The sequence below is a fragment of the Nocardia sp. 852002-20019_SCH5090214 genome (assembly GCF_001665865.1).
Lineage (GTDB): Bacteria > Actinomycetota > Actinomycetes > Mycobacteriales > Mycobacteriaceae > Nocardia > Nocardia nova.
In genome coordinates this window covers 1-57,671 of sequence record NZ_LZMK01000345.1, presented here as the reverse complement: position 1 = coordinate 57,671, position 57,671 = coordinate 1, and the positions used below count along the sequence as shown (strand labels likewise).

The 57,671-nt window shown below is 68.0% G+C and carries 53 protein-coding genes, 2 tRNA genes and 1 riboswitch (1 of these 56 running past the window's edge); of the genes, 23 read left to right on the top strand and 32 right to left on the bottom strand.

Annotated features, from left to right (window positions below):
• Positions 1-461 carry the 5' end (the start) of a HAMP domain-containing sensor histidine kinase gene (locus A5780_RS27315; RefSeq protein WP_063018034.1) on the bottom strand. The gene continues 577 nt to the left of window position 1, outside the view, so the window shows 461 of its 1,038 coding nt (coding positions 1-461); it begins with the start codon at positions 459-461; its stop codon lies off the left edge, out of view.
• Positions 448-1,158, bottom strand: a complete 711-nt coding sequence (locus A5780_RS27310; protein WP_030513041.1) for a response regulator transcription factor — start codon at positions 1,156-1,158, stop codon at positions 448-450. Before A5780_RS27310 ends, A5780_RS27315 begins: the two co-directional genes overlap by 14 nt.
• 356 nt (positions 1,159-1,514) lie before the next feature.
• On the opposite strand from A5780_RS27310, the gene A5780_RS27305 reads away from it, so the two are divergent.
• Positions 1,515-2,747, top strand: a complete 1,233-nt coding sequence (locus A5780_RS27305) for an Ig-like domain-containing protein (RefSeq protein ID WP_030513040.1) — start codon at positions 1,515-1,517, stop codon at positions 2,745-2,747.
• A gap of 51 nt (positions 2,748-2,798) precedes the next feature.
• Here A5780_RS27305 and A5780_RS27300 read toward each other — a convergent pair whose 3' ends face one another.
• The 4 genes from A5780_RS27300 to kdpF are packed head-to-tail and all read right to left on the bottom strand — an operon-like array spanning position 2,799 to position 7,636.
• The gene (locus A5780_RS27300) at positions 2,799-3,707 is read right to left on the bottom strand and encodes a potassium-transporting ATPase subunit C (RefSeq protein WP_064910128.1); all 909 of its coding nucleotides are present in this window, start codon (positions 3,705-3,707) and stop codon (positions 2,799-2,801) included.
• Between the two features lie 16 nt (positions 3,708-3,723).
• The gene (gene kdpB, locus A5780_RS27295; RefSeq protein ID WP_064910112.1) at positions 3,724-5,877 is read right to left on the bottom strand and encodes a potassium-transporting ATPase subunit KdpB; all 2,154 of its coding nucleotides are present in this window, start codon (positions 5,875-5,877) and stop codon (positions 3,724-3,726) included.
• Position 5,878: 1 nt separating this feature from the next.
• Positions 5,879-7,549, bottom strand: coding sequence for a potassium-transporting ATPase subunit KdpA (kdpA, locus tag A5780_RS27290; protein ID WP_064910110.1), 1,671 nt, complete (start codon positions 7,547-7,549; stop codon positions 5,879-5,881).
• A complete protein-coding gene (gene kdpF / locus A5780_RS40355; RefSeq protein WP_104363013.1) occupies positions 7,550-7,636 on the bottom strand; it encodes a K(+)-transporting ATPase subunit F in 87 nt (28 codons plus the stop codon).
• A gap of 374 nt (positions 7,637-8,010) precedes the next feature.
• On the opposite strand from kdpF, the gene A5780_RS40350 reads away from it, so the two are divergent.
• The 8 genes from A5780_RS40350 (at position 8,011) to A5780_RS27250 (ending at position 15,106) form a co-directional block, all read left to right on the top strand.
• Entirely contained in the window at positions 8,011-8,157 is a 147-nt protein-coding gene (locus A5780_RS40350; RefSeq protein WP_156055458.1) for a hypothetical protein, read from the top strand.
• Positions 8,154-10,676: a sensor histidine kinase KdpD gene (locus A5780_RS27280; RefSeq protein ID WP_063018040.1), complete on the top strand. Its 2,523-nt coding sequence runs from the start codon at positions 8,154-8,156 to the stop codon at positions 10,674-10,676. The genes A5780_RS40350 and A5780_RS27280 overlap by 4 nt, the downstream gene beginning before the upstream one ends.
• Before the next feature lie 138 nt (positions 10,677-10,814).
• Positions 10,815-11,522, top strand: coding sequence for a response regulator (locus A5780_RS27275; protein ID WP_063018042.1), 708 nt, complete (start codon positions 10,815-10,817; stop codon positions 11,520-11,522).
• A gap of 117 nt (positions 11,523-11,639) precedes the next feature.
• Positions 11,640-12,155, top strand: a complete 516-nt coding sequence (locus tag A5780_RS27270) for an OsmC family protein (RefSeq protein WP_082976761.1) — start codon at positions 11,640-11,642, stop codon at positions 12,153-12,155.
• Positions 12,152-12,433, top strand: coding sequence for an acylphosphatase (locus A5780_RS27265; protein ID WP_030513032.1), 282 nt, complete (start codon positions 12,152-12,154; stop codon positions 12,431-12,433). Before A5780_RS27270 ends, A5780_RS27265 begins: the two co-directional genes overlap by 4 nt.
• Positions 12,434-12,457: 24 nt before the next feature.
• Complete coding sequence (locus A5780_RS42220) at positions 12,458-13,450, top strand: hypothetical protein (protein WP_231983107.1); 993 nt, start codon at positions 12,458-12,460, stop codon at positions 13,448-13,450.
• Positions 13,451-14,617 (top strand): glutathionylspermidine synthase family protein, encoded by a 1,167-nt coding sequence (locus A5780_RS27255; protein ID WP_063018044.1) that lies wholly within the window; start codon positions 13,451-13,453, stop codon positions 14,615-14,617.
• A gap of 36 nt (positions 14,618-14,653) precedes the next feature.
• Positions 14,654-15,106, top strand: coding sequence for a DUF350 domain-containing protein (locus A5780_RS27250; protein ID WP_063018046.1), 453 nt, complete (start codon positions 14,654-14,656; stop codon positions 15,104-15,106).
• Between the two features lie 24 nt (positions 15,107-15,130).
• On the opposite strand, the gene A5780_RS27245 is transcribed toward A5780_RS27250, so the two are convergent.
• From A5780_RS27245 to A5780_RS27215, 7 genes are all read right to left on the bottom strand, one after another.
• Positions 15,131-16,156 carry a PHP domain-containing protein gene (locus A5780_RS27245; protein ID WP_082976755.1) on the bottom strand — a complete coding sequence of 342 codons (1,026 nt, stop codon included), beginning with the start codon at positions 16,154-16,156 and terminating at the stop codon, positions 15,131-15,133.
• Positions 16,156-16,737 (bottom strand): dihydrofolate reductase family protein, encoded by a 582-nt coding sequence (locus A5780_RS27240; protein ID WP_030513027.1) that lies wholly within the window; start codon positions 16,735-16,737, stop codon positions 16,156-16,158. The genes A5780_RS27245 and A5780_RS27240 overlap by 1 nt, the downstream gene beginning before the upstream one ends.
• Positions 16,738-16,800: 63 nt before the next feature.
• Positions 16,801-17,658 carry a bifunctional DNA-formamidopyrimidine glycosylase/DNA-(apurinic or apyrimidinic site) lyase gene (gene mutM / locus A5780_RS27235; protein ID WP_030513026.1) on the bottom strand — a complete coding sequence of 286 codons (858 nt, stop codon included), beginning with the start codon at positions 17,656-17,658 and terminating at the stop codon, positions 16,801-16,803.
• A complete protein-coding gene (gene rnc, locus A5780_RS27230; RefSeq protein WP_063018050.1) occupies positions 17,658-18,413 on the bottom strand; it encodes a ribonuclease III in 756 nt (251 codons plus the stop codon). The genes mutM and rnc overlap by 1 nt, the downstream gene beginning before the upstream one ends.
• Before the next feature lie 23 nt (positions 18,414-18,436).
• Positions 18,437-18,619, bottom strand: coding sequence for a 50S ribosomal protein L32 (rpmF, locus tag A5780_RS27225; protein WP_030513024.1), 183 nt, complete (start codon positions 18,617-18,619; stop codon positions 18,437-18,439).
• A 2-nt stretch (positions 18,620-18,621) separates the two neighbouring features.
• Complete coding sequence (locus A5780_RS27220; protein WP_064910108.1) at positions 18,622-19,281, bottom strand: DUF177 domain-containing protein; 660 nt, start codon at positions 19,279-19,281, stop codon at positions 18,622-18,624.
• Between the two features lie 96 nt (positions 19,282-19,377).
• A complete protein-coding gene (locus A5780_RS27215; RefSeq protein WP_064910106.1) occupies positions 19,378-20,124 on the bottom strand; it encodes a DivIVA domain-containing protein in 747 nt (248 codons plus the stop codon).
• 251 nt (positions 20,125-20,375) lie between these two features.
• Between A5780_RS27215 and A5780_RS27210 the strand changes: the two genes are divergently transcribed.
• From A5780_RS27210 to coaD, 3 genes are all read left to right on the top strand, one after another.
• Entirely contained in the window at positions 20,376-20,891 is a 516-nt protein-coding gene (locus tag A5780_RS27210) for a GtrA family protein (RefSeq protein ID WP_082857387.1), read from the top strand.
• Positions 20,892-21,188: 297 nt separating this feature from the next.
• Entirely contained in the window at positions 21,189-22,208 is a 1,020-nt protein-coding gene (locus A5780_RS27205) for a hypothetical protein (protein WP_082976754.1), read from the top strand.
• Between the two features lie 45 nt (positions 22,209-22,253).
• The gene (coaD, locus tag A5780_RS27200) at positions 22,254-22,739 is read left to right on the top strand and encodes a pantetheine-phosphate adenylyltransferase (protein ID WP_030513019.1); all 486 of its coding nucleotides are present in this window, start codon (positions 22,254-22,256) and stop codon (positions 22,737-22,739) included.
• An 81-nt stretch (positions 22,740-22,820) separates the two neighbouring features.
• On the opposite strand, the gene rsmD is transcribed toward coaD, so the two are convergent.
• Positions 22,821-23,378: a 16S rRNA (guanine(966)-N(2))-methyltransferase RsmD gene (rsmD, locus tag A5780_RS27195; protein WP_064903906.1), complete on the bottom strand. Its 558-nt coding sequence runs from the start codon at positions 23,376-23,378 to the stop codon at positions 22,821-22,823.
• Positions 23,379-23,480: 102 nt separating this feature from the next.
• The gene (locus tag A5780_RS27190) at positions 23,481-26,885 is read right to left on the bottom strand and encodes a pyruvate carboxylase (RefSeq protein ID WP_064910104.1); all 3,405 of its coding nucleotides are present in this window, start codon (positions 26,883-26,885) and stop codon (positions 23,481-23,483) included.
• A gap of 213 nt (positions 26,886-27,098) precedes the next feature.
• A riboswitch (cobalamin riboswitch) is annotated at positions 27,099-27,317 on the top strand.
• A gap of 133 nt (positions 27,318-27,450) precedes the next feature.
• On the opposite strand from A5780_RS27190, the gene metE reads away from it, so the two are divergent.
• Together metE and A5780_RS27180 are read left to right on the top strand one after the other, a co-directional pair.
• Entirely contained in the window at positions 27,451-29,721 is a 2,271-nt protein-coding gene (gene metE, locus A5780_RS27185; RefSeq protein ID WP_064910122.1) for a 5-methyltetrahydropteroyltriglutamate--homocysteine S-methyltransferase, read from the top strand.
• Between the two features lie 320 nt (positions 29,722-30,041).
• Positions 30,042-31,454, top strand: a complete 1,413-nt coding sequence (locus tag A5780_RS27180; RefSeq protein ID WP_051755208.1) for a short-chain fatty acyl-CoA regulator family protein — start codon at positions 30,042-30,044, stop codon at positions 31,452-31,454.
• Here the strand turns inward: A5780_RS27180 and recG are convergent, their stop codons facing one another.
• Both recG and A5780_RS27170 read right to left on the bottom strand, forming a co-directional pair.
• Entirely contained in the window at positions 31,455-33,746 is a 2,292-nt protein-coding gene (gene recG, locus A5780_RS27175; RefSeq protein ID WP_064910103.1) for an ATP-dependent DNA helicase RecG, read from the bottom strand.
• A complete protein-coding gene (locus A5780_RS27170; protein ID WP_231983105.1) occupies positions 33,747-35,702 on the bottom strand; it encodes a DAK2 domain-containing protein in 1,956 nt (651 codons plus the stop codon).
• 262 nt (positions 35,703-35,964) lie between these two features.
• Here A5780_RS27170 and rpmB point away from each other — a divergent pair, with 262 nt between their 5' ends.
• Together rpmB and A5780_RS27165 are read left to right on the top strand one after the other, a co-directional pair.
• Positions 35,965-36,156 (top strand): 50S ribosomal protein L28, encoded by a 192-nt coding sequence (rpmB, locus tag A5780_RS39455; protein ID WP_011210730.1) that lies wholly within the window; start codon positions 35,965-35,967, stop codon positions 36,154-36,156.
• A 58-nt stretch (positions 36,157-36,214) separates the two neighbouring features.
• The gene (locus tag A5780_RS27165; protein WP_156769683.1) at positions 36,215-36,811 is read left to right on the top strand and encodes a GNAT family N-acetyltransferase; all 597 of its coding nucleotides are present in this window, start codon (positions 36,215-36,217) and stop codon (positions 36,809-36,811) included.
• Here A5780_RS27165 and A5780_RS27160 read toward each other — a convergent pair.
• The 3 genes from A5780_RS27160 to A5780_RS27150 are packed head-to-tail and all read right to left on the bottom strand — an operon-like array spanning position 36,795 to position 38,852.
• Positions 36,795-37,073: a hypothetical protein gene (locus A5780_RS27160; RefSeq protein WP_030513011.1), complete on the bottom strand. Its 279-nt coding sequence runs from the start codon at positions 37,071-37,073 to the stop codon at positions 36,795-36,797. The genes A5780_RS27165 and A5780_RS27160 overlap by 17 nt on opposite strands.
• Positions 37,074-37,111: 38 nt before the next feature.
• Positions 37,112-37,789: a uracil-DNA glycosylase gene (locus A5780_RS27155; RefSeq protein WP_063015206.1), complete on the bottom strand. Its 678-nt coding sequence runs from the start codon at positions 37,787-37,789 to the stop codon at positions 37,112-37,114.
• Positions 37,790-37,847: 58 nt separating this feature from the next.
• Entirely contained in the window at positions 37,848-38,852 is a 1,005-nt protein-coding gene (locus A5780_RS27150) for a thiamine-phosphate kinase (protein ID WP_255407298.1), read from the bottom strand.
• Between the two features lie 206 nt (positions 38,853-39,058).
• On the opposite strand from A5780_RS27150, the gene A5780_RS27145 reads away from it, so the two are divergent.
• The gene (locus A5780_RS27145; RefSeq protein ID WP_082976753.1) at positions 39,059-39,871 is read left to right on the top strand and encodes a DUF3515 domain-containing protein; all 813 of its coding nucleotides are present in this window, start codon (positions 39,059-39,061) and stop codon (positions 39,869-39,871) included.
• A gap of 44 nt (positions 39,872-39,915) precedes the next feature.
• Here A5780_RS27145 and A5780_RS27140 read toward each other — a convergent pair whose 3' ends face one another.
• The 3 genes from A5780_RS27140 to A5780_RS27130 are packed head-to-tail and all read right to left on the bottom strand — an operon-like array spanning position 39,916 to position 42,395.
• Positions 39,916-40,212: a DUF6191 domain-containing protein gene (locus A5780_RS27140; protein ID WP_227462704.1), complete on the bottom strand. Its 297-nt coding sequence runs from the start codon at positions 40,210-40,212 to the stop codon at positions 39,916-39,918.
• A 34-nt stretch (positions 40,213-40,246) separates the two neighbouring features.
• The gene (locus A5780_RS27135) at positions 40,247-41,365 is read right to left on the bottom strand and encodes a D-alanine--D-alanine ligase family protein (protein WP_064910099.1); all 1,119 of its coding nucleotides are present in this window, start codon (positions 41,363-41,365) and stop codon (positions 40,247-40,249) included.
• 34 nt (positions 41,366-41,399) lie between these two features.
• The gene (locus A5780_RS27130) at positions 41,400-42,395 is read right to left on the bottom strand and encodes an NAD(P)H-dependent glycerol-3-phosphate dehydrogenase (protein ID WP_063015204.1); all 996 of its coding nucleotides are present in this window, start codon (positions 42,393-42,395) and stop codon (positions 41,400-41,402) included.
• A gap of 112 nt (positions 42,396-42,507) precedes the next feature.
• Here A5780_RS27130 and cofC point away from each other — a divergent pair, with 112 nt between their 5' ends.
• The 3 genes from cofC to A5780_RS27115 all read left to right on the top strand — a co-directional run bounded on the left by cofC (position 42,508) and on the right by A5780_RS27115 (position 46,639).
• A complete protein-coding gene (cofC, locus tag A5780_RS27125) occupies positions 42,508-43,305 on the top strand; it encodes a 2-phospho-L-lactate guanylyltransferase (protein WP_063015194.1) in 798 nt (265 codons plus the stop codon).
• 71 nt (positions 43,306-43,376) lie between these two features.
• Positions 43,377-45,593 (top strand): RNA degradosome polyphosphate kinase, encoded by a 2,217-nt coding sequence (locus tag A5780_RS27120; protein ID WP_063015193.1) that lies wholly within the window; start codon positions 43,377-43,379, stop codon positions 45,591-45,593.
• A 146-nt stretch (positions 45,594-45,739) separates the two neighbouring features.
• On the top strand, positions 45,740-46,639 hold the full coding sequence (locus A5780_RS27115; protein WP_082857071.1) for an NUDIX hydrolase: 900 nt from the start codon (positions 45,740-45,742) through the stop codon (positions 46,637-46,639).
• 96 nt (positions 46,640-46,735) lie between these two features.
• Here the strand turns inward: A5780_RS27115 and A5780_RS27110 are convergent, their stop codons facing one another.
• From A5780_RS27110 to leuC, 3 genes are all read right to left on the bottom strand, one after another.
• Positions 46,736-47,386, bottom strand: a complete 651-nt coding sequence (locus A5780_RS27110) for an HU family DNA-binding protein (protein ID WP_063015192.1) — start codon at positions 47,384-47,386, stop codon at positions 46,736-46,738.
• Between the two features lie 156 nt (positions 47,387-47,542).
• A complete protein-coding gene (leuD, locus tag A5780_RS27105) occupies positions 47,543-48,151 on the bottom strand; it encodes a 3-isopropylmalate dehydratase small subunit (RefSeq protein ID WP_063015191.1) in 609 nt (202 codons plus the stop codon).
• Between the two features lie 36 nt (positions 48,152-48,187).
• Positions 48,188-49,612 (bottom strand): 3-isopropylmalate dehydratase large subunit, encoded by a 1,425-nt coding sequence (leuC, locus tag A5780_RS27100; RefSeq protein WP_064910098.1) that lies wholly within the window; start codon positions 49,610-49,612, stop codon positions 48,188-48,190.
• A gap of 146 nt (positions 49,613-49,758) precedes the next feature.
• Between leuC and A5780_RS27095 the strand changes: the two genes are divergently transcribed.
• Together A5780_RS27095 and A5780_RS27090 are read left to right on the top strand one after the other, a co-directional pair.
• The gene (locus A5780_RS27095) at positions 49,759-50,460 is read left to right on the top strand and encodes an IclR family transcriptional regulator (protein WP_064910096.1); all 702 of its coding nucleotides are present in this window, start codon (positions 49,759-49,761) and stop codon (positions 50,458-50,460) included.
• A 52-nt stretch (positions 50,461-50,512) separates the two neighbouring features.
• Positions 50,513-51,013 carry a pyridoxamine 5'-phosphate oxidase family protein gene (locus tag A5780_RS27090; RefSeq protein WP_063015189.1) on the top strand — a complete coding sequence of 167 codons (501 nt, stop codon included), beginning with the start codon at positions 50,513-50,515 and terminating at the stop codon, positions 51,011-51,013.
• A 55-nt stretch (positions 51,014-51,068) separates the two neighbouring features.
• Here A5780_RS27090 and A5780_RS27085 read toward each other — a convergent pair.
• The 4 genes from A5780_RS27085 to A5780_RS27070 all read right to left on the bottom strand — a co-directional run bounded on the left by A5780_RS27085 (position 51,069) and on the right by A5780_RS27070 (position 53,764).
• A tRNA-Glu gene (locus tag A5780_RS27085) sits at positions 51,069-51,141 on the bottom strand.
• A 138-nt stretch (positions 51,142-51,279) separates the two neighbouring features.
• Positions 51,280-51,351 (bottom strand) — tRNA-Gln (locus A5780_RS27080).
• 167 nt (positions 51,352-51,518) lie between these two features.
• Positions 51,519-52,976, bottom strand: coding sequence for a glutamate--tRNA ligase (gene gltX / locus A5780_RS27075; protein WP_064910094.1), 1,458 nt, complete (start codon positions 52,974-52,976; stop codon positions 51,519-51,521).
• 14 nt (positions 52,977-52,990) lie between these two features.
• Entirely contained in the window at positions 52,991-53,764 is a 774-nt protein-coding gene (locus A5780_RS27070; RefSeq protein WP_030512995.1) for a fumarylacetoacetate hydrolase family protein, read from the bottom strand.
• 165 nt (positions 53,765-53,929) lie between these two features.
• Here A5780_RS27070 and A5780_RS27065 point away from each other — a divergent pair, with 165 nt between their 5' ends.
• On the top strand, positions 53,930-55,105 hold the full coding sequence (locus A5780_RS27065) for an MFS transporter (protein WP_064910092.1): 1,176 nt from the start codon (positions 53,930-53,932) through the stop codon (positions 55,103-55,105).
• 192 nt (positions 55,106-55,297) lie between these two features.
• Here the strand turns inward: A5780_RS27065 and A5780_RS27060 are convergent, their stop codons facing one another.
• Complete coding sequence (locus tag A5780_RS27060) at positions 55,298-55,900, bottom strand: Uma2 family endonuclease (RefSeq protein ID WP_063910798.1); 603 nt, start codon at positions 55,898-55,900, stop codon at positions 55,298-55,300.
• Between the two features lie 266 nt (positions 55,901-56,166).
• Positions 56,167-57,174 (bottom strand): 3-isopropylmalate dehydrogenase, encoded by a 1,008-nt coding sequence (locus A5780_RS27055; RefSeq protein WP_063015186.1) that lies wholly within the window; start codon positions 57,172-57,174, stop codon positions 56,167-56,169.
• Positions 57,175-57,671 lie beyond the last annotated feature (497 nt).

Sequence of the window (57,671 nt, the reverse complement as noted above, 5' to 3'; positions counted from 1 at the left end):
AGTTGATCCTCGTAGCGCGACATCACTCCGACGCTGGTGGTGAGCGTGGTCAGCGGGGTGCGGAGCTCGTGGCTCACGTCACCGACCAGCCGGCGCTCGCGATCGATGCGGTTCTGCAGCGAGTCGACCATGGTGTTGAACGCGTCCACGGTCGGGGCGAGATCGGGATCGTCGGTATCGGGCAACCGGGTGCCGAGCTCACCGGAGGCGATCTTGGCCGCGGTGCCGGTGACCTGGCGTAACGGTTCCAGCAAACGGTGCGACAGCCAGATTCCGAAGATCGCGCCGATCACGGTGCCGCCGAGCGCGCAGGCCAGTGCGGTGCCCCATCCGCCGCCGTCGATCCTCGCGATCAACACCGCCAGCAAGGCCGAGACCAGGCCCGTGACGGTGAAAGCGACGATCACGCGACCGCGCAGAATCTGGCGGCGGGGCAGGCGCGGAAATCTAGCGCTGCACATCGAGGCGGTAGCCGAGCCCGCGCACGGTTACCACGATCGCCGGCTCCGACGGGTCGCGCTCGATCTTGGTCCGCAGCCGCCGGACGTGCACGTCCACGATCCGCTCGTCACCGAAGAACCCACGGTCCCAGACCCTTTCGAGCAGGACGCTGCGCGACAGCACCCGCCCGGGAGTCTCGGCCAGTTCGCACAGCAGCCGGAATTCGGTGAGGGTGAGGTGCAACTCCTCGTCGCCGCGGTGCACGGTGCCGCCGTCGGCCGAAAGCACCAGCGGCGCTTCGGGATAGGCGTCGAGCACGACCTCCTGCGGGGCCGGCGGCTCCACGGTTTGCTGGGCGCGGCGGCGCAGCGCCCGCATCCGCGCGGTGATCTCCTTGATCTCGAACGGCTTGGTGACGAAGTCGTCGGCGCCGGCCTCCAAGGCGGCCACCACGTCGTGAGTGTCGTCACGCGCGCTGACCACGATGATCGGCACGTCGTGATCGCGACGAATCTCACGAATACAGGTGAATCCGTCCATCTCCCCCAGCATCAGATCCACGATCATCACATCCGGTGCGCCGTTGTCACGCAGATGTTCGAGCGCATCCTCGGCCTCCTCGGCCTCGGCGACGTCGTAGCCCTCGTCCTCCATGGCCAGCCGCAGCGCACTGCGGACCCGGTCGTCGTCCTCTACGATCATCAAATTTGCACTCATCGTCACACCTCGTCCAGCTGCGCGTCATCGGAGCGTGGTTCCCCGACCCGTCCGTTCCTCAGCAGTGCGAGCGGCCGCGCAGCCTGTGGTCTCGCACCGTTCTCTCATAACCACACATCCCTAACAGACATCGGTGGCGGACCACACGACGCCGGGCACGCCGGTCGATCGGTCACTGAGCGCCCACTGGGCACACAACAGTAACTGGAGTACCCGGCGCGACGATGCGTAAACACGGGGCAACACCACCGAGGTGCAAGCACCTGAAAAAGCCCCGTAAACTACGTACCGAGACAGTAAGGCGATTGGTGCGCTGCGGGGGCTTGCCCAGGCGCACGGCTAACGCAGGAGACACCATGTCCACTCGCCGCTGCCGATTCAGTGTTGCGCTCGGGGTTATCGCCCTGGTGACAACGCTGATGGCCGCGTGCTCGTCATCCCCGGATCCCGCGTCGAATCCGACGCGGGGCACCCCGGGGCCCGCCGCGCCGGCCATTGCGATGGTCCCGGCCACGGGGAGTGCCGACGTCGATCCGCTCGGCACCATCGAGGTGAGCGCAACCGACGGCATCCTCACGGATGTGACGTTGACCAACGAAGAAGGCAAACAGGTCGACGGCACGCTCAATCCGGAGCGGACCGCGTGGAAACCGAAGGTTCCGCTCGGTTACGGGCACAACTACACCATGACCGCCAAGGGCATCACCGTCACCGGACCCAGCGGTCCGATGACGTCGTCGTTCACCACGCTCACTCCCAGCAACCAGGTCAAGGCGTATCTGACCACCACCGGCGGACAGCCGCTGGCCGAGGGCGGAACCTACGGTGTGGGCACGGTCATCGTCGCCCACTTCGACGAGGCGGTCGGTGACCGCGCGGCGGCCGAGAAGCGGCTCTCGGTCACGACCGAACCGCAGGTCCAGGGTTCGTGGTACTGGCTCGACGACAAGAACGCGCACTGGCGCCCGCAGCAGTACTGGCAGCCCGGCACCAAGGTCACCGTCGCGGCGAACATCTTCGGCGCGCAGCTGGGTCCCGGCCTGTTCGGCCAGGAGGACTCCAAGACCAGCTTCACCATCGGCGACTCGCACGTCTCCATCGCCGACGACAACACCCACGAAGTGCAGGTGTTCGAGAACGGCAAACTGATCCGCACCATGCCCACCTCGATGGGACGCGGCGGCAGCGAGCAGGTCGGCGGCAAGACGATCTACTTCAACACCCCCGCGGGCATCTACACCGTGATGGGCAAGGGCAATCCGGTGATCATGGATTCCTCCAGCTACGGCCTGCCGGTGAACTCGCGCCTGGGTTACAAGGAGGCGATCGGCTGGGCCACCCAGATCAGTGGCGACGGGATCTACCTGCACCAGCTCGACTCCACGGTGTGGGCGCAGGGCAATACCGACACCTCGCACGGCTGTCTGAACCTGAACCTGGACAACGCTCGCTGGTTCTACAACTTCGCGGTTCCGGGTGATGTGGTCGAGGTTCGCAACACCAGCGGCCCGCCGCTGCCGTCGTGGAACAACGGCGACTGGATCGTGCCGTGGGATCAGTGGGTGGCCGGCAGCGCGCTGCACTCCTGATCGCCACCGGCACCGATCGCCACGGCACGTCGTGTTCGCGGGCGCCGAGCCTCAGCGCCGCACCGGGTAGCGCTGGTCCAGCTCGAGATTCAGGCCGAGGACGTCGACCCTGGGCTCTCCCAGGAAGCCCAGGTCCCGACCGTCGGTATGTGCCGCCACCACAGCGGCGACCTGTTCGGCCGTGACACCCCGGGCGGCCGCCACCCGCGCGCTCTGGATCTGCGCGTAGCGCGGTGAGATGTGCGGATCCAGTCCGGACCCCGACGCGGTGACCGCGTCGGAGGGCACCGGGGTATCGGCCGGCGCGTCACCGCGGACGGGGACGATCAGCCCGGCCGAATAGTCCGTTCCGGGCTGGGCACAGTCCACCCGGACCCCGCGGTAGGCGTCCTGGAACGGCGTCGCCGGGCACGCCTCGTTCACGCTGACGACCTTCGTGGGGGCGGTGACCTGCCCGTGGATGTCGCGGGGGCCGAAGACCGCCAGCACCGCACCGACCCCGCCGGATGTGCAGAACGGTCGCGCCCCGGAGACGCCCTCGCGCTCGCCGAGCTGTTTGCTGCGCGTGCAGACCGTGGTCAGCAAACCGGTCTTCGTCTGCGACGGGTCGGCGGCCAGAGTGTCGACGACGTCCTCCGGACCTTTGTTGCCGAAGCCGGTGTTGGTGGGGTCGTAGCCGTCGGGGCGGCTGCCGTCGGCCGGGGCGGAATTCGAGGGGCGGGTCTGGAAGTACTGCGGCAGCGCCGCGCCGTTGCCGTCGGTGAACGCCTGACCGATGAGGCTGCTGCCCACCAGCTTCCCGTCGCGGTGGACGAGCGAACCTTCGGCCCTGTTGTGCAGGCCCGGCAACTGCGCGACCGCGAATACGGCCAGCGGATAGGCGATTCCGGTGATCACCGTCAGCACGAGCAGTGCCCGCACGGCGGCCAGATGCTGACGGAACCAGGTGGTGTATCGCATCGAGAACGAAGGCATATCAGGACATCCCAGGCAGGAATCGGACGACAACGTCGATGAGTTTGATGCCGATGAACGGGGCGACGATGCCGCCCGCCCCGTAGATGGCGAGATTGCGGCTGAGCAGTTTCGACGCACTCGAGGGGCGATAGTCGACGCCGCGCAGAGCCAGCGGGATCAGCGCCACGATGACGATCGCGTTGAAGATCACCGCGGACAGGATCGCCGACTGCGGACTGTGCAACCGCATCACGTTGAGCACGTCCAGACCGGGGAACAACGCCACGAACAGCGCGGGAATGATCGCGAAGTACTTCGCGATGTCGTTGGCGATGGAGAAGGTCGTCAGCGCGCCCCGGGTGATCAGCAACTGTTTGCCGATCTCGACGATCTCGATCAACTTGGTCGGATCCGAATCCAGATCGACCATGTTGCCGGCTTCCTTGGCCGCCGACGTTCCGGTGTTCATCGCGACGCCGACATCGGCCTGCGCCAGCGCCGGAGCGTCGTTGGTGCCGTCGCCGGTCATGGCGACCAGGCGCCCGCCGGCCTGTTCGTTCTTGATCAGCGCCAGCTTGTCCTCGGGAGTGGCCTCGGCCAGGAAGTCGTCGACTCCGGCCTCGTCCGCGATCGCCTTGGCGGTCAGCGGGTTGTCGCCGGTGATCATCACGGTGCGAATCCCCATGCGGCGCATCTCGTCGAAGCGCTCCCGCATGCCCTGTTTCACCACATCCTTCAGATGGACCACACCCAGCAGCCGGGCTTTCCCGTCGAGCAGTTCGCCGACCACCAGCGGTGTGCCGCCGGAGGCGGAGATGCCGTCCACGGTCCGCCCGACGTCCTCCGGCACCGAACCACCATGGACCCGAACCCATTCCGTGACCGCACTCGCGGCGCCCTTGCGCAACCGATGCCCGTCCCGCAGATCCACGCCCGACATCCGGGTCTGGGCGGTGAACTCCACCCAGTTCGCGCCCGCGAGCTCACCAGGGGTGCGTTCGCGTTTGCCGTATGCGGATTTCGCGAACACCACGATCGAGCGGCCCTCAGGTGTTTCGTCGGCAAGGCTGGAAAGCTGTGCGGCGTCGGCCATCTCGTCCTCGGTGACGCCCGGCATGGCGACGAAGCTCGACGCCTGCCGGTTACCGAGGGTGATGGTGCCGGTCTTGTCGAGCAGCAGCGTGTTCACATCGCCGGCGGCCTCGACCGCGCGACCCGACATCGCCAGCACATTGCGCTGGACGAGGCGGTCCATGCCCGCGATGCCGATCGCCGACAGCAATGCGCCGATCGTGGTGGGAATCAGGCAGACCAGCAGCGACACCATGACGATGCCGGTGATGCCGTGCGCGTTCAGCGCCGCGCTGTCGCCGACCCCCGGATTGTTCACCTTGGAGAAGATCGCCGGCGGCTGCAACGTCACGACCGCAAACACGAAGATGATCGTCAGCGCGGCCAGCAGGATGTTCAGCGCGATCTCGTTGGGTGTCTTCTGCCGCCTGGCGCCCTCGACCAGCGCGATCATCTTGTCGATGAAACTGCCGCCCGGCTCCTGGGTGATCTCGACGACGATACGGTCCGAGAGCACGGTGGTGCCGCCGGTGACCGCGGACCGGTCGCCGCCGGATTCGCGGATCACCGGCGCGGATTCCCCGGTGATCGCCGATTCGTCGACCGAGGCGATGCCCTCGACGACGTCGCCGTCACCCGGCACCACCTGCCCGGCCTCGACCACGACACAGTCGCCGCGCCGCAGTTCGGGTGCGGGAACCCGCTCCTCGACCGGCGCCTCGGCGCCCGGATGCCAGTTCACCAGCCGCCGGGCGACGGTGTCGGTCTTGGCTTTTCGCAGCGTATCGGCCTGGGCCTTACCGCGGCCCTCGGCGACGGCCTCGGCCAGGTTGGCGAAGATCACCGTCAGCCACAGCCAGATCACGATCGCCCACGCGAAGACCGTGGGATGGGCGACGGCGAGGATCGTGGACCACAGGGCGCCGATCTCCACGATCAGCATCACCGGATTGCGCCACAGCGTGCGCGGATCCAGTTTGCGCAGGGCCTCGGGCAGCGACCGCGCCAGCAGCGCCGGATCGAACATGCCCCGGGACTTCCGGCGCGAGGAAGGCTCGGCACCGCGCGGGGTGGCCACGGAATCGGTTGTCGGAGCGGTCATGTCAGTGGATTCCTTCGGCGAGCGGCCCGAGCGCCAGCATGGGCAGGAAGGTCAGGGCGACCAGGATCAGCGTCACGCCGGCGACCATGCCGACGAACTGCGGCCGGTGCGTCGGCAACGTGCCGATCGATTCGGGCGTATGGCCCTGGGCGGCCAGCGATCCGGCCAGCGCGAGCACCAGGGTGATGGGAACGAACCGGCCGAACACCATCGCCAGGCCGAGGGCGGTATTCCACCAGACGGTGTTGCCGCTGAGCCCAGCGAAGGCCGAGCCGTTGTTGTTGGCGGCCGAGGTGAAGGCGTAGAGCACCTCCGACAGGCCGTGTGGACCGGAGTTCGCCATGGCCGCGCGCTCGCCCGGCAACGCCATCGCGATCGCGGTACCCACCAGCGCGATCAGCGGAGTGATCAGGAAATACGATGCGGCGAACTTGATTTCGCGCGGGGTGATCTTCTTGCCGAGATATTCCGGTGTGCGCCCGACCATCAGCCCGGCGACGAATACGGTGATCACCGCCAGGATCAGCATCCCGTACAGACCCGATCCGACACCGCCGGGCGCGACCTCGCCCAGCTGCATGTTCACCATGGCCATCATGCCGCCGAGGCTGGTGTAGGAATCGTGGGCGGAGTCGACGGCACCGGTGGAGGTCAGCGTCGTGGACGCGGCGAAGGTCGCGGAATCGGCTACGCCGAACCGTGTTTCGACGCCCTCGAGCGCCGAGCCGACCGCCGTCGGCACGGTGCCGTGATGGCGCAACTGCAGGAAGTTGGTCAGCGTCACGCTGATCAGCGCGAGCACGCCCATCACCGACGCGATCGCAAAACCCTGCTTGGTGCTGCCCACCATGCGGCCGAAGGTCCGCGGCAGCGAGAAGGCGATCAGCAGGATCAGGAAGATCTCGACCCAGTTGGTCCAGGCCGTCGGGTTTTCGAACGGGTGCGCGGAGTTGACGTTGAAGAAGCCGCCACCGTTGGTGCCCAGCTCCTTGATGCTTTCCTGCGAGGCGACCGGCCCACCCGGAATCGTCTGCGTCGCACCGGTGATCGTCTGCGCGACCTGATCGTGCAGGTGGAAGTTCTGGATCGCGCCACCGGCGACGAGCACGATCGCGAATACGAACGCGATGGGCAGCAGGATCCGGAGGGTGCCGCGCACGAGGTCGACCCAGAAGTTGCCGAGGTCGCCGGTGTGGCGGCGAGCGAACCCGCGCACCAGCGCGACCGCGACCGCCATCCCGACCGCGGCCGAGACGAAGTTCTGCACGGCCAGGCCCGCCATCTGGACCAGATGTCCCTGCGTCGACTCACCGGCGTAGTTCTGCCAGTTGGTGTTGGTGACGAAGCTGATCGCGGTATTCCACGCCAGCGCCGCGGTCATCTCGGTCCCGGGCTCGTGCAGATGCAACGGCAGGTGGCCCTGAATCAGCTGCAGGAAGAACAGCGCCAGAACGCTCACCGCGGAGAAGGCCAGCACGCTGCGGGCGTAGACGCCCCAGGTCTGCTCCACTCCGGGCTGGACCCCGATGGCGCGATAGAGGAGGCGTTCGGCACGCGACTGTTTCGTGCCCGAATACACCCGGTACATGTAGTCGCCGAGCGGGATGTGGACCGCCGCGAGCGCGATGATCAGGGTCGCCACGAAGACGACCCCGGCAGTGGTTGTGCTCACCTAGAACCTTTCCGGGAACAGCAGCGCCGCGATCATGTAGACGGCGACGCCGAGCGCCAGGATCAGACCGACGATGTTCTCGATCACAGCCGTTCCACCCCCCGTTGGAGCAGGCCGAGCAGGGCGAAGATCGCCACGGTCACGACGGTGAACACCGCGACAGACATAAGTGCAAACCTCTCTGTTGACGGCATCCGGAGCGGATGCGCCGCCAGAGAGTCAAGCGTCTCGAACGGTCCGTTCTCGACGGCCTTGACGGCTTCTTAGCGGCGCGGACGACGGCTTTGACGAGGTGCTTACGTCCCTCCAGCGTCCGCGAACGCGCCGTCAAAGTCAGCACCGGCCTCGTCAAGAAAGCGTCAAGATCGGCGAACGATCGCCCGCGCAGGTGCACAGTGTGTTGTCCGGTTCGCCCAGTCGACCGGCACATCGGCAATCATCGGGGTCGTGAGGAGAAGACAGTGCCGGATTTCGCGGTCGCGGCGATGGTGATCATCGTCTTCGTCAGCTGCGCGCTGGGTCTGCGCGTTGCCGGCGGGCGAACCACCCGGGTCGTCCGGGTTTCGCGCCGTCCACGTCGTCCGAATCGCGCGATGATGGACCTGTGAAGCGCGGACAACTACGCATCTACCTCGGGGCCGCGCCCGGCGTGGGAAAGACCTACGCGATGCTCGGCGAGGCGCATCGGCGGATAAGCCGTGGCCGCGACGTGGTCGCCGCGGTGGTGGAGACCCACGGCCGCAGCAAGACCGCGGAACTGCTCGAGGGCATCGAACGGATACCGCCGGCGATGCGCACCTACCGCGGCACGACCCTGCCCGAGCTGGATCTCGACGCGGTGCTGCGGCGGGCGCCGGCCGTGGCCCTGGTGGACGAACTCGCGCATACGAACGTGCCGGGATCGAAGAACGAGAAGCGCTGGCAGGACGTCCACGAACTGCTCGACGCCGGTATCGATGTCATCTCCACGGTCAACGTCCAGCATCTGGACAGCCTCAACGACGTCGTCGAGCAGATCACCGGCGTGGTGCAACGCGAAACCGTCCCGGATTGGGTGGTACGCGGCGCCGACCAGGTCGAACTGGTCGACATCACCCCGGAGGCATTGCGGCGCAGGCTTTCCCACGGCAACGTCTATACCGCCGACAAGGTCGACGCGGCGCTGCGCAACTACTTCCGGCCCGGCAACCTCACCGCGCTGCGCGAACTGGCCCTGTTGTGGCTGGCCGATCAGGTCGACGCGGCGCTGGCCAAATACCGTGCCGACCACAAGATCACCGCGACCTGGGAGGCGCGCGAACGCGTGGTCGTCGCGGTGACCGGCGGGCCGGAATCGGAGACGATCGTGCGCCGCGCGAGCCGCATCGCCACCAAATCCAGTGCCGAGCTGATCGTCGTGCACGTCGTGCGCGGCGACGGGCTGGCCGGGGTGTCGGCGCAACGGCTGCACCGGTTGCGTGAGCTCGCCGCCGGGCTCGGTTCCAGCCTGCACACGGTGACCGGCGAGAACGTGCCGAACGCCCTGCTGGATTTCGCCCGGCAGGTCAACGCCACCCAGCTGGTGGTGGGCACCTCACGGCGCTCGCGGTGGGCGCGGATTCTCGACCAGGGCATCGGCGCGACCGTGGTGCAGCGCTCGGGAACCATCGACGTCCACATGGTCACCCACGAGGAAGCGCAACGAGGGCTGCGCTGGTCGGCCCTGCTGCGGCGGCAGCGACCGACCGTGTCGTGGCTGGCCGCGCTGGTCGTGCCCACCCTGATCACCCTGGTCTGCTATCTGTGGCTGGATTCGCGACTGGATCTGGCCGGTGAGAGCGCGATGTACTTCATCGGCGTGATCGCGGTCGCGTTGCTGGGCGGTGTCGCGCCGGCCGCGCTGTCGGCGGTGCTGGGCGGGTTGCTGCTGAATTGGTTCTTCACCACCCCACGCCACAGCCTCACCATCGCCGAACCCAACAATTTCCTCACCATCGTCGTGATGGCGGGGGTTGCCGTGGCGGTCGCGGCGCTGGTCGACATCTCGGCCAATCGCACCCGCGAGGCACGCACGGCCTCGCGCGAAGCCGAGTTGCTGACCCTGTTCGCCGGCGCGATCCTGCACGGCGCCGACCTGCCCGATCTGCTCGAGCGCGCCCGCGAGATCTACCGTCAGCGGGCGGTGAGTTTCGTCAGCGACGCCGAGGTGATCGCCTGCGTCGGTGACGATCCGGCGCGCACCCCCGGCGCCGCCGATACCGCGATCGGAGCCGGCGACGAGGAACACTGGCTGCTGCTCAGCGGGCGCGCGCTGACACCCGGGGACCGCCGGGTGCTCGCCGCGGTGGCCGGGCAGGCGGCCGGGCTCGTGCGCCAGCGTGAACTCGCCGACCAGGCCCAGGCGGCCGCCGGTGTGATGGCGGCCGACCGGCTGCGCCGCGCACTGCTGTCGGCGGTCAGCCACGACCTGCGCACGCCGCTGGCCGCGGCCAAGGCGGCGGTATCGAGTCTGCGCAGCGAGGACGTGCAGTTCTCCCCCGCAGATACCGCCGAATTACTGGAAACCATCGAGGAATCCACCGATCAGCTCACCGCGCTCGTCGGCAATCTGCTCGACTCCTCGCGGCTCGCGGCCGGCGCCGTGGAACCCAACCTCAAACAGGTCTACCTGGAGGAGGTGGTCAACCGCGCGGTCGTCGGCGTCGGGATGGGGACCCGCGGTGTGCGGCAGGCGGCGATGGACCGGGTGAAGGTCGAAGTCGGCGAGGTGTCGGTCTATGCCGACAGCGGCCTGCTGGAACGGGTGCTGGCCAATTTGATCGACAACGCGCTGCGCTACTCGGCGCCGGCCGGAACGACGGTCCCCGACACACCGGTGCGGGTTGGCGCCGAACGCGACGGCGGCCGGGTATCCATCACAGTGGTCGACTACGGTCCGGGCGTTCCGACCGGACTCGAGGACCAGATGTTCGAGCCGTTCCAGCGATTGGGCGACCGCGACAATTCGACCGGTGTGGGCCTGGGCCTGTCGGTGGTCCGCGGATTCGTCGAGGCGATGGGCGGGACCGTACACGCCGAACCGACGCCGGGAGGTGGGCTGACCATGGTGATCGAGTTGCCGGCAGGAGAGACACAGGAGGCGTCGTGAGCGATACTGCGCAGCCCACTCACGATGCCGACCGGGTGCGGGTGTCCCGCAAGACACAGGAGGCGTCGTGAGCAACACTGCGCAGCCCACTCGCGCCGCCGACCGGGTGCGGGTGTCCCGCAAGACACAGGAGGCGTCGTGACATCGGCCGAACGACCGCCGGCCGCGACCCGCGTGCTGGTCGTCGACGACGAACCGCAGATCCTGCGCGCGCTGCGGATCAATCTGTCGGTGCGTGGCTACGAGGTGATCACCGCCGCCACCGGCGCTGCGGCCCTGCGGGCGGCCGCGGAGAAACACCCCGACGTGGTTGTGCTGGATCTCGGCCTGCCCGATATCGACGGTGTCGAGGTACTGGCCGGAATTCGCGGCTGGAGTTCGATGCCGGTGATCGTGCTGTCCGCCCGCACCGATTCCTCGGACAAGGTGCAGGCCCTCGACACCGGCGCAGACGACTACGTCACCAAACCGTTCGGCATGGACGAACTGCTGGCCCGCCTGCGGGCGGCGGTGCGGCGTTCCGCCTCGACGGCCGAGGAGTCGGCGCCGATCGTGGAAACGTCCTCGTTCACCGTCGATCTCGCGGCGAAGAAGGTCATCCGCGGCGGCCGCGATGTCCACCTCACGCCCACCGAATGGGGTGTGCTGGAAATGCTGGTGCGCAATCAGGGCAAACTGGTGGGCCGCCGGGAACTGCTGCGCGAGGTGTGGGGCCCGACGTATGCGACCGAAACCCACTATCTCCGGGTGTATCTGGCGCAGCTGCGGCGCAAGCTCGAAGACGACCCTTCCCAGCCGAAACATCTGCTCACCGAGGCCGGTATGGGGTACCGATTCCAAGCCTGATCCGAGCCCGGCCACGCCCGGCAGAACCGGTGATATCGGACACAACGGCCTCCACACGCCGTGGTGAAAGCCGGTGTGCGGTGCGGATACGCCGGGCACGATGGCAGGATCGACGGTATGTCCGAACAGACCGCCAACTCCGCCGCACCCACCGCCGCCGCTGCGCAGCCCGCGACCGTCGCGGCCGCCCCGCAGACCAAGGCGCCGAAGCCGGTGACCGAATTGTGGGTGGAGCGGACCGGCACCCGCCGCTACACCGGGCGCAGCTCGCGCGGAGCCGAGGTACTCATCGGCTCCGACGGCGTCGAGGGCGTCTTCACCCCGGGCGAGCTGCTGAAGATCGCGCTGGCCGCCTGCACCGGGATGAGTTCGGACTTCCCGCTGTCCAACCGGCTGGGCGAGACCTACGACACCACGATCCGCGTCTCCGGCGACGCCGACCGCGAGAACGAGGTGTATCCGGAACTGAACGAGATCGTCGAACTGGACCTGTCCGAACTCGACGAGGCCGGGCGCCAGCGCCTGCTGGTCACCGTGCAGCGCGCCATCGACAAGGTGTGCACGGTGGGACGGACGCTGAAGGCGGGCACCACGGTGAATCTGACGTTCCAGATCGACAAGATCGACTCGTGAGCCCCGACCCCGTCCGGCTCAGCGCCTGGGTGCACGGCCTGGTTCAGGGCGTCGGGTTCCGCTGGTGGACGCGAGCGCGGGCGCTGGAGCTCGGTTTGGTGGGCCACGCCCGCAACACCCGGGACGGGCGCGTGCACGTGGTGGCCGAGGGTCCGCGACCGGCGTGCGAGCGTTTGCTGGCATTGTTGCGGTCGGGTGACACGCCTGGTCGAGTCGACCTGGTTGTGGAAAACTGGGGCGCCGCCCTCGGCGGAATAACAGGCTTCGAGGAACGGTAGCGGCGGGGATACAGGAGTCGATCGTTGGCAACACATGAGCCGGGCGGCGGATCCGGGGATCGGGATTCGCACGGCCCCCGCGACACCCCGTCCGCGGGAGAAGACAGCACCGGGGGCGGCACGGAATCCGGCGAGTCGAAGGGAATCGGCGCCTCGGATCCGACGGTGCGTTTCGGCGCGCAGCCCGAAGGCGAGCGCGAAACCGGCGCATCCGAGGCGGAACCGACGAGACGCCTGGGCGAACCGGACCCCACCCTCCCGAATCCGCGGACCGCGCCGACTCTCCCCGGCACGCCCATCCTGCCCGGCTTCCCCGACCCGGCCTCGACGATTCCCGGCCTGGCCACCCCCGGTGCGCCGAACCCGCTGTCGGACAACGCTTTCGGCGCCGACGCCGGTGGGCCGGCCGATCCCGAGGGTGAAAATTGCGGCGCCGCAGGCGAATCCGACAGGCCCCGGCGCCTGCGCGGAAGTATGCAGCGGCAGGAGGCCGGCGTCACCCAGCCCCGCCCGCCGACGGTGGCCGAGGCGCGGGCGCGCGACAAGGCCCGCAAACGCGCCGAAGAGGCGGAGCGGGCCGCGGCGGAGGCCGCGGAAACCAAGCGGCGCAAGCGCAAACGGCTGCTCATCGGCGGCGTGGCGGTGGCCGGCATCGCCGCGGTGGTCGGCACCGGATATCTCGCCTACCAGGCCGCACACCGGCCCGCGAACGTGACCGCCTACTGCATCACCGACGACAACGGGCAACAGCAGGTCGTACCCGACGACGACTGTGTGCGCGCCCAGTCCTACGCGAGTACCGGCGGCTATTACGGCGGTGGCGGCCTCGGGCCCGGCATCTTCCTCTACAACGGCCACCAGTACCGCTACTACTACGGCGGCAACAACACCGTCGGGCGTGCGCCCGTCGGCGGCAGCACGGTCGCGCCGAAGAAGGCCACCGTCAGCACCAAGAGCGGGACCGTCGTACGAGGCGGTCTCGGCAGTAAATCCGGTTCCACCAGTGGAGGCTCCTAGATGCGTCGGATGCGCAACCGGCAACGTACCGGCTGGCAGAAGATCATCGCCGATCAAGGGCTGGTATTCGGCTCGCCCGGCCGCGACGCGAACGGACAGTCGCGCCCGTACTGGGACGAATCGGTGCACTACGAATTCGATCTCGACGAGATCCTCGCGCTCGAGGCCCAGGTCGAGGTGCTGCACTCGATGTGCCTGCACGCGGTCGAGCAGATCGTGCTCACCGAGCGCTTCGCCGATTTCGGCCTGCCCGAATGGAGTTGGGAGCCGATCAAGAAGTCGTGGCATCGCAGCGACCCCTACGTCTACGGGCGTTTCGATCTGCGCTACGACGGCCGCGGTCCGGCGAAACTGCTGGAGTACAACGCCGATACACCGACCTCGCTGCTGGAAGCGGCCATCGTGCAGTGGCACTGGCTCACCGACGTCTACCCCGACGACGACCAGTGGAATTCGCTGCACGAGCGCCTGGTCGAGCGCTGGGGCGAGCTGCTCGACCAGCTGCCCACCAATCAGCTGCACTTCACCTGGTCCTCGGCCGACGCCTCCGGCGAGGACAACGTGACCACCGCGTATATGCAGGAGACCGCCGCCGAGGCCGGTTTCGACACCATCGCGCTGCCGATCGAGGAGATCGGATTCGATACCGAGCTGGAGCGTTTCGTCGATCTGGCAGAGGCGCCGATCGGTTCGATCTTCAAGCTGTATCCGTGGGAGTGGGCGCTCGACGACGATTTCGGCAAGCGCGTGGTGGACTCCATCCCCGAGACCGCCTGGGTCGAACCCCTCTGGAAGACGCTGCTGTCCAACAAGGCGCTGCTGGCGGTGCTGTGGGAGATGTATCCCGGGCATCCGAATCTGCTGCCGGCCTATCTCGACGACCCGCACGAGCTCACCGAGTACATCCGCAAACCGAAGCTGGGCCGCGAGGGCGCCAATATGACCATCGTCGGCGCCGGGATGGAGACCTCGACCGGCGGCGTGTACGGCGAGGAGGGGTTCGTCTACCAACTTCTCGATCCGCTACCGGATTTCGACGGCCTGCGGCCGGTCCTGGGCGCCTGGATCGTCGGCGACACCTCGGCCGGTCTCGGCATCCGCGAATCCCCCGGCCTGATCACCGACGACGGCTCCACCTTCGTTCCGCATCGCATTCCGACCAAGTAGCATTCAGCGACTCGATCAACATCACCGGAGGAATCTGTGTCGTCCACCCTCGCGCTCGAATCAGGGTATTGGAGCTCCGTCGGGCACGGCGTCGGCGCGATCGCGCTGTACGCGGTGCTGGGTCTGGCCCTGATGCTGATCGGATTCCAGGCCATCGACAGTTCCACGCCCGGACCGCTGCGCAAGATGGTCGCCGCCGGTAATCCGAACGCGGTCGTCATCGCCTCCGCGGGCATGGTGAGTATGGCGTTGATCGTGGTGCTGGCGATCTACTCCTCCGGCGGCCGGCTCGTCGAGGGCCTGATCGCCACCGGCATCTACGGGCTGGTGGGCATCATCGCGCAGGTGGTCTCCATCCGGCTGCTCGAATGGCTGGTCGGCCTGCACATCGGCGATCTGCTGAAATCGTCCAGCTACCAGATTCAGTCGCTGCTGGTGGCCGCCGCGCATCTGGCGATCGGCATGGTCGTCGCATTCGCGATCCTCTGAGCGGGCCCGGTTCGCCGCGAGGGGTCACCGCGCGGTGAACGCCAGGAGTTCATCCAACGGCAGGCTGTTGATGATGCGATCGGCCGGGACCTCGTTCGCCGCGGCGCGTTCACAGCCGTAGCCCTGCCAATCCAGCTGCCCGGGGGCGTGCGCATCGGTATCGATGCTGAAGTAGCAGCCCATCTCCACGGCCAGGCGCAGCAGCCGGCTCGGTGGATCGAGCCGTTCGGGACGGCTGTTGATTTCCACGGCCGTCCCGTAACGGCGGCAAGCCTCGAAGACGAGTTCGGCGTCGAACGACGATTCCGGCCGGATGCCGCGATTACCGGCGACCAATCGCCCGGTGCAGTGGCCGAGGATGTCGACGTTCGGATTCGCCACCGCGTACACCATGCGTTTGGTCATGGTCGCCGAGTCGGCGCGCAGGTTCGAATGCACGCTGGCCACAACGACATCCAGGCGAGCGAGCAGCTCGGCCTCCTGGTCGAGGGTGCCGTCGTCGAGGATGTCGACTTCGATACCGGTGAGAATGCGAAACGGCGCGAGCCGCTCGTTGAGTTCGGCGACCACGTCCAGCTGGCGGCGCAACCGCTCCGCGGAGAGTCCGTTGGCGACTTTCAACCGCGGCGAATGATCGGTCAGCGCACAGTATTGGTGGCCCAGCGCCTGCGCGGTGCGCATCATCTCCTCGATCGGGCTGCCGCCGTCGGACCAGTCGGAGTGGGTGTGCAGATCGCCCCGCAACAACGCGCGGACCTCGCCACCGGCGGGTGCGATCGGCTTTGCGGCGGAACGCAATTCGGTCAGTCGCTGCGGTACGGCGCCGGCGCACGCCTGTTCGATCACCGCCGCGGTCTTCGGGCCGATGCCCGAAAGTTCCTGCCAGGCACCGGATTCGCGGTAACGATCGAAATCGGCGTCCGACAGCTCGGCCACCACATCGGCCGCCCGCCGGTAGGCCTTGACGCGATGGGTCTGCGCGCGATCGCGTTCCATCCAGAACGCGATCTCGCGCAGCGCGGCCACCGGATCCGGAACCTGGCCGCCCACTAGGGCAACCGGCTGTATTTGATGAACGACACTCCGTCCTCGAACACCCGGCCGGTGAGCACCCGGAACAGCGCCGGCTCGGGCAGCCGCGGTCCCGCGCCGAACAGCGGCCGGCCGTGCCCCAGCACGATCGGATACAACTTGAGGAAGATCTGGTCGATCTCCGGCAGCAGCGCCTGTGCCAGTTCACCGCCGCCGCACAACCAGATACCCGAGCCCTTCTCCTGCTTGAGCCCGCGCACGCGCCCCAGCGGGTCGGAGGAGATCAGCTCGACGTCCGGATCCGGATCGCCGGGCAGGGTGGTCGACACGACGAACTGCCGCAGATGTGAATACGGGCTCGACGTGCCGGTCCGCACCCCGAAATCGTGGGTCTTGCGACCCATGATCACGGTGTCGAAACTTTCGCCCGGACTGTCGATCCCGAGCGATTCCCGGATCTTGGTCGGTAACGTCTCCGGATACTGCGCGGTGATGGCGGGGCCGTGGTCACCGCCGACCGGGAAGAAGTCGACCGATCCGTCCGAGGTGGCGATATACCCGTCGATGGTCGAGGCCACGAAGTAGGTGAGCTTGCGCATCCGCTCTCCCTTCGTACGAAGTGGCTTTATCGGACACACCGCAAATTTAGCGCGTGCTCGCCGCTATCGCCGGGGCTTCGGCTGGCAGCGCGGACAGGAGTAGGACGAGCGGTTCATGAACTTCTCGCGGCGGATCGGCGCGCCGCAGCGACGGCACGGTTCGTCCTCGCGGCCGTAGGCGGCCAGCGACCGCTCGAAGTATCCGGAATTGCCGTTGACGTTGACATACAGCGCGTCGAAGGAGGTGCCGCCGGCGTCGAGGGCCGCACCCATCACCGCCTGCACCTCGCTCAGCAGCCGCCGCAGCGCGGGCCGGGTGAGCGCCGCGGCGGGGCGTTCGCCGTGGATGCGGGCTCGCCACAACGCCTCGTCGGCGTAGATGTTGCCGATACCCGACACCACCGTCTGATCCAGCAGCACCCGCTTGATCTCGGAGGATTTGGTCCGCATCCGCGCGACCACGGCCTCGGTGTCGAAACGGGGGTCGAGCGGATCGCGCGCGATGTGGGCGACCGATTCCGGCAGTTCCTCACCGTCGAGAGCGATGAGCCGGTTCAGCGCCCAGCCACCGAAGGTGCGCTGATCGATGAAGCGCAGCTGGGTGCCGTTGTCGAGTCCGGCGACGATATGCGCGTGCTTCTCCAGCGGCGCCTGCGCGGACTGTACGAGCATCTGCCCGCTCATACCCAGGTGGACGACGAGTGCGGCATCGGGATCGTCGAAGGTCAGCCAGAGGAATTTGCCGCGGCGGCGGGCGGATTCGATCCGCAGGCCCGCCATCCGGCCGGCGAGATCGTCACCGCCGAGTTCGTGGCGGCGCACCGACCGCGGATGTTTGACCAGGACCGATTCCACGACGTGGCCGACGACGTGCTCCTCGAGTCCGCGCCGGACCACCTCGACCTCGGGCAGTTCGGGCATCAGTCACCGGCTTCGGCGGAACCGTCCGCGGTGAGCGCCTGCCAGGCAGCGCCCGCGGCCTTCTGCTCGGCTTCCTTCTTCGACCGGCCGACGCCCTGCCCGTAGGCCTGGCCACCGATCACCGCGGTGGCGGTGAATTCCTTGTCGTGGTCGGGACCGGTCGAGGTGATCTCGTAGCTGGGCACGCCGATGCCGCGTTCCGCGGTGAGCTCCTGCAGACTGGTCTTCCAATCCAGGCCGGCGCCCATCCGGGGACCGCGTTCGAGCAGTTCGGCGAACAGCCGCAGCACGACTCCGCGCGCGACCTCGATGCCGTGTTGCAGATGGACCGCACCCAGCAGCGACTCCATCCCATCGGCGAGAATGCTCGCCTTGTCCCGGCCGCCGGTGAGTTCCTCGCCCTTACCGAGCAGCAGATGACGGCCGAGGCCGCCCGCACCCAGGCCGCGCGCGACCTCGGCCAGGGCATGCATGTTCACCACACTGGCGCGCAGTTTGGCGAGCTCGCCTTCGGATTTCTCCGGATGCTCGAGGTACAGGCGCTCGGTGATGCTCAGACCGAGAACCGAATCGCCCAGGAATTCCAGGCGTTCGTTGGTCGGCAGCCCACCGTTCTCGTAGGCGTAGGAACGGTGGGTGAGCGCCAGCCGGAGCAGGTCCGGGCGCACCTCCACGCCGAGCGCTTCGAGAAGGCTGGCGTGGTCAGCGGCATCGCCCGCTGCGGGTGCGTCCGCTTCGTCCTTACCGGCGGTCACTTCGCGGCTACCCGATCGGCAGATCAGATGGCCGAGGTGACCTGGCGGCCCTTGTAGGTACCGCAGTTCGGGCACGCGATGTGCGGGAGGGTCTTCTGACCGCACGCCCGGTTCGGGCAGGTGATCAGGGTCGGCGCGGTGGCCTTCCACTGGCTGCGCCGCGAGTGGGTGTTGGCACGAGACATCCGGCGCTTCGGAACGGCCACGACTACTTCTCCTCTGTCGTCGAACTTGCCGAACCATGGCGGTCGGCAAGAGATCGGTCTACGTCTGATGGGGCGTCGGAGACGCCGGAGCAGGGGGTTTCGCTCGCGAATTTCGCAAGCCCCGCCCAGCGAGGGTCCAGTATCTCATGCGTGTGATCCGGACCCGCAATCGCCATCCGGACACCGCATTCCGGGCACAGCCCGGCGCAATCGGGTTCGCACAGCGGCTGCAGCGGCAATTCCAGACCGACGGCGTCGGTGACCACCGGCTCGATGTCGATCATGTCGTCGACGAGCCGGTAGATCTCGTCTTCCTCGGTGGTCTGCTCGGTCGCGCTGTCCGGATAGGCGAACAGTTCGGTGATCTCGAGTTCCAGATCGTCGGTGAACGACTCCAGGCAGCGCGAGCACTCCCCCTCGATGGGCGCCGACACCGAACCGGTGACCAGCACGCCCTCCGAGACCGCCTGCAGGGTCAGATCGAGGTCGATCTCGGCACCGGCCGGGATCGCGATCAGGTCCAAGCCGATCTTCTCGGGGGCGGTGACGACCCGATGCACCCGCCGGATCGAGCCCGGGGCGCGCCCCAGACTGCGGGTGTCCAGCACGAAATCCGCGTCGGTCTGACGACGACGCGAACCGGGACCGGACTGGGCGGACATCGGACACTCACTCACGTTTCGAGGGGGTTTGGGCAACCACTCCACAGTACGCGAACTGCGCCGATCCCCCCAAATCCCGGAACGAGCGCGGGCAGATCAGCGCCGGAAGTCGGCGGCGTAGTCCGGAATGCCGGTCCCCGAACGCAATTGCTGGCGACCACGGCCCACCGTCCGCAGCGTCGAGTGCAGCGTCTCCTCGAAATCGGCGAGCTGGGAATCGACATAGTGATCGCATTCCTCGCGCAGCCGGTCGGCCTCGGTCTGCGCGGCGTCGATCAGGCGCGCGGATTCGGCGTGCGCGGCCCGCACCACCTCGGTCTGCGAGACCAGGCGCTCCTGTTCGACCTGCCCCTCGGCCACCGATCGGTCGTAGGAGGCCTGGCCCGCCGCGATCATCCGCTCCGATTCGGTGCGGGCGCGGCCGGTGAGCGCCTCGTACTCGGCCTTGCCGTCGGTCACGATGCGATCGGCCTCGGCCTGTGCGGTCGCGACCAGGTGATCGGCATGCGCGCGGGCCTCGGCGACCATCCGGTCGGCGTGGGCCTTGGCGTCGGCCAGCAGCCGGTCGGCCTCCTCGCGGGCGCCGGCGACGGTCTGTTCGGCCTGGTCGTTCGCGCCGGTCACCGTGGCGTCGGCGGTATTGCGGGCATCGGAGACGATCTTGTCGCGGTGGTCGAGCACGTCCTGGGCGTCGTCGAGTTCGCCGGGCAGCGCCTCACGCACGTCGTCGAGCAGTTCCAGCACATCACCGCGAGGCACGATGCAATTGCGAGTCGGCGGGATACCCCGCGCCTCTTCGACGATCGCGACCAGTTCGTCGAGTGCCTCGAATACGCGATACATCCTGCTGACCCCACTCTCGTGCCGAACTACTGCTCTCGGCCCAGTGTGCCCGCATCCCGCGTGTCTGCCCAGATCACCTTCGGTGTGTCGGATGGTGTTTCCTATCCCACACAAATCAAGTGGAGGAATTCTCTCCGCTTGGTGCTATCTTTTTCTACTGAGCGGTAGACCAGCCGGAACCCGTCACCCTCGGCGTCCGGCACTGTGCGATCGGAACGACAATGGTTGTCCTTTATCCGGCACCTCCGGGTATGTGGGTGAACCCACAGCCCGATCCGGGCGTATCCATCGTGCGCAGCGAACTGCCGGCCGAGACGCCGGAGCCCCAGCAGTCCCCGCCCGTTGCCGGCCGTCTCGCCTCGCGCTTCGCCGACTATCTGCGCGGGGACCACTGGCTGTCGCAACTCGTCCGGTTCGCGCTGGTCGGCGGTTTCAGCAATATCGGCTACTTCCTGCTCTTCTTGGCCTGCTACAGCGGCGGGCCGCAGCTGGCCAACCTGACCGGATCCATCGTCAGCACGGCGCTCGCCAACGAACTGCACCGCCGCCTCACCTTCCACGCCGCCGACCGGGTCGGCTGGCTCGCCGCCCAACTCGAGGGCGGTGGACTGGCGCTGGCCGGACTCGCCATCACCTCGGGGGCGCTGGCGGTGCTCGACATCGCGGCGCCCGGCCTCGACGACGTCGCCGAGGCGATCGCCGTCATCGGCATCACCGCCGGAGTCGGCACCCTGCGCTTCCTCACGCTGCGGCTCTGGGTGTTCTGACTGTTCTGATCGCGGTGTTCCGATCGCCGGGCCTTCCTGGACGGGGTGCGGCTGCAACCTGGTCATCTGTGCAAGGAACCGAGTCTCCTTACCCCACGTCCTAACTCAGCAAACGTCGTTGCGAGTTCTCATCGTGGGAGGTTCGGCAATGCACCACCGTTCGGAGAACCACTGTCCGGGAAGCCCCATCATCTGGCGGGCCGGTCTGCGCTCGGCCACCTCCCCGCGCCCGCGGGTACCGGTCCCCTGTCCTCTTCTCCCTCGCCCGCGCCGCACCCGGCCGTACCAGGACCCGCAATGACGCACCGCGACACGCGTGCCGAAACCTTGTGCCGCGCAAGCCGGTCAACGGTCCAGGGCGGGGTCGCCGGACTGCACCGGCGCCGAGACGCGGTCTCGGCGGGGGTCGGCGACGACGAGATCCGGCGGCGGTGCGCGATCGGGAGCTGGCGGCGGGTGCGGCGCGGGGCGTACGCCGAGGCCTCGCTACTCGCGGAATTGGACGGCGTGGCACGGCACCGGCTGGCGGTGGCCGCACTGCTGCCGGAGATGGCGGCCGATGCCGTGGTGAGCCACCAATCGGCGGCGGTCGTGCTGGGTGCGCCGATGTCGCCGGCATTGCTGGACCGCGTGCACGTGACACGCAATCGACGCCACGGCGGGCGCATCAAACCGAATCTGCAGGTGCATTGCGCGCCCGTCGCCGTGGTGGCCGAACGGCACGGGCTGCTGGTCACCAGTCCCGCCCGCACGGTCGTCGATCTGGCTCGCACCCTTCCGTTCGAATCGGCGGTCGTCGTCGGCGATGCCCTCGCTCGCGAATTCGGCATCACCGCAACGGCATTGGCGCGCGAAATGGCCTGCGCCCGGGGCCGGCGCGGCGTCGACGGCGCCCGGCACGTGGTCGGTTTCCTCGATCCGCGCAGCGCCGGAGTCGACCACTCCCGGATCCGGGTGTTGCTGCGGCTGCTCGGCTTCCCGCCGGCGTCCGCGGGTGGGGTGATCCATGCCGAGGACGGGAGAGTGCTGGGGACGGCCGACCTGTATCTCGGCCGAACCGGGGTGGTGCTCGAGGTCGATGGGCACCGCCCGAGCAGAGCGGGGGCGCATGGCAGTCTGTCGCGCCGCTCGCCGGATGCGGTGTTGCGGCGCTACGGATTTCAGCCGGTCCGCACCACCTGGCGCGGTTTGAGTACGGGAGGCACCGCGGAACGCGTGCACGCTGCGCTGAGCCGGTCCCGCGAGCAGCGCCCCCGCGGTTACATCCGCCCCGCGCCCCTCCCGCCGCCGACGCCACTGCGGCTGCGTGCGCTGTGACGACCACGATCGGCTCGGCCCGCCCCGACCTGTTAGCGTCGCTGCATGGCTGGAGCACTGTGTCCCGGGTCCTTCGATCCGGTGACCAACGGGCATATCGACGTCATCTCGCGCGCGGCTGCGCAGTTCGACGAGGTCGTCGTGACCGTGATGATCAACAAGAGCAAGCAGGGCATGTTCAGCGTCGACGAGCGGATCGAGATGTTGCGCGAGGCGACCGCCGATCTGCCCAACGTACGGATCGAATCCTGGTACGGGCTGCTGGTCGATTTCGCTCGCGAACAGGGCATCACCGCCATGGTCAAGGGTCTGCGCGATGCCACCGATCTCGGATACGAGATGCAGATGGCCCAGATGAACAAGCACCTCTCGGGCGTCGACACCTACTTCCTGGCCACCAACCCGGCGCTGAGCTTCCTGTCCAGCTCCCTGGTCAAGGAGGTGGCGACCTTCGGCGGCGACGTCACCGGCATGTTGCCGCCGGCCGTGCACAAACGCCTGCTCGCCCGCATCGCCGAACGCCGCGGCTGAGTCGGTCGCCGTGGCGGCGGGAGCCACCGCGGCGGCAGGCCTTGCCGGCGGAACGACCGTCGACCGAGCCCGAGGCCAGGATTATCCGTGGTATTCCGCCAGATCGACGCGAGTTTCGCCGTATCGGCGCGACTTCAACGCCGAATAGCCTGCGGGCCATGCCGTTTCCGGTGATCGCGCCGACCGCTCGACGACGATCAGCGCGTCCCCGCACAACCAGCCGTTGGCCGACAACGCCCGCAGGTCGGCCTCGACAGCGGCGTCGGCGACCGCGTAGGGCGGGTCGGACAGCACCAGGTCGTACGGTTCGGCGGGTGCTGTCGCCAGCACGGAAGCGACTGTGCCCAGGCGCAATTCGGCGCCGGGCACATCCAGATCCGTGATATTGCCGCGAATCACCGCGGCCGCCTTGCGATCGGATTCGATCAGCAGCGCATGGGACGCACCGCGCGACAGCGCCTCCAGACCGAGGGCGCCGGACCCGGCATAGAGGTCGAGCACCCGGATGCCGTCGAAATCCATGCGCGCGGAAAGCGCGTTGAACAGCGCTTCCCGCACCCGGTCCGAGGTCGGCCTGGTCCCCGCGGGCGGAACCCGCAGTCGCCGACCACCGGCCGTGCCCGCGACGATCCGGGTCACCGCGATCCCCCCGCCACGGCAAGCCGAGCGCATGCGCGAGCCGGTCCGTGACCGATCACGGCCGGCCCTCGCCCCGCGCACGAATGTGGATGACCGGCATCGTCATTCGGCCGATGTCTCGTTCATGCGCAGTTCCACCAGCAGGTCGCCGCCTTCCACCTGCTGCACCGTGCCGATCGCCACCCGGGCGACGACTCCGGCGCGGGGTGCGGTGATGGCGGCCTCCATCTTCATGGCCTCGATGGTGCCGACCGTGTCACCGGCGGCGACCGTGTCGCCCTCACCGACGGTCAGGGTGACGACACCGGCGAAGGGTGCGGCGATGTGGCCGGCGTTGTTCTTGTCGGCCTTCTCCGCCACCGGAACCTCGCTGGCGATCGAGCGGTCGCGCACCTGCACCGGACGCAGCTGCCCGTTGAGAATGCACATCACCGTGCGCATGCCGCGCTCGTCCGGCTCCGAGATCGCCTCGAGGCCGATGAGCAGGGTGACGCCCTTCTCCAGTTCGACGCGGTGTTCCTCACCGTGGCGCAGACCGTAGAAGAACTGGTTCGCCGACAATCCGGTGGTGTCGCCGTACTTCTCCCGATGCGCCAGGAATTCCGCGGTCGGAGCGGGAAACAGCAATCGGTTCAACGTCTCTCGGCGCTGCTGTGACGAACCGTCCAGTGCCGCGGCGTCTTCCGCGGTCAGCGGCACTTCCGGCTTCGCCGGGCCGCGACCTTCGAGGGCGCGGCTGCGGAAGGGTTCGGGCCAGCCGCCCGCCGGGGTGCCGAGTTCGCCACGCAGGAAACCGATGACCGAGTCCGGGATGTCGTAGCGCGCGGGGTCGGTGGCGAAATCGTCCACGTCCACGCCCGATCCGACCAGCGACAGGGCCAGATCGCCGACCACTTTGGAGGACGGGGTGACCTTCACCAGCCGGCCCAGCAGCCGGTCGGCGGCCGCGTATTTGGCCTCGACCTCTTCGAACCGGTCGCCCAGCCCGAGCGCGATGGCCTGTTGCCGCAGATTCGACAGCTGCCCGCCGGGGATCTCGTGGTGGTACACCCGCCCGGTCGGCCCCGGCAACCCGGACTCGAAGGGCGCGTAGACCTTTCGCAGTGCCTCCCAGTACGGCTCGAGGTCGCAGACGGCATCGAGGTTCAGCCCGGTGTCGTAGGGCGAATGCGCGGCCGCGGCGACGATCGCCGAGAGCGCGGGCTGGCTCGTGGTGCCTGCCATCGGCGCGCTCGCCCCGTCCACGGCGTCGGCGCCGGCCTGCCAGGCGGCCAGGTAAGTGGCGAGTTGCCCGCCCGGAGTGTCGTGGGTGTGCACGTGCACCGGCAGATCGAAGTTGCTGCGCAGCGCGGTCACCAGCGTGTGCGCGGCCGGCGCCCGCAACAGCCCGGCCATGTCCTTGATGCCGATCACGTGCGCGCCGGCCTCGACGATCTGCTCGGCGAGCTTCAGGTAGTAGTCGAGGGTGTAGAGGTTCTCGTCCGGATTCGACAGATCACCGGTGTAGGACATCGCGACCTCGGCCAGCGCGGTGCCGGTCTCGCGTACCGCGTCGATCGCCGGCCGCATCTGATCCACATTGTTCAGCGCGTCGAAGATCCGGAAGATATCAATACCGGTACCGGTCGCTTCTCGCACGAACGCCCGCGTCACCTGCTCCGGATACGGCGTGTACCCGACGGTGTTGCGCCCGCGCAGCAGCATCTGCAAGCAGATGTTCGGAATCGCCTCCCGCAGCGCGGCCAGCCGCTCCCACGGGTCCTCGTACAGGAAGCGCAGCGCCACATCGTAGGTCGCGCCACCCCAGCATTCGACCGAGAGCAGTTCCGGGGTCATCCGCGCCACGTGCCCGGCGACGGTCAGCAGTCCGCGCGTGCGCACCCGCGTCGCGAGCAGCGACTGATGGGCGTCGCGGAACGTGGTGTCGGTGACGCCGACCGCGTCGCGCTCCCGCAACCACCGCGCAAAACCCTCGGGTCCCAGTTCGAGCAGACGCTGGCGGGTGCCGTCCGGCGGCGGCGCACTGAGATCGATCGCCGGCAGCTTGTCGTGCGGGTAGACCGCCGTCGGCCGCTCACCGTGCGGCTTGTTCACGGTCACGTCGGCCAGATAGCGCAGGATGCGGGTGCCGCGGTCGGCCGAACCGCGCTGGGTCAGCAGTTCCGGGCGCTCGTCGATGAACGAGGTGGTGATGCGTCCGGCGCGGAAATCCGGATCGTCGAGCACGGCCTGCAGGAAGGGGATGTTGGTGGCCACGCCGCGGATGCGGAATTCCGCCACCGCGCGCCGGGCCCGCGCCACCGCCGCGCCGAAGTCGCGGCCGCGACAGGTCAGCTTGACCAGCATGGAGTCGAAGTGGGCGCCGACCTCGGCGCCGAGATTCGCACCGCCGTCGAGCCGGATGCCACCGCCGCCGGGCGAGCGGTAGGCGGTGATGCGGCCGGTGTCGGGACGGAATCCGTTGGCCGGATCCTCGGTCGTGATCCGGCACTGCAGCGCGGCACCGTGAATCGACACGCTGTCCTGACTCAGCCCCAGATCCGCCAGCGACTCGCCGGCCGCGATGCGCAACTGCGACTGCACCAGATCCACATCGGTGATCTCCTCGGTCACCGTGTGCTCGACCTGGATCCGCGGGTTCATCTCGATGAACACGTGATGGCCGCGCTCGTCGAGCAGGAACTCCACGGTGCCCGCGCACGAGTACCCGATCTGGCGCGCGAACGCCACCGCGTCGGCGCAAATACGCATCCGCAGTGCGGGTTCCAGATTCGGCGCGGGCGCCAGCTCGATCACCTTCTGATGCCGCCGCTGCAGCGAACAGTCGCGCTCGAACAGATGCATGACGTTGCCGTGCTGATCGGCCAGGATCTGCACCTCGATATGCCGCGGGTTGATCACCGCCTGCTCGAGGAAGACCGTCGCGTCTCCGAACGCCGATTCCGCCTCGCGCATGGCGGCCTCGATGGCCTCGCGCAGTTGCACCCGATCCGCCACCCGGCGCATACCGCGACCGCCACCGCCGGCGACCGCCTTCACGAACACCGGGAAGTCCATCTCCTCCGATGCCCGCAGCAGCTCCTCGACATCGGCCGAGGGCGCGCTGGAGTTCAGCACCGGGAGCCCGGCCGCCTTCGCCGCCGCGATGGCCCGCGCCTTGTTACCGGTCAGTTCGAGCACCTCGGCCGAGGGGCCGATGAAGGTGATGCCCTCGGCCGCACAGGCCGCGGCGAGGTCCGGATTCTCCGACAGGAAGCCGTAGCCGGGGTAGACCGCATCGGCGCCGGCGGACTTGGCGGCGCTGATGATCTCGGGAATCGAGAGGTAGGCGCGCACCGGATGTCCGGGGACACCGATCTGGTACGACTCGTCGGCCTTGAGGCGATGCACCGAATTGCGATCTTCGTAGGGAAAAACCGCTACGGTGCCGATGCCTAGTTCGTAGGCGGCGCGGAAGGCACGGATGGCGATTTCCCCGCGGTTGGCGACCAGCACTTTGGAGAACATTCGATAAAGGTACCTGCCCGGCGAGCGGGGCCGGACAGTGAATACGGCTTCGCAGCCATCCTCACAAACCGGATCGGCGAGTCTGCGAAGTTGTGTTCTTCCAGCGGAAACATATCCGGCCGGGCGGGCGGCGTTTCCCCTGCCGCTCGCGGTGGATTACGCTCGGGAACGCAGCTGGTTCGCTGCCGCCGACGAGTTGGAGCCCCGAGCGTCGCGCGCAGCGTCGAAACCGGTCCTCGCGGGCCGGCGAGAGGGAACCCGGTGAGAATCCGGGACTGTCCCGCAGCGGTGAACAGGAACGACCGCCGTCATGAGCACTGGATCCATTCCGGGAAGCGACGGCCAGTAGGCGACATCCGGGGCCCTCTCCGGACCGGTCCGCACGACCGATGCCTGTGAGTCCGAAGACCTGCCGGTTGTGCCGGATACGCCGTATCCGGCGGTCACCGCCTCGTGGATCGGGCGGGCGGACCCGTGGCACACCGGATACCCCGGTGCGGCAGTGTTTTTCGGGGCTTCGTCCGTCGTGCGGCGGTGATCTGTGGCTTCCAGTTTGGAGAACACCGTGACTGTCACAACGCATACTCGTTTCACCGCAACGGTTCTGGGCCTGCCGCGCATCGGGCCGCGGCGCGAACTCAAACGTGCCGTCGAAAGCTACTGGGCCGGACGGATCGACGCCGCCGAACTCGAGCGCGTCGCCCGGCAACTGCGCGCGCAGAGCTGGTCGGGGGCAAAGGACGCCGGACTCGACGCGGTACCGGTGGGCACCTTCTCGTTCTACGACCAGATGCTCGATACCGCGGTCATGCTCGGCGCGCTGCCGCCGCGGGTCGCCGGCATCGGCGATCCGCTGGACCGCTATTTCGCGGCCGCGCGCGGCGCCGAGGGCATCGAACCGCTGGAGATGACCAAGTGGTTCGACACCAACTACCACTATCTGGTGCCGGAAATCGGCCCGGACACCCGGTTCGCCCTCGACCCCTCGGCCCTGCTCGGCGAGCTGCGGGAGGCGCGTGAGCTGGGCATCCCGGCACGTCCGGTGGTGATCGGGCCGGTGACCTTCCTCGCCCTGTCCAAGGGTGTCGACGGCGTCGCGCCGATGGACCGGCTGGCCGAGCTGATCCCGCTCTACCGCGAGCTGCTGGACCGGCTGGCCGACGCGGGCGCCGCCTGGGTCCAGATCGACGAGCCGGCCCTGGTGCGCGACCTCTCCGAGGCCGAGCTCGCCACCGTGCGCACCACCTACGCCGAAGTGAGCGCCGGGGACCGGCGGCCGAGCATCCTGGTGGCCACGTACTTCGGCTCCCCTGGCCCGGCACTGAGCGCCCTGGCCGCCACGCCGGTCGAGGGCGTGGCGCTGGACTTCCGTTCCGGCACCACCGTTTCCGAGGTCGCGGCGGTTCCCGCCCTGGCGGACAAGCTGGTGGTCGCCGGAGTGGTGGACGGCCGCAACATCTGGCGCACGGACCTGGAAACGGCGCTGAGTGAGCTGGCGACCCTGCTGGGTTCGGTCGGCGCGCTGGCGGTCTCGACCTCGAGTTCGCTGCTGCATGTGCCGTATTCGCTGGCCGCGGAGTCCGGCCTGGATCCGGTGCTGCGATCGTGGCTGGCGTTCGGCGCCGAGAAGATGGACGAGGTGCGGATATTGGCGCACGCGGTCGGTGCCGGCACCGACGCGGTCGCCGCGGAGCTCGCCGCATCGCGCGCCGCGATCGAGAGCCGCCGCCGCGATCCGCGCCTGCACAACGCGGCCGTGCGGGCCCGGCTCGCCGGCCTCGGCGACGATCGCGCGCAGCGGGCACCGGCGCAGCGCCGTCGCGAGCTGCAGCGCGCACAGCTGCGCCTGCCGCTGCTGCCCACGACCACGATCGGCTCCTATCCGCAGACCACCGCGATCCGCACCGCCCGCGCCGAGCTGCGCGCCGGCACGATCGACGAGGCGCAGTATCGCGAGCGGATGCGCGCCGAGATCGCGGATGTGATTGCGCTACAGGAGAATCTGGGGCTCGACGTCCTCGTGCACGGTGAACCCGAGCGCAACGACATGGTCCAGTACTTCGCCGAACAACTCGACGGATTCGCCGCCACCGACCACGGCTGGGTGCAGTCCTACGGCACCCGCTGCGTGCGCCCGCCGATCCTCTACGGCGATGTCGTTCGCACCGCGCCGATGACCGTCGAGTGGATCACCTACGCCCAATCGCTGACCGGCAAGCCGGTCAAGGGCATGCTCACCGGTCCGGTCACGATTCTGGCGTGGTCGTTCGTGCGCGACGATCAGCCACTGGCCGAGACCGCGCGGCAGGTGGCGCTGGCCATTCGCGACGAGACGGTGGACCTGGAGGCCGCCGGAATCCGTATCGTCCAGGTCGACGAGCCCGCGCTGCGCGAGCTGCTGCCGCTGCGCCGCGGTGATCAGCAGCCGTACCTGGACTGGGCGGTGGGCGCGTTCCGCCTGGCCACCGCCGGGGTTCGCGACGACACCCAGATCCACACCCATCTGTGCTATTCCGAATTCGGCGAGATCATCGGCGCGATCGCGGCACTCGACGCCGATGTCACGTCGGTGGAGGCGGCGCGCTCGCATATGGAGATCCTCGACGATCTCACCACCGCCGGGTACGCGCTCGGTATCGGGCCGGGTGTCTACGACATCCACTCACCGCAGGTTCCGAGTGTGGCCGAAATCGAGAATTCACTGCGTGAGGCGATGAAAGCCGTTCCGGCGGAACGGTTGTGGGTGAATCCGGACTGCGGCCTCAAAACCCGCGGCCGCGCCGAGGTGGAGGCGTCGCTGCGCAATATGGTCGAGGCGGCCGCGCTGGTGCGCTGATGCCGTGATGCGCAGTTGGATGTGACGCGCTGCTGCCGCACGGTTGGCGACTCGCCCGGACGCGAGTCGCCGGCCGGACGGCCCGCCGGAAAAATTCGGGGCCCAGCAGCTTTTCCGGCAACCTTTTCCACCCGGTAGTTCACCACCTCCGAGCAGCACTTCCACTATCGTGTGCCTACCGGATCCGGCCGCATACTTCGCACGCTACGCATCATCGAAGTTGATCAAAACTCCTTGCAGCAGCAGATTTTTGTGCGCGCCTAGTAGCGAAATTGCAATGATTGCGAAGGCGTGAAGGTAGCATCTGCGGCGTGCGCAAGATGTATGCGGGTGCCCGGTTACGGCGGTTGCGCGAAGAACGACGGATGACCCAGGCCGCCCTGGCCAAGTCGTTGGAGCTTTCGCCCAGCTATCTCAATCAGCTCGAACGTGACCAGCGGCCTCTGACGATTCCCGTTCTCCTGAAACTCAATTCGACCTTCGATCTGGATGTGCAGTTCTTCGCCGCCGACTCCGACGCGCGGCTGGTCTCGGACCTGCACGAGGTGCTCGTGGAAGCGGCCGGCGGTACCGCCCCGCCCGCCGCGGAGGTCGAGGATCTCGCCACCCGGCTACCGGAGGTCGCCAAGACCATCGTCGCCATGCATCGCCGTCTGCGCGCTACCACCGATCAGCTCGATCTCTTGTCGTCGAAGGTCGCCACCCCCACCGGTGCGCCCGGTGTCCCGATGCCCTACGAAGATGTGCGTGACTTCTTCTACGACCACCACAACCACATTCCCCAGCTGGATCTGGCCGCCGAACGGCTGTTCGACGAATGCGGTCTGACCATCGGATCGATCGATCGCCAACTGGCCCGCGTCGCCGAGGAGCGGGCCGGTGTCACCGTGCTGGTCCGCGGCGACGGCGCCGATCCGGCCATCCCGAAACGGCGCTACGACCCCGAGACCCGCACCCTCATCCTCGCGCGCCGGCTGCGCCCCGGTCAGCGGGCATTCCAGATCGCCACCACACTGGCCTTCCTGCTGCACGGCGATCTGCTCGACGAGGTTCTCGACGCCACCCCGTCGCTGGTCGGTGAATCGCGGGCCCTGGCCCGGGTCGGGCTGGCCAACTATTTCGCGGGTGCGGTGGTGCTGCCGTACGGGAAGTTCCTGCGCTCGGCCGAGGAACTGTCCTACGACATCGACCTGCTCTCGCTGCGATTCGAGGTCGGCTTCGAGACGGTCTGCCATCGGCTGAGCACCCTGCAGCGGCAGGGACAGCGCGGGGTGCCGTTCTTCTTCGTCCGCACCGACCGCGCGGGCAACATCTCGAAACGCCAGTCCGCCACCGCGTTTCACTTCTCCCGGGTGGGCGGCAGTTGCCCGCTGTGGGTGGTGCACGAGGCGTTCTCCCATCCCGGCCGGATCCTCACGCAGGTCGCGGCCATGCCGGACGGCCGGCGCTATCTGTGGATCGCGCGCACGACCTATCCCAGTCCGCACGGCTTCGGCACCGCCACCAAGGAATTCGCGGTCGGGCTGGGCTGCGATATCGAATACGCCGATCGGCTGGTGTACTCGCAAGGCCTGCAACTCGACGAACCGGCCGCCGCGGTGCCGATCGGCGCCGGATGCAAGGTGTGCGAGCGGCCCGCCTGTCCGCAGCGCGCGTTCCCGCAGATCGGCCGCCCGCTGGCGGTCACCGAGAACTCCAGCGTCGATCTGCCGTATCCGCCCGCGGTCCGGTGATCAGGACTTCGCCAGATATTCCAGCCGCTCGGAGTCGACGGCGGCATGCATCATATTCGCCAGGCCCGGATGGTCGGTCAGCCCCGGATCGGCGTCCACGACCTCCCGCGCCAGCACCTGGGCGGTGGTGATGACGTCGAGATCGTCGAGCAGCGAGAGCAGTTTCAAACTGCGCGCGGTACCCGACTGCGCGGAACCCAGCACATCGCCCTCCCGGCGCTGTCGCAGATCGAGCACCGACAGTTCGAAGCCGTCCAGCGTGCCGGCCACCGCCTCCAGCCGCGCCATGGCCGTGCCCATCGGCGAGGTTTCGGTGATGAGCAGGCACAGACCCGGATGTTTGCCCCGGCCCACCCGGCCGCGCAGCTGATGCAGCTGGCTGACGCCGAACCGATCGGCGTCCACGATGACCATGACGGTCGCGTTGGGCACGTCGACGCCGACCTCGACGACCGTCGTGCAGACCAGCACGTCGATATCGCCGTCGTTGAACGAGCGCATCACGCGGTCTTTGTCGTCGGTCGGCAGCCGCCCGTGCAACAAGCCCAGCCGCAGGTCGGCCAGCGGCCCGGTGCGCAGCGTCTCGAACACGTCGATCGCGGCGTGGGTGGTCGGCGCCTCGCCCGTGTCGTCGTCGGCTTGCTTCCGGCTCTTGCCTTTCGACTTGGCGCCCTTCTTCGCTGCGCCGTCGTCTTCCTCGTCGCCGATGCGGGAGCACACCACATACGCCTGCCGGCCCGCCGCCACCTCCTCGCGGATCCGTTCCCAGGCGCGTTCGACCCACGCCGGTTTCATCCGGGCGGGCACTACCCGGGTGGTGATAGGTGAGCGCCCGCGCGGTAGCTCGGTCAGGGTGGAGGTTTCCAGATCGCCGAGGGTGGTCATCGCGATGGTGCGCGGAATCGGCGTCGCGGTCATCACCAGCAGATGCGGGGTGATCCCCTCTTTCGCCTTGGCGCGCAAGGCATCTCGCTGCTCCACGCCGAAGCGGTGCTGTTCGTCGACGATCACCATGCCGAGGTCGAAGAATTCGACCGCGTCCTGGATCAGCGCGTGTGTGCCGATCACGATGCCGGCCGTCCCGGTCACCACGTCCAGCAGTGCCGCCTTCTTCGCACTCGCCGACATCGAACCGGTCAGCAGCACCACCTTGGTGGCCCGGTCGGCGGCGCCCAGTTCGCCCGCTGCACCGAGATCGCCGAGCATGGTCCGCAGCGACCGATAGTGCTGGGCGGCAAGGACTTCCGTCGGCGCCAGCAGCGCACACTGCAGTCCGGCGTCGACCACCTGCAGCATCGCGTGCAGGGCGACGATGGTCTTACCGGAACCGACCTCACCCTGCAGCAGCCGGTGCATGGGATGCGGGCGCGACAGGTCGCCGGAGATCTCGGCGATCACCTTGTTCTGGCCGGCCGTCAGCTCGAACGGAAGGCGCTGTTCGAATTCCGCGGCGATGCCGTCGGAACCCGGCGGGCACGGCCGCGCGGTGCGCCCGGCCGCGTCGTGGCGGCGTTGGGCCAGTACCAGCTGCAGTGCCAGCGCCTCGTCGAAACGCAGCCGCTGCCGGGCCTGGTCGATATCGGATTTCCGTTCGGGCAGGTGGATCAGCCGCAGCGCATCCGAGACGGGGAGCAGTTCGTGGTCTTCGCGAAGATCCCGCGGCAGCGGATCGTCGATCGGATCGAGTTGGTCGAGCACCTGCCGCACACACGCCAGGATGTCCCAGCTCTGCACCTTGGCGGTCGCCGGATACACCGGAATGTATTCCCGTTCGAAGAACGAGATATCCACTCCCCCGGCGCCTTTCGCGCTCTCCGCCAGACCGCGCAGCGCGCCGCCGCCGCGCACGGAGGTGAGACTGTCCACCGATTCGGCGGTCTCGGGCAGGATCAGATACGACGGATGCGACAGATTCCAGCGATCCGGCCGCCACCAGTGCACGGTGCCCGACATCATGGCCCGGACGCCCTGTTTGACGAGGTAGCTCACCTTGTCGCCGTTGAAGAAGGTGATCTCCACCGGTTTCGCGGAGCCGGTGTCCAGTTCCACCTTGAGCAGTTTGCCGCGGCGCTGCCGCATCGGCCGCAGTTCGGTCTTGCTCACCCGGCCCACCACCGTGATGTGGGCGCCCTCCTCGGGGGCCTCCTCGGTGAGCGGCTGCCCCTGGGTGGCATAGCGCAGCGGATAGTGGCGCAGCAGATCCTCGACGATATGCATATCGAAGGCGTCGGCCAGCGGTTCGGCCGCCTTCACCCCCAGCACATGGTCGAGCCGGTCGCTCAGTGTCGCCATCTACTCCACCCCGATCTGGACCAGGTCCACGGCCTGTCCGCCGTCGTAGGTGACGACTTCGACGCCGGGAAATTCCGTGGTGATGTGTGTGGTGAGTTCGTCCGCCAATCCGGCGGGCGCCTGCGCGCCCAGCAGCAGCGTCACCAGTTCCCCGCCCAGCCCGAGCATGCGATCGAGCAGGGTGCGGGCGGCCCGGCGCAGGTCCGGATCGATGACGACCACGTCGTGGCCGACCAGGCCGAGACCGTCGCCCTGTTCGCACGTGCCGACGATGGTCAGCGCGCGTTCGGTGGCGACGCGGACCGCACCCCACCGGGTGCTGGCCGCCGATTGCGACATCGTCAGCGCATCGTCGACGGCCAGGCTGCCGCTGTCGTGCAGGGCGAGGGCCGCCAGCCCCTGCACCATGGAGCCGCTGGGCAGCATCATCACCTCGCGCCACCCGTCCCGGGCGGCCATACCGAGCGCCACCAGCTCCGGCGCGGGCAGCGCCCCGTTGGGCAGCACCAGCACCTCCCGCTGCGGCATCGCGCGGATGGCGGCCAGCAGCCGGTCGGCGGTCACCGCACCGGTGAGCACCACGGCACCGGAGTCCTCGAACAGACGCACCGCCCCGGCGCCGGTGGCGATCGCGAGAATGCCTCGATCGGACTGTCCCTGCGCGGCAACGGACGTGCCGAACAACCCCTCGATCCGGATATTGCCCAGGGCGCCGGCGGCGAGACCCGCCTCCACCGCGGCGCCGGCATCGGCGCAATGCACGTGCGCCGACCAGCTGCCCTCGCCGTCGCCGACGACGACCACCGAATCTCCCAGCGCGGCAAGGGCGCGACGCAACCGGTCGATGCGCGCCGGATCGGTCTCGCCGATCCGGTACATGACCTCGTACTGCGGCACGCTCGCCCGATTTCTCCGGCCCGACTCCGCCCCGGCGTGCCGGACGGCTTCCGTGCCGGATTCGCTCTGCGGCGAGATCATCGGCAGCGCAGCATCGTTCGTTCGCGATCGCACACTCGTGATGTGCGCGCGATCGAAACCCGCCGGTGCCCCGCGACTCGCGGCGGAGCCGTCGCCCGCGAGCGCCTCCGACCGGATCTCCTCGGGGCGCACCGGCGAATCCGGCTGCGCCGCAGTGTCATTCGCCCGCGCGGTCTGCGAATCGTCACCGGGAGCATCGCGTCGCACCGGCTCGGTGGCCCGCCGCGCGGGGGCGGAATCGGTCACCCGGTAGACCGGACGCGCCGGTGCGCTCCCGGTACACACCTCCACGAGGGCGTCCAGCAGGACCAGCAGACCGCGCGCCCCGGCATCGACCACACCGGCCGCACGCAGCACCACCAGTTGTGACGGGGTCTCGCCGAGCGCCTTCACCGCGCCGTCGGCGGCGGCCACGGCCACCGCGGCGACCGTCTCCTCCGCACAGTCCTCGGCGCGATCCGCCGCCGCCTCCAGCACGGTGAGCATGGTGCCCTCGACCGGTTCGCTCAGCGATTCCCGGACCAGTACCGCCGCCCGGCGCAACGCGGTACGCAGCGTGGCCGCGGTGAGACCGTCGCGATCGGCCGATTCGGCCAGCCCCCGCAGGACCTGCGACAGGATGATGCCCGAATTTCCGCACGCCGCGGCGGTCGCGGCCCGGGCCGTGGCAGCGAGCAGATCGGCGGCATCGTCGGGCGGATCGGCGTCGTCGGGCGGATCGGCATCGCCGGGCATCTCCGTCGCGGCGAGCGCGGCGCGCATGGTGATGAGTAGATTGGTTCCGGTGTCGGAATCGGCCACCGGGAAGACGTTCAGCGCGTTGATCTCCTCGCGATGGGCGAGCAGGTGTTCCACACACAGCGCGCCCCACTGCCGCAGTGCGGCCGCATCGAGCCTCTCCCGGACCCCGCGCACGTCACCGTCCTTCCCGCCACCGCGATCACACCGTCGAACCCGCCAGCCAGGGTAGTCGTCCACACCGACAGCCTCGACACGCGAAGCCCGGTGAGGACGGGGATCCGGCGGCGCCGGCGACGCGTCCGCGGATCGGCGCACGCGGCGCCCCCCCGGGGCGATTGGACATCGAATACGACCGGCCGCTACTCTTGCAGGGTTGCCTCACGCGGCCGCTGCCCGGTCGCGTTGACCGGCGGTAGCGCTGGTAGGCATTGAGGATAAAGTTTCCGGACAGGCTGTCTCCCCGACAGCGGTCCCCCATGACATGAAGGAGCTCGCGACTATGGCTGCCGTCTGCGACGTCTGCGCCAAGGGCCCCGGCTTCGGTAAGTCGGTTTCGCACTCGCACCGGCGCACCAACCGTCGCTGGAACCCGAACATCCAGACCGTTCGTGCGCAGGTTGCCCCCGGCAACACCCGCCGCATGAACGTCTGCACCTCCTGCCTGAAGGCCGGAAAGGTTGTTCGCGGCTGAGCTGCGTAGACATCTTCGACGCCCCGGCGCACCCACAGGGTGACCGGGGCGTTGTCATGTGGTCACCCGGCGTCATGTCGTCACCCGGCGGGACGCGATGGTGAACCCGCACCGCCCGCGGATCGCGGCGGCGTCCACCGAATACGCCCGTGATCTGGCGATCTGCCATATCGAATCGTGGCGGGAGGCCTATCGCGGCCTGGTGCCCGACCATGTGCTCGCCGCCTTCGACGTCGGCCGCCGTGCCGCCCGGTGGGCCGCGCTCATCGACTCGATCGACGAGAGCGCGGCGGCCGACCGAACGGCCCACACCATCGTGCTGGCCCTCGACGACACCCGCGCCCCCGGCGATCGCGTCCTCGGATTCGCACACGCCGGCCCGCCTCGCGACGAACCGCGCGTCGCCGATCGGGAACTGTATGCGCTCTACGTCCGGGCCGACCGATACGGCACCGGAACCGCGCAGGAATTGCTGCGTGCGATTCTCCTCCCCGACACCGACACCGCGTTATGGGTGTTCGAGGAGAATCCACGCGCCCGGAATTTCTATCGAAAGTTCGGATTCGCCGCCGACGAGGCCCGCCGAATCGAACCGTTCTCCCTGGCGAGCGAGATCCGGATGATCGCCCGCCGCCCGATTACTGGGCGCCGTTGAAGCAGTCGAGTCCGCCCTGCGCGCTGATGCTCTGGAAGATGCACAGACCGCGCGCATTGACGTTGGACGACAGCGACGACGAACCCGTCTGCGGATCCCACAGGGCCAGCACCGGTCCCGCGTGCTGAGTAGTGGTGACCTCTTCCTGCGGGGTGGCCGGCTCCAGCGGCAGGCCCGCGGCCTGCGCTATCGCGGGTGCGCCGAGGACCGCCGCACCGGCGGCGACGGCGACTACGGCACCGCGCACGGATGTGATCTGCATGCATCTGCTCCTGTTTCGCTCGAACTGTTACGCCGCGGTCAGGGCAAGCGCCAATCGACCGGGGCGGCCCCCAATGTACCGAGCAATTCGTTGGTGCGGGAGAAAGGCCTCGATCCGAAGAAACCGCGCGAGGCCGACAGCGGTGAGGGATGGGCGGATTCGATGATCGGGACATCGCCGAGCATCGGCTTCAACGTCGAGGCGTCGCGGCCCCACAGAATCGCCACCAGCGGCTGCTCGCGGGCCACGAGCGCGCGAATTGCCTGCTCGGTCACCGCTTCCCAGCCCTTGCCCCGATGCGATGCGGGCTGGCCGGGCGAGACCGTCAGCACTCGGTTCAGCAGCAGCACACCCTGATCCGACCACGGCGAGAGATCACCGCACGACGGGGTCGGATGGCCGAGGTCGCGCGAATACTCGGAGAAGATGTTCGCCAGGCTGCGCGGTACCGGCGAAACATCCGGCGCCACCGAGAAACTCAGGCCCATCGCATGACCGGGGGTCGGATACGGGTCCTGTCCGACGATCAGCACGCGCACCTTGTCGAAGGGGCGGGTGAAGGCGCGTAAGACGTTCTCTCCCTTGGGGAAGTATCCGCGTCCGGCGGCATTCTCCGCCCGCAGGAACTCGCCCATCTCGGTGATCCGGTCGGCCACCGGTTCCAATGCCTCGGCCCAGCCCGTATCGATGATCTGCGGCAGTGGTTTCGCGCCCATGTCGGGAAAAGATAGTCGCCGCGGCTCGGCGTCGTCACGCCGACCACCCGCCGTCGCCTCATCGGACCGCATGCTGTTCGCCCCCTCCGAACGACTCCCAGCCCAGCGGCCCCGGCCACCGCGCTCCGTCGACGAAAACGCCGGAGCCGGTGCACACCCGGCCGATCGCCCGCCAGCCCGGCGGGATCGCGGTACCGGCCTCGAAGGTGGCGGCGAAGGCATGGTCCTCACCGCCGGTGAGCACCCAGCCGAGCGGATCGGCGTGCAGCGCATCCGCGACCGGCGACAGCGCCGGATCCGCCACGGCCAAAGAGTCGACATCGACCGCCACCCCGGAGGATTCGGCGATATGGGACAGATCGGCGAGCAGTCCGTCGGAGACATCGGTCATCGCGGTGATCTCGGTGGCGTCCGGCAACTCCAGCACGGCGGAGTACGGCGGTCGCGGAACCCGATGGGCGGCAATCACATCGGCGAACCGCTCGGCGCCGGCAGCACCGGCCGACAGGGCCGCCAGTCCCGCCGCCGACCAGCCGAGCCGGCCGGCGACCGCGACGATATCGCCGTCGCGTGCCCCCGAGCGCAGCACGGTCCGGCCTCGCGGATCACCGAACGCGGTCACCGAGATCACCACCTGGGGGCTGCGCACCACATCGCCCCCGGCGATCGAGGCCCCGGCCCGCCGCGCCTCCGCCCACATACCGTCGACCAATCCGTCGACGAACGCCACCGGTGTCTCGGCGGGACAGCCCAGCGCCACCACGAACGCGCTGGGCGCGGCACCCATCGCGACGACGTCGGCGGCATTCTGCGCGATCGCCTTCGCCCCGATGTCCTCCGGCCGCGACCAGTCCAGCCGGAAATGCCGATCCTGTACGAGCATGTCGGTACTGACCACGTAGCGCCCGGCCGGGGCCGCCACCACCGCCGCATCGTCGCCGGGCCCCAGCTCGACGCCGCCACCGAACGAACGCCCGGCGTTCATCCGTTCGATCAATGCGAATTCGCCCAGGTCGCGCACGGTGCGCGGGCCGCTCTCGGTGATGTCGCTCTCCTTCTTCACACCCGGTCACGTCACCGGGGACACCACACTCCGACGCTACCCTGTGCCCGGGCTGCCGCACCGGCCCGCTGTGGCCTCCCCTCGGGCGCGGCGGCGCCCGGATGCCGCGGGAGCGCGCCGACGGCCGTTCGATACCCTCGAACACGTATTCCCAGACAATCAGCCGGGCGCGACGCCCGCCCGGCACGAGTGGAGACGAATCCCGGATGAGTAGCGAGACGGACCGGTCGACAGCGGACACCCCGCAGCCCGACCGACCGGAGTCCGAGCCCGGCCTTACGGCCGCGGCCGACCCGGAACCCGCTACCGACCGGCCCGAGAACTCCGCGCCGGCCGCGGCCGAGACCCGCGAGTCCGATGCGGCCGAGTCTTCGAAGTCGCAGCCGGCCGAGTCCGAACCCACCGAACGCGGCGATTCCGACCGCGATGCCTCGTCGGACACCGAATCCACCGCCGAGCAGGCCTCCGACGACTCCGGCCCGCAGCTGCATCCGGCGCTGATCGCGACCGCCGTCGCACTTCCGGTGGCGCTGATCGTCGTCGTCCTCGTCATCGCGGCCATGTCGCGACAGTCCGCCGGTCGCGAGCCGCTGGCGCTGGGCTCGGTACCGGCGCCGGCCGCGTCGAGCCAGGATTGCACCGCGCTGCTGGCCGCACTGCCGGAGTCACTCGGCGACGACTACACCAAATCCGAACTCGCCCAACCGGCTCCGCCCGCGACCGCGGCCTGGCAGCTGTCGGGCGGCGGTGATCCGATCGTGCTGCGCTGCGGCCTGGACCGGCCCCTGGAATTCAACAAGGCGTCCGCCCTGCAGGTGGTCAACGGCGTGAACTGGTTCGAGGTGCGCGATCAGACCAGCGGCGTGACGTCGGGCACCTGGTACGCGGTGGACCGCGGCACCTATGTCGCCGTGACCATGCCCGCCAAGGCGGGACCCTCTCCGCTGCAGGAGATTTCGAATACGATCGCCAAGACCGTGCCGGCGAAGCCGCTCGATCCGAACCCTGTTCCGAACTGAAAGCCGTTGCCGCACAGGTCGGCCGGTCCGGGCGGTGACGCGGATCAGGCGCGCGGCAGGCGGGCCCGGCCGGTGCTCAGATCTATCTCCATCTCACCGGGAGTCCCGTCCCCCGTATTCTCCCGGTGCATGAGAACCGTCTGCCGCTCCTCGAATTCGTGCCGTTTGCCCGCGTCGAACAACGCGTCGAACTGCTCGAATCCGATACCCGCCGCACTCGGCCCGGTGGAATCGCGCATCCACGGCAGCGCGGCGCGGCCGGTCATCTTCCGGTAGCCCACCTCGGCGAAGGCGACCGCGATGATCAGCAGCGCCAACCCGGGCAGAGTCATCGCGAGCATCACCCCACCCAGATTACGCGGGCCGCGCCGCCGCTCAGCGCAGTCCGGTGCCCCGGGTCAGTGCCGTCTCGATGAGCGTGGTGATCAGGGTGCGATTGTCGATTCCGGTGGCATCCCACATGCGCGGATACATCGAGATCGAGGTGAATCCGGGCAAGGTGTTGATCTCGTTGATCACCGGTCCGGATTCGGTGACGAAGAAGTCGACCCGAGCCAGCCCCTGGCAGTCCAGCGCCCGGAACGCCCGCACCGAAAGCTCCCGGATCTGTTGCGACATATCGTCGTCCAGCTTGGCCGGAATATCGAACTCGCACACGTCGTCGAGGTATTTGGTGTCGAAATCGTAGAATTGCGGTGTGCCGGAAGCGGTTTCGCTCTCGGAAACGTCGTCGCCCGGCATGCGGATCTCGGCGATCACACTGGCCTGCACCCGGCCGTCCGGGAATTCCAGTACGCCACACTCGACTTCGCGTCCGACGATGGCGGCTTCCACGATCACCTTCGGATCGTGCAGACGAGCCGCGGCGATCGCCGAATCGAGATCGATCCAGTCCTCGACCTTGGTGATGCCGATCGAGGAACCCCCGCGTGCGGGTTTGACGAACACCGGCAGGCCGAGCCGGTCCCGGTCGGCCTCGCTCACGGTGTCGGTGCCGGGGCGCAGCACCACCTGCGTGCCGACCGGAAGTCCTTCCGCGGCAAGCAGTTTCTTGGTGAACTCCTTGTCCATGCCGGTGGCGCTGGCCAGCACGCCGGGGCCGACGTAGGGCACCCCCGCCAGCTCCAGCAGCCCCTGCAGGGTGCCGTCCTCGCCCCACGGCCCGTGCAGCACCGGAAACACCACGTCGACCACGCCGAGCACCGCTTCGGCGCCGTCGAGCGCGACCAGGGCGCCCGAGCGGCTCGGATCGGCGGCCAGGGTCAGCACGGTGCCGGTCGAGTCCACCGTGGGCAGCGCGCGTTCGCGAATGGCGAGTGCGCGCGCATCGGCGCCGCTGAGCACCCAGGCGCCCTCGCGGGTGATGCCGATGGGCACCGCCTCGTAGCGTTCGGGATCCAGGTTGGTCAGCACCATGCCGGCCGAAACGCACGACACCGCGTGCTCGTTGCTGCGGCCACCGAACACCACCGCAACCCTGATCCGGTTTGTCATAGTCCGAACCGTACCCCGGCCGGACCGAAATCATTCATTCCGGTTTGATCCGCCGACCGAGTAATTGCCCGACGGCATCGGAAACCGCGAGCCCCTCGTGACAGACCTGGTGCACCGCGGTGGTCAGCGGCATCTCCACATGGTGGGTCTCGGCCAGCGCGCGGATCGAGGTGCACGACTTCACACCCTCCGCGACCTGCCCGTGCGTCGCGTCCTGCGCGGCCCGCATCGACCCGCCCGCGCCCAGCACATGGCCGAAGGACCGGTTGCGCGACAGCGGCGAGGTGCAGGTTGCCACCAGATCGCCGACGCCGGCCAGACCCGCGAACGTGACCGGATTCGCACCCAGGGCCACACCCAGTCGAATGATCTCGGCGAGCCCGCGGGTGATCAGACTGGCGACAGAGTTGTCGCCCAGTCCCATGCCCGCGGCGATCCCGCAGGCCAGTGCGATCACGTTCTTGCACGCGCCGCCGATCTCGCAGCCGATCACATCGGTATTGGTGTAGGGCCGGAAATAGCCGGTGGCGCAGGAATGCTGCACCGCCTCCGCGCGTGCGGCGTCGGAGCAGGCGACCACGGAGGCGGCCGGCTGTTCGGCGGCGATCTCGCGGGCCAGGTTCGGGCCCGACAGCACCGCGATGCGCCCGGGATCCGCGCCGGTCACCTCCGCGACGACCTCGCTCATCCGCATCAGGGTTCCGGTCTCGATGCCCTTGGCCAGACTCAGCAGCGTCGCGTCGGAGCGGATCGCCGCGCGCCAGTGCGCGAGATTGGGACGCAAGGACTGGGACGGAACCGCCAGCACGACGATGTCGGCGTCGTCGAGGGCCACCCGGTAGTCGTCGGTCGCCGCGATCCCGTCGAGCCACACGTCGGGCAGGTAGGCGGGATTGCGATGTTCGGTCGCCACGGCCTTCGCGATCTCGGACCGTCGCGCCCACATCGTGACCTCGGTACCCGCGTCGTTGAGCACTTTCGCGAATGCGGTACCCCAGGATCCCGCACCCATCACTGCCGCCCTCGTCATCGTTTCAATATGCCACTCGCCGCCGCGGGAGTATCCGGTACTCGGGGGTTCGCGTGTTCGATCGGTCACTGCTCGCAGCCTGCGACCACCCGGAACGTGCGACCATGAACGCATGCGTCCGGATGCCGTCCACGCCGTGATCGCGGTCAAGCACCTCGACCGAGCCAAGAGCCGACTCGCCGACCGATTGCCGGCCGGTGAACGCTCGCGGCTGGTGCTGGCCATGCTGTCGGATACGGTCGCCGCCGCCCTGGCCGCCGGACTGGGCTCGGTCACGGTGGTGACACCCGACCAGCGCGTCGCGACGGTCGTGCGCGAGCTCGGTGCGACGGTCCATCCGGACCCGTCCGCGCCGGCTCTCGCCGATACACCGGCGCCCGCCGATACCGCACGGCCGCTCGCGGACAGCGACGGCCTGAACACCGCGCTGGCCTCGGCCGCCGCCGCCGTGCGCGAGCGCCACGGGGCCGTCGATCTGCTTGCGCTGCAGGCCGATCTGCCGGCCGTGCACGCCGACGAATTGCGATCGATGCTCGCCGCCGCCCCCGGCAGCGGCCGCTCCGTGATCGTCGACCACACCGGCCGGGGCACCGCGGCCCTGCTCGTCCGCGCGGCGGGCCACACCCACGCGCCGGATTCGCTCGCACCGTCGGCGACGGCCGATTCCGCGCCCCTGATGCCCCGCTTCGGCGCAGATTCCGCGCGCCGCCACCGGGAATCGGGTGCGGTCGAGGTGGGCGGGCACTGGCCCGGTCTGCGCCTGGACGTCGACACCGCCGAGGATCTCGACCGCGCGCTGTCGCTCGGGGTCGGCACGGCCACCGCGGCGCTGGTGCGCGACATCGGCTGGCCGGTAGGTGTTCACGAGAACCTCATTCGGAGGTGTGCCGCACCGTCACATGTGTGCTAGATGATCGCCAGGCCTCGATGAGAGGCCGCACAACGGTGGTGTCGGGCGCGACACCACCCGAGCCGTAAGGAATGATCGTGAGCGTGAGCGAAACGGAGACCGTCCCGCAACAGCCCCGGCTACCGGCGGCCCCGCCGGCGGCCACGCCACCGCCCACCACGGCCGCCGCGGCACAGTTGCCCGCCGATCGCTACCTCAATAGAGAACTGAGCTGGCTGGATTTCAACGCCCGCGTGCTGGCCCTGGCCGAGGACCCCTCGGAACCGCTGCTGGAACGCGCCAAATTCCTGGCCATCTTCTCCTCGAATCTCGACGAGTTCTACATGGTGCGGGTGGCCGGCCTCAAACGCCGCGCCGAGGCCGGACTCTCGGTCCGCTCCGCCGACGGCCTGTCCCCCACCGAACAACTCACCCTCATCGCCGAGCGCACCCAGGAACTGGCCGGACGCCATGCGCGGGTCTTCCTCGACCAGGTGCGCCCGGCACTGGCGGACGAGGGTATCGCCATCATCGGCTGGGCCGATCTGGACGACGACGAACGCCGCCGCCTGTCCGGCTACTTCCTCGACCAGGTGTTCCCGGTGCTGACCCCGCTCGCCGTCGATCCCGCCCATCCCTTCCCCTACATCAGCGGCCTGAGTTTGAATCTGGCTGTCACGGTGAAGGATTCCGAGACCGGCGGTGAGCATTTCGCCCGTGTGAAGGTGCCCGACAACGTCGACCGCTTCGTCCGGGTGCGCCGCACCCTCAACGAAACCCCCGGCGCCCGCCGAGATTCCGACATCACCGCTGTCCCCCGGCTGGCCGCCTTCCTGCCGATGGAAGATCTGATCGCCGCCCACCTCGATCAGCTCTTCCCGGGAATGGAAGTGGTGGAACACCATTCGTTCCGCATCACCCGCAACGCCGACTTCGAGGTCGACGAGGACCGCGACGAGGATCTGCTGCAGGCCCTGGAACGGGAACTGGCCCGTCGCCGCTTCGGATCGCCGGTGCGCCTGGAAGTTTCCGACGATATGACCGAGCACATGCTCGAGTTGCTGCTGCGCGAACTCGACGTCGACCCCGGCGACGTGATCCAGGTGCCCGGTCTGCTCGACCTGTCGTGCCTGTGGCAGGTCTACGGCGTCGACCGGCCGCTGCTCAAGGACGCGCCCTACGTTCCGGCCACACCGCCCGCGTTCGGCGAAAGAGAAACGCCGCGAAACGTTTTCGCCGCCCTGCGCGAGGGCGACGTGCTGGTGCATCACCCCTACGATTCGTTCTCCACCAGCGTGCAGCGTTTCATCGAGCAGGCGGCGGCCGATCCGCAGGTGCTGGCCATCAAGCAGACCCTCTACCGCACCTCCGGCGACTCTCCCATCGTCAACGCGCTCATCGACGCCGCCGAGGCCGGTAAACAGGTCGTCGCGCTGGTCGAGATCAAGGCCCGCTTCGACGAACAGGCCAACATCAAATGGGCACGCGCGCTGGAGCAGGCGGGCGTGCACGTGGTCTACGGCCTCATCGGCCTGAAGACGCACTGCAAGACCTGTCTGGTGGTGCGCCGTGAGGGTGCCACCATCCGCCGCTACTGCCATATCGGGACCGGCAACTACAACCCGAAGACCGCGCGGCTCTACGAGGACGTCGGACTCCTCACCGCGGCACCGGAGATCGGCGCCGACCTGACCGACCTGTTCAACTCGCTGACCGGCTATTCGCGAAAGGCCAACTACCGCAACCTGTTGGTCGCGCCGAGCAGCGTGCGCTCGGGCATCGTGGAGCGGATCCGCCGCGAGACCGAGCTGGCCGCCCAGGGCGTGCCGGCCCGTATTCGCCTCAAGGCCAACGCCATCGTCGACGAGCAGATCATCGACGCGCTCTATCGCGCGTCCCAGGCCGGGGTTCCGGTGCAGATCGTGGTGCGCGGCATCTGCGGGCTGCGGCCCGGTGTGCCCGGGATGAGCGACAACATCGAGGTGCGCTCGATTCTCGGCCGCTTCCTGGAACATTCGCGCATCCTGCATTTCCAGGCCCAGGACGAGTACTGGATCGGCAGTGCCGACATGATGCACCGCAATCTCGACCGGCGCGTGGAGGTCATGGCGCAGGTGAAGGATCCGAAGCTGCGCGAGCGGCTGGCGGTGGTGTTCGATTCCGCACTCGATCCCGCGACCCGGTGCTGGGTGCTGCAGCCCGACGGCAGCTGGGCGGCACAGCCGAGCCCCGACGCCGACAGCCGCGGCGTGCAGGTGCGCGACCATCAGGAGTTCCTCATGCGACTGCGGAGGCCGGATCAGCAGTGAAATCCTCGGCGACACGAGATTTCGATCGGTCCCCGGACGACGGCGCCACCGCCCTCGATCGCCTCGGCGACACCGGCGGTTCGATCAGCTACGACGAGGTGGGTACAGGTGAGAGCGGCTCGGGCGACACCATCTCGGATCCGCGGGTGACCGCCAACATCATCGCCGCCGGCGCCGTGGTGTGGCGGCGGCCCCGCGACGGCGGACCGGTCGAGGTGGCCCTCGTACACCGGCCGAAATACGACGATTGGTCGCTGCCCAAAGGAAAGCTCGACCCGGGCGAAACCGCGATGGTCGCGGCCGTGCGCGAAGTGACCGAAGAAACCGGCCTGAACTGCCGTCTGGGGCGCTATCTCGGTCGGGTCACATATCCGGTGCCCGGACATCGCAAACTCAAGCGTGTCGACTATTGGGCGGCCACACCCGTCGGCGGCGAGTTCGTCACCAATTCCGAAGTCGACCAGCTGCGGTGGCACCGGGTGGACCGGGTGATGGACCAACTCTCCTACCCGATGGATCGCCGAATCATCCGCAATTTCCTGCGCCTGCCGCCCGACACCGCGACCCTGGTGCTGGTGCGGCATGCGAAAGCGGGCCGCCGCGACCGATTCACCGGTCCCGACGACCAACGGCCACTGGAAAAGGCCGGTCGCGCACAGGTCGAGGTGCTGACGCCGAATCTGCTCGCCTTCGGGCCGGGAGCGGTCCATTCGGCGCCTCCGCTGCGCTGTGTGCAGACCGTCGCGCCGGTCGCCGAGGCCCTCGGCCTCGATATCACCCCGGAGCCGCTGCTGTCGGAAAGCGGTTATGCCGCAGCACCGCAGGCCGGTGTGGACCGGCTGCGGGAACTGGTCTCGCCCGACATCGTTCCGCTCGTGTGCAGTCAGGGCAAGGTCATTCCGGATCTGCTGCAGCGCTGGGCGGACGACGACGGTCTCACCCTGCCGCCGGCCCGGAACCGCAAGGGCAGCGTCTGGGTGCTGTCGATCGCCGACGGACGGCTGGTCGCCGCCGATCATCTCGATCGGTCCCTGCGTACCCACTGAATCCGAGAAAACACGGTCGACCCGTAAACGCGTCGAACCCGAAAACGCAATGACCCCGGACCGAAAGGACCGGGGTCATTGTCGCCGCGTCACTCGCTATCGCCGCGTGGTGCGCTTGGTTGCCGTGCGCTTGGCAGCGGTCTTCTTGGCAGGAGCCTTCTTGGCCGCGGTCTTGGCCGCGGTCGTCTTCTTGGCCGCGGTCTTCTTGGCTGTCGCCTTGGTGGCCGTGGTCTTCTTGGCCGGAGCCTTCTTGGCCGGAGCCGTCTTCTTCGCCGTGGTCACCTTCTTCGCAGGCGCCTTCGCGGCCGTCTTCTTGGCGGTCGTCTTCTTGGCCGGGGCCGCCTTCTTCGCCGTGGTCTTCTTCGCGGCGGTCTTCTTGGCCGTGGTCTTCTTGGCGGCCTTCTTCGCCGCACCCGACACCGGCGCTGCCACACCGCGTTTCACGGCCGGACCGGCCGCCGCGATCTTCTGCTTGCCCGAGATGATCGCCTTGAACTGCGCACCCGGGCGGAACGCGGGCACCGAAGTGGGCTTCACCTTCACCGTCTCGCCGGTTCGGGGATTACGCGCCACCCGTGCCGCCCGCTTGCGCTGTTCGAATACACCGAATCCGGTGATTGTGACGCTCTGACCCTTGTTCACCGCACGCACGATCGTGTCGACAATGTGCTCGACTGCCGCAGTGGCCGTGCGCCTGTCAGTACCCAACTTCTCGGTCAGAACATCGATCAGTTCCGCCTTGTTCATTGAATCCTCCGCAGACTAATGGCCCGTCGTCGGACCGACTAGGTACCACGGTAAACCCTGAATGGGCAAGAGTCTATGTGCCACGCCAAATTTCATGTGGCGTGGCACACGCGCAGCAACCTCGATTGGTTGCTCTCAGCTAACACTCGAGACTGTTCAGTCCCGTGAAATAGCCGCTGGAATGGTGGTCGGTTTCCAAGACGGCCTTGCCTTTTCGAACTGCTCGATGGCCTCTTCCTGCCGAAGTGTCAGTCCGATGTCGTCCAGACCTTCCAGCAGCCGCCACCGGGTGTAGTCGTCAATATCGAAGGGCAACACGGTGGTTCCAGCGGCCACAGTGCGTGCCTCGAGATCGACGATCAATTCCAGGCCGGGATGTTCTTCGATCAACTTCCAGAGCAATTCGACATCATGTTGTGACATCTGCGCGGCCACCAAGCCGCCCTTACCGGCGTTGCCCCGGAAGATGTCGGCGAAGCGGGAAGAGATCACCACCCGGAAGCCGTAGTCCATCAATGCCCAAACCGCATGCTCTCGCGACGATCCCGTACCGAAATCCGGTCCGGCGACCAACACACTTCCCCGGTCGAACGGGCTGGTGTTCAAAATGAAGCCCGGATCCGAACGCCAGGCGGCGAACAGGCCGTCCTCGAATCCCGTTCGGGTCACCCGTTTCAGATAGACCGCCGGGATGATCTGGTCGGTATCGACATTCGACCGGCGCAACGGCACGCCGATCCCCTTGTGCACCTTGAACGGTTCCATAGTTGCTCCTGTAGTCCTGAGGTGAATTCCGGCCGGTCAGTTCAGATCCGCCGGCGCCGACAACCGGCCCCGGACCGCTGTCGCGGCCGCGACCTGCGGCGAAACCAGATGCGTACGGCCGCCTTTACCCTGGCGTCCCTCGAAGTTGCGGTTCGATGTCGAAGCACAGCGCTGACCGGGAGAAAGCTGATCCGGATTCATTCCCAGGCACATCGAGCAGCCGGCCTGGCGCCATTCCGCGCCCGCCGCGGTGAAAATCTCGCCCAAACCCTCGGATTCGGCCTGGGCGCGCACCCGCATCGAGCCCGGAACGATCAACATCCGCACGCTGTCGGCGACCTTGCGACCCTTCAGAACGTCCGCCACCGCCCGCAAATCCTCGATCCGGCCGTTGGTGCACGAACCCACGAAAACCGTATCCACGGGCACCTCACGAAGCGGAGTTCCGGGCTCCAAATCCATGTAAGTCAGAGCCTTCTCGGCGGCCGCTCGCTCGTTTTCGTCGGCGAAATCCTCCGGATTCGGCACCACATCGCCCAGCGGGGCGCCCTGACCGGGGTTGGTGCCCCAGGTGACGAACGGCGTCAACGTCGAGGCGTCCAGGTGCACCTCGGCGTCGAAGCCGGCATCCGGATCGGTCTTCAGCGCCTCCCACGCCGCCACCGCCGCATCCCAGTCCGCGCCGGTGGGGGCATGTTCGCGGCCCTTCAGGAATTCGTAGGTGACCTCGTCGGGGGCCACCATGCCCGCCCGGGCACCGGCCTCGATGGACATGTTGCACATCGTCATCCGCGCCTCCATGGACATGGCGCGCACGGCCTCGCCGCGGTATTCGAGCACATAACCCTGCCCGCCGCCGGTGCCGATCTTGGCGATGACCGCCAGAATCACGTCCTTGCTCGTCACGCCGGGCGGCAACTCGCCATCGATATTGATCGCCATGGTCTTGAACGGCCGCAGCGACAACGTCTGCGTCGCCATCACATGTTCGACCTCGCTCGTGCCGATACCCATCGCCAGCGCGCCGAATGCGCCGTGGGTCGAGGTGTGCGAATCACCACACACCACGGTCATGCCCGGCTGCGTCAAACCCAGCTGCGGACCGACGACGTGCACGATGCCCTGTTCGATATCACCCATCGGATACAGCCGCACGCCGAATTCCTCGCAATTACGCCGCAGGGTTTCCACCTGGGTGCGCGAGATCGGATCCGCGATCGGCTTATCGATATCGACCGTCGGCACATTGTGATCCTCGGTCGCGATGGTCAGATCCGGCCGGCGCACCGGGCGCCCCGCCGCCCGCAGCCCGTCGAAGGCCTGCGGGCTCGTGACCTCGTGCACCAGGTGCAGATCGATGTAGATGAGATCGGGTTCGCGCTGCGCACCCTCACCCGCACCCCGTACGACGACATGCTGATCCCAGACCTTCTCCGCCAGCGTGCGTGGCCGTTCGGCCATGACAACCACCTCTCTGTGTTATCTGCGACGGCTTCGCCATCGCGAACTCGCAGGTGGATCCCCTATCCAAGGTCCACCGGAGGTGCGTACTCGCCGGGTTCGATCGGACTTGCCAATCTCACTATGCGAGACGCTAATATCGTTCTATGAGACAGCATAGCGGTATCGGGGTGCTCGACAAAGCCATGGCCGTGCTTTACGCCGTGGCCGAACAACCGTGTGGACTCAACGAGCTGTGCACCCGCACCGGACTGCCCCGGGCCACCGCGCATCGGCTGGCCGTGGGGCTGGAGACCCATCGCATGCTGGCCCGCGACGCCACCGGTTCCTGGCGGCCCGGTCCGGCGCTGTCGGAGCTGGCCACCACCGCCGAGGATCCGCTGCTCGACGCCGCTGCCGTCATCCTGCCCCGGCTGCGCGAGATCACCGGCGAGAGCGTGCAGCTCTACCGGCTCGACGGGCACTCCCGCATCTGCGTGGCCGCGCTCGAGCCCACCTCCGGCCTGCGTGACACCGTCCCGGTCGGCGCCCGCCTGCCGCTGACCGCCGGATCGGCCGCGAAGGTCCTGCTGGCCTGGGCCGATCCGGAACTGCAACGAGGCGTGCTGGCCGACGCGGTCTTCGGTGAGCGCGCCCTGGCCGAGGTCCGCCGCCGCGGCTGGGCACAGAGCGCCGCCGAACGGTCCGCGGGTGTGGCCAGCGTCTCCGCGCCGGTGCGCGACGGGTCGTCCCAGGTGATCGCCGCGGTCTCGGTATCCGGCCCGATCGATCGCATGGGCCGGCGCCCGGGCGCGCGCTGGGCCGCCGACCTCGTCGCCGCCGCCGATGCCTTGCACAAGCGGCTCTGATCCCGATCACGAGCTGTGATCCTGGCCATACGCCGTAAAGTATCGTGACCGCATGGGAGTGAACCAACGCGCACAGATCGTGATGTCCGAGACGGAGATCACCGAATTCCTGGAACGCAGCCGCATCATGACGCTGGCGAGCCTGGGCAAGAACGGAACGCCGCATCTCACGGCGATGTGGTACGGCCTGGTCGACGGTGAAATCTGGTTCGAGACGAAGGGTAAGTCGCAGAAGGCGGTGAATCTGCGGCGCGATCCCCGCGTCACCGTGCTGGTCGAGGCGGGCGACACCTACGACCAGTTGCGCGGGGTGTCGATCGAGGGCCGCGCGGAGATCGTGGAGGACCCGGAGGCGCTGTTCAAGGTCGGCGTCAGCGTCTGGGAGCGCTACACCGGCCCCTACACCGAGGAATTGCGCCCGATGGTGGAGGCGATGCTCAACAAGCGCGTCGCGATCCGCGTGGTGCCGGAACGGGTGCGCAGCTGGGATCACCGCAAGCTCGGTATGCCCGCCATGCCGCCGGGTGGATCCACCTGGCCGGTGCAGGACTGATCCGCACCCGGGAACGAGAAAAGCCCTCCAGCTCGCGCTGGAGGGCTTTCGAATGTAGCCCCGACGGGATTTGAACCCGCGCTACCGCCTTGAGAGGGCGGCGTCCTAGGCCGCTAGACGACGGGGCCAGAGGACTTCCCCGAAGGGAGACTCCGTGGATCTTTCGATCGAGGAGGCTCGGCAAGCTTAACCGGCCGAGACCCGGCGACCAAATCGCCGGGGATGCTGTTCCGACTCGACCGAACGAAGCGAATCAACATTCTCCGCTGGGGTACCAGGACTCGAACCTAGAATGGCTGAACCAGAATCAGCTGTGTTGCCAATTACACCATACCCCAATGACCTGGGCTTTCAGCCTCTCCCCTGCCGGTTCGAGGCCCTCGTTCCGGGCCGAGAAGAAGAGTACCAAACCCCTCCCGTATTTATACAAATCGTCTGGTCAGAGCCGTTTTTCACGGCCTGCGCGGCCCCGGCCCCCGATCGGTCGGGCACCGGGGCCGTCCGGCTACGCCAGCGCGGCCCGCAGCCGCCGCATGGTCACCTCACGGCCGAGCAGTTCCAGCGATTCGTACAGCGGCGGGCTGATGTGCGAGCCGGTGACCGCCACCCGCACGGGACCGAAGGCCTTACGCGGTTTGAGCCCCAGATCGTCGACCAGAGCCTTTTTCAGCGCCTCCTCGAGCACGGGCGGCGTCCATTCGGAAACACCGTCGAGCGCCGCCACGGCGGCCTGCAACACCGGCACCGCATCGGGCCCCAGATTCTTTTGCGCCGCGGCCTCGTCGACAGCAAACTCCTCGGCCGGCACGAACAGAAACTTCAATAGATCCCACGCATCGCCGAGAACCACGATCCGGGTCTGCACCAACTCCGCCGCAGCGGCGAAAACTCGGTCGTCCACTTCGGCGCCGATGTGACCGTGCGCGGTGAGGAACTCCCGCAACCTACGGGCGAAATCCCCGGTGTCCAGCAAACGAATGTGTTCGGCGTTGATCGCATCCGCCTTCTTCTGGTCGAAGCGGGCCGGATTCGAATTTACTTTCGATATCTCGAACGCATCGACCATCTCCGCCATGGAGAAGACATCGCGGTCCTCGGCGAGGCTCCATCCGAGCAAAGCCAGGTAATTCAGCAAACCTTCAGGAATGAATCCGCGATCCCGGTGCGCGAAGAGATTCGACCCCGGATCACGTTTGGACAACTTCTTGTTGCCCTGGCCCATCACGAAGGGCAGATGACCGAACTCCGGAGTGAACTCCGCCACCCCGATCCGCTGCAATGCGGCATACAACGCCAACTGCCGCGGAGTGGAGGAAAGCAGGTCTTCCCCGCGCAACACGTGTGTGATTTTCATCAGCGCGTCGTCGACGGGATTCACCAGCGTATAGAGCGGATCACCGGTGCCGCGGGTGAGCGCGAAATCGGGCACCGTCCCGGCCTTGGCAGTGATCTCCCCGCGAACCAGATCGTTCCACACCAGATCGTGCTCGGGCATCCGCAAGCGCACCACCGCGGGGCGGCCCTCGGCCTTGTAGGCGGCGATCTGCTCGGGGGTCAGATCGCGGTCGAAGTTGTCGTAACCGAGCTTCGGATCGCGTCCGGCTGCCCGGTGACGGGCCTCGACTTCGTCTGGGGTGGAGAAGGATTCATAGGCCTCACCGGCCGCCAGCAACCTCTGGACGACATCGAGATGAAGCTCACGCCGCTGCGACTGACGGTAGGGACCGTAGGGCCCGCCGACCTCCGGCCCCTCGTCCCACGTCAGCCCGAGCCACCGCAGCGCGTCCAGAATCGCGTGGTACGACTCCTCGGAATCGCGTGCGGCATCGGTGTCTTCGATACGGAAGACGAAGGTGCCGCCGTGGTGGCGAGCGAACGCCCAGTTGAACAGCGCGGTCCGGATCAGGCCGACATGCGGTGTGCCGGTGGGTGACGGGCAGAATCGGACCCGTACGTCAGTCATATTCCTTCTCTCGATCAACGTTTGGCGGCAACAGGATTGGTGAGGGTGCCGATACCCTGAACCGTCACGGATACGGTTTGCCCATCCGTCATCGGTCCTACACCTTCCGGCGTTCCGGTGAGGATGACATCGCCGGGCAGCAAGGTCATCACCTTGGTGACCCACTCGATCACCGTCGGAATGTCGTGCAGCAGAAGTGAAGTCCGGCTGCGCTGGCGCACCTCACCGTCGAGTTCGGTGGTGATCTCGAGATCGCCCGGATCGAGTTCGGTTTCGATCCACGGTCCCAGCGGGCAGAAAGTGTCGTAGCCCTTGGCGCGCGTCCACTGTCCGTCGTGGCGCTGCTGGTCACGCGCGGTCACGTCGTTGGCGACGGTGTAGCCGAGAATGACGTCGGCGGCCCGGGCGGCCGGCACGTCCTTGCACGGGCGGCCGATCACCACCGCCAGCTCCCCCTCGTAGTCGACCTGAGAGGAATTGGGCGGCAACAGGATCGGCAGGTTCGGCCCTACGATGGAGGTGTTCGGCTTGAGGAAGATCACAGGATCCTCCGGCGCCGCTCCGCCCATCTCCGCCGCATGCGCGGCGTAGTTCTTTCCGACGCACACGACCTTGCTGGCCAGAATGGGGGCCAGCAGTCGCACATCGGCCAGCGGCCAGGTACGGCCGGTGAATGTCGGGGTACCGAACGGATGCTCGGCGATTTCACGAGCGATCTCGTCGGAACCGTCGGTTTCGATACTCACGAACGCGACCCCATCGGGGCTGGCAACACGACCTAGACGCATGGCGAAGAGTCTATCCACCTGCCCGAACGCGGCCGACCACCCGGTCTGCGACGGGCGCATGTGACGAATTTCGACTTGCCTACCCGCCACATCCTGGGTGTACGGTAAGAGCCGGTTCACAGAGTAAGACTCTGATCCCAAAATATGAGATTCGAGGTGAGGGCGATGACCACCGTGACAGACGTGCGCGCGACCCGGCGGTGGACCATGCTCGCGCTCGGAGTCTTCGCTCAGTCCTCGAGCGCGGTCATCGTGCACGGCACCCCGTTCCTGTTGCCGGCGCTGACCGATCGCGGAATGCCCTTGGCCACAGCGGGTCTGCTGGTCGCGATGCCGACGGTCGGCCTGGTGTGCACGCTGATCGCCTGGGGATACATCGTGGACCGGGTGGGTGAGCGCACCGTCCTGGTCGCCGGTCCGGTCGTGATGTGTGTGGCAGGTGTGGCTGCTGCGACGGTGACGAACTACCGCATCCTGGGCGTACTGCTGTTTCTGGCCGGCATGGGCGCTGCCAGTACCAACGGCGCGAGCGGCCGGGTGATCGTCGGCTGGTTCCCGGTCGATCAGCGCGGGCTCGCGATGGGTATCCGCCAGACCGCACAGCCGCTGGGTGTCGCGGTCGCCGCGATGTCGATACCGGCTGTCGCTGCCGCACACGGCTTTTCCACGGCGATTCTGGTTCCGGCGGCGATGGCGGGTGTCGCGGCGATCGGCTGTCTGATCGGAATCGTCGACCCGCCCCGCCCGGCCAGCACCGGCGCGCATCCGGACAACCCCTATCGGGGTGATTCCACGCTGTGGCGCATCCACGCGGTCTCGGTGCTACTGGTGGTTCCGCAGGCCACCCTGTGGACGTTCGCCCTGCTGTGGCTGCATCGCGATGCCGGGCTGTCGCTGCCGGTGGCCGGGGCGATCGTCACCGCGACCCAGATTCTGGGCGCCGCCGGGCGCATCGGCGCCGGTATCTGGTCCGACCGTGTCGCCAGCCGCCTGCGTCCGTTGCACACCGTGGCGATCGCGGCCGTGGTCTCGATGGCCGCTCTGGCCGGTGCTGCCTGGTTGCACTGGTGGTGGGCGGCGATCCCGATCCTGTTCGCCGCGTCGGTGATCACCGTCGCGGACAACGGCCTGGCGTTCACCGCCGTCGCCGAAATCGCCGGCCCGTACTGGAGCGGCCGCGGCCTGGGCATCCAGAACACCGGCCAGAACCTGGCATCTGCCGCTGTCGCACCGATTTTCGGCGCTCTCATCACCGCCGCCGGCTTCCCGGCGACCTATCTGGTCGCCGCGATCGTCGCGGCAGCCGCCGTCCCCGTGGTGCCGATCGTCCGCAACCGCTGACATCCGGGTTCCCCACGGCCGCACCCCTTTCCGTCACAGTACGGAGTGCGGCCGTGGGGAAATGTCACGCCGCCAACAACTTTCGAGGTTGTACCTACAACCTGAGAGGCCTCGGCACCGCTTAGGGGCGAAGCCGGAACGCCGGGATCGAGCGGTCCCGGTCGACGCCCGCCCCTGGTACGGGCCGCAGGATCAAATCTCGATCAGCGCGGCTGGATCGAACTCGATGCGAAAAACCTTGTCCGCCTCGACATCCGCGCTGAACCGGCTTCCCTCGGGGACTGTCGGCTCCCATCGGTAGCCGTCATCGCCGAGCACGGAGCGATGAATTCGAATATGCGGCTGATGCTCGATGATCCAATATTGCGGGATCCCGAGTGCCGCGTATTCGCGGACCTTGCGCACCCGATCCGTGCGCTCGCTACCGCTGCCGGGCGACACCACTTCCACTACGAGTAACAATTCGGTGCCGGGGATCAACTTCGGCGTCTCATCCAGCACCGCCGCTCGCGCCACCTCGCGCGGGATGACGAAGACATCGGGTTTACGCACGCCATTGGGCGTACTGATCTCCCACTCCCCGCCCTCCAGCACAACGACCTCGGCTTCGCCCGCCGCAGATTCGACGATCCGCGCCAAGGTGCGCGCAATCCAGTTGTGCCGAGCCCCCGCCGCCACCTCGATCAACCACCCGTCCTCGAGTTCCAGCCCTTTGCCGTCTTCCGGTTGTTCGTGCAAGTCGAGCACGGTGTACGGACCGAATCCGACGGCACCCCCGATGTGCTCCGCCGTCATACCGCCTCCAGGTCTTTGCGCACGTCGATGGCCTGCATCAGTTGCGCTCAATGCTAGCCGGTGGCGGTCGACGGCAACCAGCAGCGCAACCCTCGAGCGCACAGGACCGGGTCATGTCCCGGCTGCTTTGCGACGGCAACTACGCGCTCTTCCTGTGCGCCGATTCGTGGCCCCCAATTCCGACACGTCGCGTCGAAGTCGCGCACATGCCACGATCCCCCTGTCGCGCCATTGTTTTGGCGACAGGGGGATCGTTCGGGACAAGCTCAGAGGGACGCCGCGATGCGGTCGCCGATTTCGACCGTGGAGGCGGTGCCGGCGCGGGCAGCGAGGTCCTTGGCTACCGCGGCTTCGATGCGGGCGGCTTCCTCGGACCGGCCGAGGTGGTTCAGCAGCAGCGAAACCGAGAGGATGGCGGCAGTCGGGTCGGCCTTGGACTGGCCGGCGATATCGGGTGCGCTGCCGTGGACCGGTTCGAACATGCTCGGGTTGGTGCCCGAGGCGTCGATGTTGCCCGAGGCGGCCAGGCCGATGCCACCGGACACCGCCGCGGCGAGGTCGGTGATGATGTCGCCGAACAGGTTGTCGGTGACGATCACGTCGAAGCGGCCCGGATCGTTGACCATGTGGATCGTCGCGGCGTCGATGTGCTGATAGGCGACCTCGACCTCGGGGTATTCCGCGCCGACCTCGGTGACGGTGCGCTGCCACAGCGAACCGGCGAAGCTCAGCACATTGGTCTTGTGGACCAGCGTCAGGTGCTTGCGACGCTGCTGGGCCTTGTCGAAGGCGTAGCGCACCACCCGCTCGATGCCGAAGCGGGTGTTGGTGGAGACCTCGGTGGCCACCTCGTGCGGGGTATTCACGCGGATCGCGCCGCCGGTACCGGTGTACGGACCCTCGGTGCCCTCGCGCACGACGACGAAGTCGATCTCCGGATCACCCGACAGCGGGCTGGTGACGCCCGGGTACAGCTTCGACGGACGCAGGTTCACGTGGTGGTCGAGCGCGAAGCGGGTGTGCAGCAGCAGACCGCGCTCGAGCAGGCCGCTGGGGACCGAGGGATCACCGATCGCGCCCAGCAGGATGGCATCGTGCTGCTTCAGCTCCGGCAGCACCGACTCCGGCAGCACCTCGCCGGTCGCGTGGTAGCGCTTGGCGCCCAGGTCGTACTCGGTCTTCTCGACCCCGGGCACGACCACGTCGAGTACCTTGAGCGCCTCGGCGATGACCTCGGGCCCGATACCGTCACCGGCGATGACAGCCAGCTTCATATGACAACGCTCCGTTCGTTCCTGCTCGCGGCTCGCAACACGTATGCGGCCGAATCAGCCAAGGGCGGTCGATCGGCGGCGTTGCGCCCGGCCGGATCGCCGACACCGTCACACTATCGGTCCCCCGAATCACCCCGATAACCAGGGCAAGCCGCTCCCAATGAGTGAGATCCGACGGCACGGGCTCCCCGAATCACCAGCACGAATCTCACCGGCACACAACCGGTCACATCTACCGAAACGCACAATGCGCGCGAATCCCGCTCCGCGCCATGGCGGTTGGATTCGCGCGCACTGTAACGTACTGCGGCCGAGCCGATTCCGGCCCGGAACGTCTCAGCTCAGGTCGACCTGGACGACCTTCGCGGCACCCACGGCCTCGGCGATCGAGGACTGCACCTCGGCCGGGACGGACTCCTCGACGCGCAGGATGACCGTCGCGCCTTCCTGGTCGATGTCCTGGCTCAGCTGAGCGGCCTTGATGTCGATGGCCGCCT

Coding starts and splice junctions, on each gene's coding strand:
- A5780_RS27310 (WP_030513041.1), bottom strand. CDS start 1,158: ATGAGTGCAAATTTGATGATCGTAGAGGACGACGACCGGGTCCGCAGT.
- A5780_RS27190 (WP_064910104.1), bottom strand. CDS start 26,885: ATGTTCTCCAAAGTGCTGGTCGCCAACCGCGGGGAAATCGCCATCCGT.
- rpmB (WP_011210730.1), top strand. CDS start 35,965: ATGGCTGCCGTCTGCGACGTCTGCGCCAAGGGCCCCGGCTTCGGTAAG.
- mutM (WP_030513026.1), bottom strand. CDS start 17,658: ATGCCCGAACTGCCCGAGGTCGAGGTGGTCCGGCGCGGACTCGAGGAG.
- A5780_RS27305 (WP_030513040.1), top strand. CDS start 1,515: ATGTCCACTCGCCGCTGCCGATTCAGTGTTGCGCTCGGGGTTATCGCC.
- A5780_RS27270 (WP_082976761.1), top strand. CDS start 11,640: ATGTCCGAACAGACCGCCAACTCCGCCGCACCCACCGCCGCCGCTGCG.
- A5780_RS27205 (WP_082976754.1), top strand. CDS start 21,189: ATGACGCACCGCGACACGCGTGCCGAAACCTTGTGCCGCGCAAGCCGG.
- A5780_RS27060 (WP_063910798.1), bottom strand. CDS start 55,900: ATGACGGCGGAGCACATCGGGGGTGCCGTCGGATTCGGTCCGTACACC.
- A5780_RS27145 (WP_082976753.1), top strand. CDS start 39,059: ATGAGTAGCGAGACGGACCGGTCGACAGCGGACACCCCGCAGCCCGAC.
- coaD (WP_030513019.1), top strand. CDS start 22,254: ATGGCTGGAGCACTGTGTCCCGGGTCCTTCGATCCGGTGACCAACGGG.
- A5780_RS27215 (WP_064910106.1), bottom strand. CDS start 20,124: ATGTATCGCGTATTCGAGGCACTCGACGAACTGGTCGCGATCGTCGAA.
- A5780_RS27140 (WP_227462704.1), bottom strand. CDS start 40,212: ATGCTCGCGATGACTCTGCCCGGGTTGGCGCTGCTGATCATCGCGGTC.
- A5780_RS27110 (WP_063015192.1), bottom strand. CDS start 47,386: ATGAACAAGGCGGAACTGATCGATGTTCTGACCGAGAAGTTGGGTACT.
- A5780_RS27240 (WP_030513027.1), bottom strand. CDS start 16,737: ATGCGCAAGCTCACCTACTTCGTGGCCTCGACCATCGACGGGTATATC.
- A5780_RS27210 (WP_082857387.1), top strand. CDS start 20,376: ATGTGGGTGAACCCACAGCCCGATCCGGGCGTATCCATCGTGCGCAGC.
- A5780_RS27065 (WP_064910092.1), top strand. CDS start 53,930: ATGACCACCGTGACAGACGTGCGCGCGACCCGGCGGTGGACCATGCTC.
- A5780_RS27120 (WP_063015193.1), top strand. CDS start 43,377: ATGATCGTGAGCGTGAGCGAAACGGAGACCGTCCCGCAACAGCCCCGG.
- gltX (WP_064910094.1), bottom strand. CDS start 52,976: ATGACTGACGTACGGGTCCGATTCTGCCCGTCACCCACCGGCACACCG.
- recG (WP_064910103.1), bottom strand. CDS start 33,746: ATGGCGACACTGAGCGACCGGCTCGACCATGTGCTGGGGGTGAAGGCG.
- A5780_RS27055 (WP_063015186.1), bottom strand. CDS start 57,174: ATGAAGCTGGCTGTCATCGCCGGTGACGGTATCGGGCCCGAGGTCATC.
- A5780_RS27095 (WP_064910096.1), top strand. CDS start 49,759: ATGAGACAGCATAGCGGTATCGGGGTGCTCGACAAAGCCATGGCCGTG.
- A5780_RS27070 (WP_030512995.1), bottom strand. CDS start 53,764: ATGCGTCTAGGTCGTGTTGCCAGCCCCGATGGGGTCGCGTTCGTGAGT.
- kdpB (WP_064910112.1), bottom strand. CDS start 5,877: ATGACCGCTCCGACAACCGATTCCGTGGCCACCCCGCGCGGTGCCGAG.
- leuC (WP_064910098.1), bottom strand. CDS start 49,612: ATGGCCGAACGGCCACGCACGCTGGCGGAGAAGGTCTGGGATCAGCAT.
- A5780_RS27180 (WP_051755208.1), top strand. CDS start 30,042: ATGTATGCGGGTGCCCGGTTACGGCGGTTGCGCGAAGAACGACGGATG.
- A5780_RS27255 (WP_063018044.1), top strand. CDS start 13,451: ATGCGTCGGATGCGCAACCGGCAACGTACCGGCTGGCAGAAGATCATC.
- cofC (WP_063015194.1), top strand. CDS start 42,508: ATGCGTCCGGATGCCGTCCACGCCGTGATCGCGGTCAAGCACCTCGAC.
- A5780_RS27160 (WP_030513011.1), bottom strand. CDS start 37,073: ATGCAGATCACATCCGTGCGCGGTGCCGTAGTCGCCGTCGCCGCCGGT.
- A5780_RS27220 (WP_064910108.1), bottom strand. CDS start 19,281: ATGTCCGCCCAGTCCGGTCCCGGTTCGCGTCGTCGTCAGACCGACGCG.
- leuD (WP_063015191.1), bottom strand. CDS start 48,151: ATGGAACCGTTCAAGGTGCACAAGGGGATCGGCGTGCCGTTGCGCCGG.
- A5780_RS27135 (WP_064910099.1), bottom strand. CDS start 41,365: ATGACAAACCGGATCAGGGTTGCGGTGGTGTTCGGTGGCCGCAGCAAC.
- A5780_RS27090 (WP_063015189.1), top strand. CDS start 50,513: ATGGGAGTGAACCAACGCGCACAGATCGTGATGTCCGAGACGGAGATC.
- A5780_RS27130 (WP_063015204.1), bottom strand. CDS start 42,395: ATGACGAGGGCGGCAGTGATGGGTGCGGGATCCTGGGGTACCGCATTC.
- A5780_RS27155 (WP_063015206.1), bottom strand. CDS start 37,789: ATGGGCGCGAAACCACTGCCGCAGATCATCGATACGGGCTGGGCCGAG.
- A5780_RS27300 (WP_064910128.1), bottom strand. CDS start 3,707: ATGCGATACACCACCTGGTTCCGTCAGCATCTGGCCGCCGTGCGGGCA.